The 57671-nt window shown below is 63.9% G+C and carries 49 protein-coding genes (2 of these 49 only partly in view); 29 read left to right on the top strand and 20 right to left on the bottom strand.

The genetic code is table 11. The annotated features are described in order from the left end of the window. The 3 genes in view from FQ746_RS33190 to FQ746_RS33180 are tightly spaced (at most 32 nt apart) and all read left to right on the top strand, a layout consistent with a single transcriptional unit that may run on beyond the window. Nucleotides 1–802, top strand: partial view of an ABC transporter substrate-binding protein gene (locus FQ746_RS33190; protein WP_144114013.1) — the 3' portion only. It extends 236 nt beyond the left edge of the window; 802 of the gene's 1038 nt are visible here — the last part of the coding sequence; its start codon lies beyond the left edge, outside the window; its stop codon occupies nucleotides 800–802. Nucleotides 803–834: 32 nt separating this feature from the next. After that, nucleotides 835–1659, top strand: coding sequence for an ABC transporter ATP-binding protein (locus FQ746_RS33185; RefSeq protein ID WP_144114012.1), 825 nt, complete (start codon nucleotides 835–837; stop codon nucleotides 1657–1659). 28 nt (nucleotides 1660–1687) lie between these two features. Then, entirely contained in the window at nucleotides 1688–2536 is an 849-nt protein-coding gene (locus FQ746_RS33180; RefSeq protein ID WP_144114011.1) for an ABC transporter permease, read from the top strand. Nucleotides 2537–2623: 87 nt separating this feature from the next. On the opposite strand, the gene FQ746_RS33175 is transcribed toward FQ746_RS33180, so the two are convergent. Both FQ746_RS33175 and FQ746_RS33170 read right to left on the bottom strand, forming a co-directional pair. Further along, the gene (locus FQ746_RS33175; protein WP_144114010.1) at nucleotides 2624–5488 is read right to left on the bottom strand and encodes a Tat pathway signal sequence domain protein; all 2865 of its coding nucleotides are present in this window, start codon (nucleotides 5486–5488) and stop codon (nucleotides 2624–2626) included. Between the two features lie 7 nt (nucleotides 5489–5495). After that, nucleotides 5496–8078, bottom strand: coding sequence for a TonB-dependent receptor domain-containing protein (locus FQ746_RS33170; protein ID WP_144114009.1), 2583 nt, complete (start codon nucleotides 8076–8078; stop codon nucleotides 5496–5498). Nucleotides 8079–8433: 355 nt separating this feature from the next. On the opposite strand from FQ746_RS33170, the gene FQ746_RS33165 reads away from it, so the two are divergent. From FQ746_RS33165 to FQ746_RS33120, 10 genes are all read left to right on the top strand, one after another. Then, nucleotides 8434–9036 (top strand): sigma-70 family RNA polymerase sigma factor, encoded by a 603-nt coding sequence (locus FQ746_RS33165; RefSeq protein ID WP_144114008.1) that lies wholly within the window; start codon nucleotides 8434–8436, stop codon nucleotides 9034–9036. Between the two features lie 26 nt (nucleotides 9037–9062). Next, complete coding sequence (locus tag FQ746_RS33160) at nucleotides 9063–9989, top strand: FecR family protein (RefSeq protein WP_186310898.1); 927 nt, start codon at nucleotides 9063–9065, stop codon at nucleotides 9987–9989. A 114-nt stretch (nucleotides 9990–10103) separates the two neighbouring features. Then, nucleotides 10104–10817 carry a DUF6250 domain-containing protein gene (locus FQ746_RS33155; RefSeq protein ID WP_144114006.1) on the top strand — a complete coding sequence of 238 codons (714 nt, stop codon included), beginning with the start codon at nucleotides 10104–10106 and terminating at the stop codon, nucleotides 10815–10817. Nucleotides 10818–10861: 44 nt separating this feature from the next. Then, on the top strand, nucleotides 10862–12820 hold the full coding sequence (locus tag FQ746_RS33150; protein WP_186310897.1) for a polysaccharide lyase family protein: 1959 nt from the start codon (nucleotides 10862–10864) through the stop codon (nucleotides 12818–12820). A 111-nt stretch (nucleotides 12821–12931) separates the two neighbouring features. Next, nucleotides 12932–13807, top strand: coding sequence for an energy transducer TonB (locus FQ746_RS33145; protein ID WP_260854253.1), 876 nt, complete (start codon nucleotides 12932–12934; stop codon nucleotides 13805–13807). Nucleotides 13808–13852: 45 nt separating this feature from the next. Then, complete coding sequence (locus FQ746_RS33140; RefSeq protein WP_144114004.1) at nucleotides 13853–14551, top strand: MotA/TolQ/ExbB proton channel family protein; 699 nt, start codon at nucleotides 13853–13855, stop codon at nucleotides 14549–14551. Next, on the top strand, nucleotides 14551–14961 hold the full coding sequence (locus tag FQ746_RS33135) for an ExbD/TolR family protein (RefSeq protein ID WP_144114003.1): 411 nt from the start codon (nucleotides 14551–14553) through the stop codon (nucleotides 14959–14961). The genes FQ746_RS33140 and FQ746_RS33135 overlap by 1 nt, the downstream gene beginning before the upstream one ends. Nucleotides 14962–15345: 384 nt before the next feature. After that, nucleotides 15346–15891, top strand: a complete 546-nt coding sequence (locus tag FQ746_RS33130; RefSeq protein ID WP_144114002.1) for an OsmC family protein — start codon at nucleotides 15346–15348, stop codon at nucleotides 15889–15891. Between the two features lie 363 nt (nucleotides 15892–16254). After that, nucleotides 16255–16458 carry a cold-shock protein gene (locus FQ746_RS33125; RefSeq protein WP_144114001.1) on the top strand — a complete coding sequence of 68 codons (204 nt, stop codon included), beginning with the start codon at nucleotides 16255–16257 and terminating at the stop codon, nucleotides 16456–16458. A 170-nt stretch (nucleotides 16459–16628) separates the two neighbouring features. Beyond that, a complete protein-coding gene (locus FQ746_RS33120) occupies nucleotides 16629–18200 on the top strand; it encodes an ABC transporter substrate-binding protein (RefSeq protein ID WP_144114051.1) in 1572 nt (523 codons plus the stop codon). A gap of 72 nt (nucleotides 18201–18272) precedes the next feature. On the opposite strand, the gene FQ746_RS33115 is transcribed toward FQ746_RS33120, so the two are convergent. The 5 genes from FQ746_RS33115 to FQ746_RS33095 all read right to left on the bottom strand — a co-directional run bounded on the left by FQ746_RS33115 (nucleotide 18273) and on the right by FQ746_RS33095 (nucleotide 23268). Beyond that, the gene (locus FQ746_RS33115) at nucleotides 18273–19451 is read right to left on the bottom strand and encodes an ABC transporter substrate-binding protein (RefSeq protein WP_144114000.1); all 1179 of its coding nucleotides are present in this window, start codon (nucleotides 19449–19451) and stop codon (nucleotides 18273–18275) included. Nucleotides 19452–19564: 113 nt separating this feature from the next. Continuing rightward, nucleotides 19565–20140, bottom strand: a complete 576-nt coding sequence (locus FQ746_RS33110) for a peroxidase-related enzyme (RefSeq protein ID WP_144113999.1) — start codon at nucleotides 20138–20140, stop codon at nucleotides 19565–19567. Continuing rightward, nucleotides 20137–20706, bottom strand: a complete 570-nt coding sequence (locus FQ746_RS33105; RefSeq protein WP_144113998.1) for a CMD domain-containing protein — start codon at nucleotides 20704–20706, stop codon at nucleotides 20137–20139. Before FQ746_RS33105 ends, FQ746_RS33110 begins: the two co-directional genes overlap by 4 nt. A gap of 34 nt (nucleotides 20707–20740) precedes the next feature. Further along, nucleotides 20741–22255 carry an NAD(P)-binding domain-containing protein gene (locus FQ746_RS33100; RefSeq protein ID WP_144113997.1) on the bottom strand — a complete coding sequence of 505 codons (1515 nt, stop codon included), beginning with the start codon at nucleotides 22253–22255 and terminating at the stop codon, nucleotides 20741–20743. Continuing rightward, entirely contained in the window at nucleotides 22252–23268 is a 1017-nt protein-coding gene (locus FQ746_RS33095) for a LysR family transcriptional regulator (protein WP_144113996.1), read from the bottom strand. Before FQ746_RS33095 ends, FQ746_RS33100 begins: the two co-directional genes overlap by 4 nt. A 337-nt stretch (nucleotides 23269–23605) precedes the next feature. Between FQ746_RS33095 and FQ746_RS33090 the strand changes: the two genes are divergently transcribed. Genes FQ746_RS33090 through FQ746_RS33075 form a run of 4 tightly spaced genes read left to right on the top strand, consistent with a single transcriptional unit; the run spans nucleotide 23606 to nucleotide 28329 of the window. Beyond that, a complete protein-coding gene (locus FQ746_RS33090) occupies nucleotides 23606–24784 on the top strand; it encodes an ABC transporter substrate-binding protein (RefSeq protein WP_144113995.1) in 1179 nt (392 codons plus the stop codon). Between the two features lie 40 nt (nucleotides 24785–24824). Further along, a complete protein-coding gene (locus FQ746_RS33085) occupies nucleotides 24825–26648 on the top strand; it encodes an ABC transporter permease (RefSeq protein WP_144113994.1) in 1824 nt (607 codons plus the stop codon). Between the two features lie 11 nt (nucleotides 26649–26659). Next, complete coding sequence (locus FQ746_RS33080) at nucleotides 26660–27532, top strand: ABC transporter ATP-binding protein (protein ID WP_144113993.1); 873 nt, start codon at nucleotides 26660–26662, stop codon at nucleotides 27530–27532. Beyond that, nucleotides 27529–28329: an ABC transporter ATP-binding protein gene (locus FQ746_RS33075; RefSeq protein ID WP_409932458.1), complete on the top strand. Its 801-nt coding sequence runs from the start codon at nucleotides 27529–27531 to the stop codon at nucleotides 28327–28329. Before FQ746_RS33080 ends, FQ746_RS33075 begins: the two co-directional genes overlap by 4 nt. A gap of 48 nt (nucleotides 28330–28377) precedes the next feature. Here FQ746_RS33075 and FQ746_RS33070 read toward each other — a convergent pair whose 3' ends face one another. The 3 genes from FQ746_RS33070 to FQ746_RS33060 form a co-directional block, all read right to left on the bottom strand. Then, nucleotides 28378–29187: a VOC family protein gene (locus FQ746_RS33070; protein ID WP_144113992.1), complete on the bottom strand. Its 810-nt coding sequence runs from the start codon at nucleotides 29185–29187 to the stop codon at nucleotides 28378–28380. 239 nt (nucleotides 29188–29426) lie between these two features. Then, entirely contained in the window at nucleotides 29427–30626 is a 1200-nt protein-coding gene (locus FQ746_RS33065; RefSeq protein ID WP_222105909.1) for an MFS transporter, read from the bottom strand. 14 nt (nucleotides 30627–30640) lie between these two features. Then, nucleotides 30641–31075: a 4-oxalocrotonate tautomerase gene (locus tag FQ746_RS33060; protein WP_313955590.1), complete on the bottom strand. Its 435-nt coding sequence runs from the start codon at nucleotides 31073–31075 to the stop codon at nucleotides 30641–30643. A gap of 64 nt (nucleotides 31076–31139) precedes the next feature. Between FQ746_RS33060 and FQ746_RS33055 the strand changes: the two genes are divergently transcribed. Further along, nucleotides 31140–32021, top strand: coding sequence for a LysR substrate-binding domain-containing protein (locus FQ746_RS33055; protein ID WP_144113991.1), 882 nt, complete (start codon nucleotides 31140–31142; stop codon nucleotides 32019–32021). Between the two features lie 6 nt (nucleotides 32022–32027). Here the strand turns inward: FQ746_RS33055 and FQ746_RS33050 are convergent, their stop codons facing one another. Together FQ746_RS33050 and FQ746_RS33045 are read right to left on the bottom strand one after the other, a co-directional pair. Next, complete coding sequence (locus tag FQ746_RS33050; protein ID WP_260854252.1) at nucleotides 32028–32246, bottom strand: hypothetical protein; 219 nt, start codon at nucleotides 32244–32246, stop codon at nucleotides 32028–32030. Nucleotides 32247–32257: 11 nt separating this feature from the next. Continuing rightward, complete coding sequence (locus FQ746_RS33045; protein WP_144113989.1) at nucleotides 32258–32563, bottom strand: hypothetical protein; 306 nt, start codon at nucleotides 32561–32563, stop codon at nucleotides 32258–32260. Between the two features lie 379 nt (nucleotides 32564–32942). Between FQ746_RS33045 and FQ746_RS33040 the strand changes: the two genes are divergently transcribed. Next, on the top strand, nucleotides 32943–34583 hold the full coding sequence (locus FQ746_RS33040; RefSeq protein ID WP_144113988.1) for an ABC transporter substrate-binding protein: 1641 nt from the start codon (nucleotides 32943–32945) through the stop codon (nucleotides 34581–34583). Nucleotides 34584–34649: 66 nt separating this feature from the next. Continuing rightward, on the top strand, nucleotides 34650–35987 hold the full coding sequence (locus FQ746_RS33035) for an LLM class flavin-dependent oxidoreductase (protein ID WP_144113987.1): 1338 nt from the start codon (nucleotides 34650–34652) through the stop codon (nucleotides 35985–35987). Nucleotides 35988–36103: 116 nt separating this feature from the next. Here FQ746_RS33035 and FQ746_RS33030 read toward each other — a convergent pair whose 3' ends face one another. Genes FQ746_RS33030 through FQ746_RS33000 form a run of 7 tightly spaced genes read right to left on the bottom strand, consistent with a single transcriptional unit; the run spans nucleotide 36104 to nucleotide 44518 of the window. Next, on the bottom strand, nucleotides 36104–37441 hold the full coding sequence (locus FQ746_RS33030; protein WP_144113986.1) for an LLM class flavin-dependent oxidoreductase: 1338 nt from the start codon (nucleotides 37439–37441) through the stop codon (nucleotides 36104–36106). A 34-nt stretch (nucleotides 37442–37475) separates the two neighbouring features. Continuing rightward, nucleotides 37476–39233 (bottom strand): dipeptide ABC transporter ATP-binding protein, encoded by a 1758-nt coding sequence (locus tag FQ746_RS33025; protein WP_144113985.1) that lies wholly within the window; start codon nucleotides 39231–39233, stop codon nucleotides 37476–37478. Then, entirely contained in the window at nucleotides 39230–40099 is an 870-nt protein-coding gene (locus tag FQ746_RS33020) for an ABC transporter permease (RefSeq protein WP_144113984.1), read from the bottom strand. Before FQ746_RS33020 ends, FQ746_RS33025 begins: the two co-directional genes overlap by 4 nt. A 13-nt stretch (nucleotides 40100–40112) precedes the next feature. Then, nucleotides 40113–41114 (bottom strand): ABC transporter permease, encoded by a 1002-nt coding sequence (locus FQ746_RS33015; RefSeq protein WP_144113983.1) that lies wholly within the window; start codon nucleotides 41112–41114, stop codon nucleotides 40113–40115. A gap of 31 nt (nucleotides 41115–41145) precedes the next feature. Continuing rightward, nucleotides 41146–42792, bottom strand: a complete 1647-nt coding sequence (locus tag FQ746_RS33010; protein ID WP_144113982.1) for an ABC transporter substrate-binding protein — start codon at nucleotides 42790–42792, stop codon at nucleotides 41146–41148. A 56-nt stretch (nucleotides 42793–42848) separates the two neighbouring features. Further along, on the bottom strand, nucleotides 42849–43385 hold the full coding sequence (locus FQ746_RS33005; RefSeq protein WP_144113981.1) for a GNAT family N-acetyltransferase: 537 nt from the start codon (nucleotides 43383–43385) through the stop codon (nucleotides 42849–42851). After that, nucleotides 43385–44518 carry an LLM class flavin-dependent oxidoreductase gene (locus FQ746_RS33000; RefSeq protein WP_144113980.1) on the bottom strand — a complete coding sequence of 378 codons (1134 nt, stop codon included), beginning with the start codon at nucleotides 44516–44518 and terminating at the stop codon, nucleotides 43385–43387. The genes FQ746_RS33005 and FQ746_RS33000 overlap by 1 nt, the downstream gene beginning before the upstream one ends. A gap of 255 nt (nucleotides 44519–44773) precedes the next feature. Here FQ746_RS33000 and FQ746_RS32995 point away from each other — a divergent pair, with 255 nt between their 5' ends. The 7 genes from FQ746_RS32995 (at nucleotide 44774) to FQ746_RS32965 (ending at nucleotide 52710) form a co-directional block, all read left to right on the top strand. After that, on the top strand, nucleotides 44774–46117 hold the full coding sequence (locus tag FQ746_RS32995; protein ID WP_144113979.1) for an NtaA/DmoA family FMN-dependent monooxygenase: 1344 nt from the start codon (nucleotides 44774–44776) through the stop codon (nucleotides 46115–46117). A 17-nt stretch (nucleotides 46118–46134) separates the two neighbouring features. After that, a complete protein-coding gene (tauD, locus tag FQ746_RS32990; protein ID WP_313955589.1) occupies nucleotides 46135–46968 on the top strand; it encodes a taurine dioxygenase in 834 nt (277 codons plus the stop codon). Between the two features lie 97 nt (nucleotides 46969–47065). Next, nucleotides 47066–48541: a sensor histidine kinase gene (locus tag FQ746_RS32985; protein WP_144113978.1), complete on the top strand. Its 1476-nt coding sequence runs from the start codon at nucleotides 47066–47068 to the stop codon at nucleotides 48539–48541. After that, nucleotides 48526–49899: a sigma-54-dependent transcriptional regulator gene (locus FQ746_RS32980; protein ID WP_144113977.1), complete on the top strand. Its 1374-nt coding sequence runs from the start codon at nucleotides 48526–48528 to the stop codon at nucleotides 49897–49899. Before FQ746_RS32985 ends, FQ746_RS32980 begins: the two co-directional genes overlap by 16 nt. A gap of 153 nt (nucleotides 49900–50052) precedes the next feature. Continuing rightward, on the top strand, nucleotides 50053–50787 hold the full coding sequence (locus FQ746_RS32975; protein WP_144113976.1) for a hypothetical protein: 735 nt from the start codon (nucleotides 50053–50055) through the stop codon (nucleotides 50785–50787). A gap of 66 nt (nucleotides 50788–50853) precedes the next feature. Next, on the top strand, nucleotides 50854–51405 hold the full coding sequence (locus FQ746_RS32970; protein ID WP_144113975.1) for a hypothetical protein: 552 nt from the start codon (nucleotides 50854–50856) through the stop codon (nucleotides 51403–51405). Between the two features lie 123 nt (nucleotides 51406–51528). Continuing rightward, nucleotides 51529–52710, top strand: coding sequence for an MFS transporter (locus tag FQ746_RS32965; protein ID WP_144113974.1), 1182 nt, complete (start codon nucleotides 51529–51531; stop codon nucleotides 52708–52710). 256 nt (nucleotides 52711–52966) lie between these two features. On the opposite strand, the gene FQ746_RS32960 is transcribed toward FQ746_RS32965, so the two are convergent. Beyond that, nucleotides 52967–53857, bottom strand: a complete 891-nt coding sequence (locus FQ746_RS32960) for a LysR family transcriptional regulator (protein WP_144113973.1) — start codon at nucleotides 53855–53857, stop codon at nucleotides 52967–52969. Between the two features lie 153 nt (nucleotides 53858–54010). Between FQ746_RS32960 and FQ746_RS32955 the strand changes: the two genes are divergently transcribed. Further along, nucleotides 54011–55612: an MFS transporter gene (locus tag FQ746_RS32955; RefSeq protein WP_144113972.1), complete on the top strand. Its 1602-nt coding sequence runs from the start codon at nucleotides 54011–54013 to the stop codon at nucleotides 55610–55612. Between the two features lie 569 nt (nucleotides 55613–56181). Then, nucleotides 56182–57671, top strand: the 5' portion of a protein-coding gene (locus tag FQ746_RS32950) for an ATP-dependent Clp protease ATP-binding subunit (protein ID WP_144113971.1). The gene runs 1255 nt beyond the window's last position; only the first 1490 of its 2745 coding nucleotides appear in the window; it begins with the start codon at nucleotides 56182–56184; the stop codon falls past the right edge of the window.

Here is a 57671-nt window from a genome sequence, read left to right as displayed (position 1 = left end):
GGACATTCAGGCGGCAGTCACTGGCGACGTCGATTTCGGCGGCGCATTCAACGGCTCGATCGTGAAACTGGTCGCGGCGCATGCGCCCGTGAAGGCGGTGATCTCCTATATCGGCACCGACAGGGAAACCAACGGTGGACTCTTCGTGCTGCAAGGCAGCCCGATTCACGGTGCGCGCGATCTGATCGGCCGGCGAGTCGGCGTGAATACGCCGGGCGCCTACGAGCAATACCTGGTGACCGCGTATCTCGAGAAAGCGGGCTTGTCGAAAGACGACATCGACAAGGTGGTGTTCGTCGCGGCGCCGCCGGTGAACCTCGCGCAGTTGCTCAAGCAGAAGCAGCTCGATGCGGTGTTCCTCGAAGACATCATCAAGGACAAGCTGGTCGCGACCGGCGGGGCGACCCTGCTGACCACCGACTATCAACTGTTCGGCTCGTTCGGCTATGCGAGCTATCTGTTCACCGACCGCTTCATCGCGCAGAACCCGAATACGGTGCGCAAGTTCGTCGACGGCACGGCGAGAGCGATCGAGTGGGCGAAGAACACGCCGCGCGCCGAAGTGGTGGCACGGCTCAGGAAGATCGTCGAGGCGCGGCACCGCAATGAAGACACCTCGATCGTCAACTACTGGAAGTCGGCGGGCGTAGGCGGCAAGGGTGGCCTGATCGATGCCGGGGACTTCATGACGTATATCGACTGGTACGTGAAGAACGGCGTGCTGAAACCCGATCAGGTGAAGCCCGATGCGATCTACTCCAACCAGTTCAATCCGTTCAACCAGTCGGTGGCGGCCCGCTAGGCCGGCAAGCGACGAATTTCGAGGTCGACGATATGGGGGCGGCAATCGGCGTGCGCGACGTCACGAAAGGATTCGATCTGAAGCGGCGCGGGCATTTTAGCGTGCTGGAGAAGGTCTCTTTCGACGTCCGTGCGGGCGAGTTCATCACGCTGGTGGGACCGAGCGGCTGCGGCAAGACGACTCTGCTCGATCTGATCGCCGGACTGGCGACGGTGGACGATGGCCAGATATCGATCAACGGCAAGACGGTCGAAGGACCGGGCCTCGATCGCGGCGTCGTCTTCCAGCAGTACGCGCTGTTTCCCTGGAAAACCGCGCTCGGCAACGTCGAGTTCGGCCTGGCGGCCAAAGGTGTTGCCAGAGCGGAGCGTCGCGACAGGGCGCGCGCGTGTCTCGATCTGGTCGGACTGGGCGAATTCGGCAACCGGTATCCGCATGAACTGTCGGGCGGCATGAAGCAGCGCGTCGCGATTGCGCGCGCGCTGTCGTTCGAGCCCGAAGTGCTGCTGATGGACGAGCCGTTCGCCGCACTCGATGCCCAGACCCGCGAGACCTTGCAGGATGAACTGCTGCGGCTCTGGCAGCGCACGGGTACCACCGTGGTGTTCATCACGCATTCCATCGACGAAGCGATCTATCTCGGCGAACGCGTGCTCGTGATGGCGGCGGCGCCCGGTCGTATCGCGCATTCGCTCGACGTCCATCTGGAGCGCGGCGACCTTTCGGACGACATGCGCTCGAAGCCGGAGTTCGTGCGGCTGCGCCATGAAATCTGGGCGTTGACGCATACGCGCGCCGAGGCGCAGACCTACCGGCGCGAATCCGTACCCCGGCCAGAAGCGGCCCAGGCGGCCTGATAGAAGACAGTAGAAAAGGAAGCAGAAGATGAGCACTGCAGGCACGCGAGCCGCGCCGACCCCACCAGCCCCAGCAACCCGTGCAGCGGCGAGCGCGACAGAGACGTCGCGGTTTGTCGCACTTACGGCCACCTTTCCGCGAATTTTTCGGAGCAGCATCGCCATCGTGATTTTTTGCGGGCTATGGGAGAGCCTGCCGCGGGCGGGATGGGTCGACGCGACCTTTCTGCCGCCGTTTTCGGCGGTGCTCGCCGCACTGTTCGACATGCTGCGCTCGGGCGAACTGGAGCAGCATCTACTGGCCAGCACCACGCGCGCGCTGGGCGGTTTTGTCATCGCCGTGGCGCTCGGCGTGCCGTTGGGTCTCGTGATCGGCTGGTACCGGAAGCTCGAAGAAGTGCTCAACCCGTTGCTGGAATTGTTCCGCAATACCGCGCCGCTCGCGTTGCTGCCGGTCTTCGTGCTGATACTGGGAATGGGCGAGACCTCGAAGATCTCGATGGTTGTCTATTCGTGCATCTGGCCGGTGGTGCTCAACACGGTGAGCGGTGTGCGCAACGTCGATCCGCTGCTGATCCGCTCCGCACGCTCGATGGGGCTCGGCTCATTACAACTGTTTATCCGCGTGGTGTTGCCGGCATCGGTGCCCACGGTATTCACGGGCATCCGGGTCGCGGCGGCTTACTCGATTCTCGTGCTGATCGCGGCAGAAATGGTCGGCGCAAAAGCGGGACTGGGCTACCTTGTCAACTACTCGCAGTTCACCTTCGAGATTCCGAAAATGTATGCGGGCATCATCACGCTCGCGCTGCTCGGGCTCGCGTTCAATCATGCTGTGCTGCTGGCGGAGCGCCGCCTGACCGCATGGCGAGGTTAGGGTGGCGCGCACGCTCGCGCCTGTGCGCATCACCACCTTGGATTCCAGGCGTACAACCGGCGCAACCGAGCCGGTTGTGTTCCTCGCTCAACCATTATCAACCGCGAGCGCGAGCAATCCGATTGCGCCCAGGCCCCATTGAGCCGACGAATTGGTCGACACGCGGGGCGCTTCGTCGACATCGTAGAGCACGTCCGGGACCCGCACGCGCTCGGTGTGGAAGTCGCTGAACGTGCTGCCCGCGCGTCCCGCAAAGAATTGCTGCCACGCCCGCCGGCACAATGCGGCGTCGCCCGTCTCGTGGCCGGCGAAGGCCAGCAGTCGCGCGTGACCCTGATTGAGATTCAGCTTGCCGAGCGGCTTGCCGAGCGCCGCCTGCTGTTCCTCCGCACTTGCGGAATAGAGCGTGCAGTATTGCAGCCACGCCTCGCGAAACGCCGGCACGTCGAGCAGGCGAAACAGTTCGCCGCAGACTTCGGGCAAGCCGAAAACCGCACTCAGATGCGACACGGACATCGCGCCGCTCATGTCGGGCGCAAATCGGCCGGTGCGTAAATCCATCACGCCATAGCCGGTGAAAAAGCCATGCGGCTGGGCCGCAATCGACTCCATGCTTGCCACCAGCCTGTCGCGATACACCTGAGATTGCGTGCGCTCCCATTCGGTGAGCCAGGCGGCGGCGACCGCGCCCCAATCGGTGCCGAACGAGACGGTGGCATGATGCTCGCGATCCACGGCGGGATACGGCTCGTCGATCTTGCGGCCAGGCAGGATGTCGCGCAGGCGTTCGACCGCATCGGCTTGCGCATGCATCAGGTCGCCCACGCGTTCGTCGGCGGTCAAGTAGTAATAGAAGCGGTGATTCGTGACGGTCGAGACGCGCAACTGCTTCGCACTGTCGCCCCAATGCTGGACGTCGTGACGTGAGCCGAGCGGGCTGAACGGGCCAATATGATGAACGTCCACTTCGCTACCGTGGCGAGTCATTGCCTCGGCGGTATGGAAGGCGTCGGCACGGCCCGATTGCAGCCAGTAGTGCCACAACCAGATGTCGGTGCTCAGTTCGCCATTGTCCCAAGCAAATCCGCCGACGTCGTAGCGCCAGACATGACGTGTGCTGTCGTAGGTGTGCATCACGTCGCCGAAATCCCAGAAGCCGTACCATTTGCGCTGTTCGATCTGGCCTCGATAGAAGTCATAGTTCCAGTCGAGTCCCTGCTGGGTGCGACCGAGTTCGGCGTTCGACACGCCGTTCGATGCCGCGTGTGCGGCGGCTTCATGGGCCGGGCGCCAGTACTGGCTGAACGCCTCGGCGCGATACATCCACGCACGCGAGGCGATCAGCCGCGGCGGTGTTTCGATGCGCTGCGCAATCGCCGCGAGCGCGGCATGCGAGGGTGTGGCGGGCAACAACTGCAATTCGATTTCGCTGGTACGTGCCACGCCATACGGTGTCATGAAGCCCGGCTCGTAGTCTTCGTAGGTGATATCGAGCGCATCGCGTTGCAAGGCATATGTCGTCTCGCCCATACCGTCGTGGTAAGGACGCAGATCCATTGCTGGCGCATCGGGTGCCCACAGCCACAGGGTGACGGTGGCGTTGGACGTGTGCGCATTGCGAATGTCGATCTGACCGGGATGACTCTGCCAGAAGTGGCGAATGCCGAAAGCCACACCGCCATCGAGCGCACCGAGATACCCGGTGCCGGAAGCACGCGTGCCGTTGGCGGAGCGTACCCATCCGCAGCCGCCTTGCGTGCGCTTGTCGATGGTGAATCCATCGGCATTCGACTGCAACAGGGTGTAGTCGCCCCATGCGGGAACGAAGCGCAGATCCCTTGCAAAAATCTTTCCTAGCGCGTCGGCAGGCGGTGTGGCTTCGCCTTCGAATTGAGCCGACTCTACCGCGTGTCCTGGCGTGCGGCGCAGTCCCGTCAGACCGCGAACCGCTTCGGCGAATACGCCGCCGTTATCGCCTACGAAGCGCACGAAACGTTCATGGGCCTCACCCTGCAGCGGTTTGCCGAATCGCAGGCCCACGCCGCGAATGAAGGTGCGTCGCGGATCGGCGTCGTAGACCAGACTGTGGACGAGTCGCACGGCGTCCGAGTCGCGATAGAAATACAGCCGCAGTACGAAGGGCAGTAATGTCGCACCGCCCGTATTGCTGCTGCTCTCGATGAAATGGGTGCCTTCCAGCTTCACGAGCGCGCGCGCCGGGCCATTTTGTTCGAGCGTCGCCCGATCGATCCGCCCGCGGTAACGCCGGCGAGCCGGCAGGCTGGTTTCGTTGTCGTTGTCGTTGTCGTCGTCGTCGCGGCCTGCCTGCGCCGGATCGCGCTCGTCCGCCAGGACCACTAGCCGGCCATCCTGCAGGGCGGCCCCGCCGTTGCGGGTCAGGCTGACGAATACGCGCTCTCCGGCAACGGGAATCGTGCCTTGAAGCAAGCCGGTATCGATCTCGATTGCGTCGCCGACCCGTCGCGCGATCGGCACAAGGGCTGGCCCGTTCGCGACATCGGCCGACGTCATATTGGGCTCGACGACGAAAGAGGCACTCGCGTCGCGGTTGTCCAAAGCGTCGAACCCGCGCGGCGCCAGCGCGTGCGCGCTCCATTTCAGCGAGCCGTCGGGCCAGTACGCAAGCGGCCACGATTGCAGATCGACCCGGCGTGCGTCGCTTCGCAACGAGAAGGTGCTGGTGGCAGCAACCGTGCCGCGCGGCCACGGGATGCCCCACGTCGCACCGGTAAAGCCCGTGACCGGTGGCGGCTGGTCGAGCCACTGCACGCGTGCGGCATCGTCGCGGGAAGCGGGGTGGCGCGAGGCGTTGCCCGCCGTCCCGGCGACTGTCCCGACTGCGGCCCGAGCCGCATCCGTTGCACTCGCGGCGGCGCCGTAAGCAAGCGACGCCACCTTGAAGAAAGTCCGTCTGTCGAATCCTCTGCTCATGCGTGCCTCAGAACTGGTACGTCAACGTGCCGCCGATCGTCCGCGGCTCTCCGACCCAACCCAGCACCGAGCCGTAGTCGCTCTCGACGAGGCGAAGGTAGTAGTTTTTGTTGAAGAGGTTGTTCACCCACAACGAGGCCGTCCAGTTGCCGCGACTGAATTTGCCGCCCGTTCCCGCCGATAGCGCGAAGAGACCGTAGCCTGGAATGCGCGTGAACGCGGAATCGTCGACCGTGCCGTACATCCACGTGCGATAGGAGTAGCGCGCGCTGACGAACGAGGTGAGACCGCTCTGCGTGTGCCAGGTGTAGCGTGCCGTTGCATTGAACGTCAGCTTCGGTGCGTTGAAGACCTGGTTGCCGGTCAGGTCGCAGATCGCCGTCGAGCCCGCGGATCCCAGTGTGACTTCGGGCGGGCAGATCGCGTGGTGATAGTTGAGATAGCGTGCGTCGTTATAGACGGCCGACGCCTGCAGCAGCAGGTGATCGTCGGGCGTATATTGCAGCGACGTTTCGAAGCCCCGCGAGCGGAACGTCCCAGCGTTGACCAGATACGTCGACTGCGACGTCGGGTCGTAGCTTTGCGTCTGGAAGGCGTTCACATAAGTGAGAAAGACATCGGCCTTGCCGGTCAGCGTGCCGTCGAGAACACTCCCCTTGATGCCCAGTTCCGCGCTCTTGTCCCGCTCCGGGGCGATCACGAGCGAGTTGTACCCCGCCTTCGCCGCCGCGCCCGCGGAGACGTTCAGACCACCCGACTTCTCGCCATAGGACAGCGCGAGATACGTGTTGAGGTCCTGCGTGATGAGGTATTTGAAGTCCACCGTCGCCGACGGCAGCGTGTTGTACTGAACCAGATAGCCCGAGTTGAACGGCGCCTTGTTATAGCGGATGAACTGTCCACCTTTCTCGTCGTAAGTCAGGCGCACGCCCGTCGTCACGTCGAAGCGCGGCGTGACGTGAAAGGTCCCTTGTGTAAAGCCGGACCAGACCTGGTCGTGCAGCGTGCCGTAGCGAATGATGTCCAGATTGTCGTAAGCGGCGCTGCCGTAATAGACACCCGGCAGCTTGCTGTTGGCGTAGCGCGTGAAGGCCTGCGTGGCTTCGTTCTCGCCCATATACGTGGCGCCGACGGCAAAGTCGAAGTATTTTCCGTGCGGCGAATCGAGCCGGATGTCCTGCGACCACGAGCGGTCGAGGAACTGCGTGCCGCTATTCGCATAGACGGGCACGCTCAGTGTGTCGGCGGCTTCGGGTATGTAGTTGAAGTAGCGATATGAACTGACCGAGCGCAGGTTGTAGCCGTCGTCGAACCGGTAGTTCGCTTCCGCCGAGCCGCCGCCTTGCACCAGGTGGATGTTGTTTTCGTCATCGAGTGCGACGTCGTGATCGTTGCCGCCATACACCACGCGATTGCCGATCGCATTCGAATGGGTGAGGAACGGATTCACGCCGTTGATGGAGTTCGACCCATAGGTGACGGGCGTGGGCGAGTCGTTCTCGTTGCTGTAGTCGGCGCTCAGACGCAGACTGAAGCGGTTATCCGGCTTGTACAGCAGTTGGCCGCGCACGCTGTCGCTCGACGTGCCGTTCAGGTTGTGTCCGTTCGTCACGTTGGTGACGTCGCCGTTGCTGCTGCCCCGCGTGAAGTCGATGCGCCCGGCGAGCGTGTCCGAGATCGGCCCGGAAAACATCGTGTGATTCTGCACATAGCCGCGTTCCCCGATCGAGAGACTTTCGGAGCCGGTCGGCTTGAAGCTGGGCAGCGGTGTGTGCACGTCGACCACGCCACCGGTCGAGTTAGCACCGAACAGCGTGCCTTGCGCGCCGCTCAATACATCGACGTAGTCGACATCGGCGAGCGCGCCCGCGAGCATGCCGGGGCGCGGCAGATAGACGTTGTCGAGATACACCGCGACACTGCTCGGCATGCCGATGTTCTGCTCGCCGCTGGTCTGGCCGCCGCCGTCGCCGACGCCGCGAATGGTGATCTGCGTATCGGAGGGATCGGTGGTCTGCACGTTCAGGCCCGGCACCAACTGCTGCAGATCGGCAAGCGAGGTGACGTGCTGCTGCTGCAATTCGTTGCCGGTCACGCGGTAGCTGGAGGTCGGCGCGCGCTGCGGATCTTCCTTGATGCGCGTACGCGTTCCGCTCACTGTCACGGTGCCCAGTTGGGTGGTCGTCTCGGCAACGGCGGCGGGCGAGGGAACCGGCCGCTTCGGCCGGTCAGCTTTTGGGCCGGCATCCTCCGTCACAACGGTGGCAGCCTGTGCGCGACGGACCGCCAACGCGTGAGTGTCCGTCGTCACCACTTCGAGGCCGGTTCCCTTGAGCGCCTGCGTGATGGCGCCGGCAACAGTGAGATTGCCCGCCACGGGGGCCGCGACGATCGTCTCGACCAGTTTCGGGTCGTAGCTGAGCGGCACACCGCTTTGCGCTGCAATCGACAACAGCGTGCGGTTAAGCGGTTGCGCCGCGAAATGGTACGTCTGAGTCTGGCCGGTTTGCGCAACGGCGGCACCGGTGGCGAGTAAAAGTGCAGCGGCCAGCGTACTGAGCGCCAGGACCTGGTTGCGTGTTCGTTTCACGATATCCCTGTCGTTTCAATGAATTCGATTCTTTATGTGGGCGCGTCCGGCGCAACGCATCGCGTCTTGCGCGAGGACGAACGGTCAACATGTGCAACGAATTCATCAAAGCGTCAGCCCGGATGCGATTTTTTTTGTTGAATCTCGTGTCCTGTTCTGGTTCTTTGTGCAGCAGCGCTATCGTCATATCGATTCGAGAATACGAGCTTTGGCCAAATGTCATGGCGCCCTTAGAATCGCCGCTCCTGCCTCTCCCTGCATGTACGAGGCGCTCGCAAGAGGCGCTCGCAAGAGGCGCTCGCACGAGGCGCTCGCGCAGGTCCCTGCGAGCGCAAGTGTGCCGAGCACGAAATTCATGGCGATCCAATTTCAGAGCCTGTCCGTTGGGCGCGACGATGACGCGCGCGCCGAAGTCCGCAGCGATGTTTTTAGCAGCGATGCCCGCTCTGGCGGCGCACGTGCGAGAGATCACGCGCGCGACCATTTCCTGACCGATGAATTCCGTCGCAGCTACGGCTGGTTGACCCACTGTGTGCATCGGCTGGTGGGGTCGAGAAGCGATGCGGAAGACCTCGCGGCGAGTGCCTTTACCGAACTCGCCGCGCATCCCGACGTCAGCGAAATACGTCAGCCACGCGCGATGCTCACCACGATCGCGCGACGACTGACGTTCGAGCATTGGCGGCGCCGCGATATCGAACGGGCTTATCTCGCGCGACTCGCGCTCGCCCCAGAACCCGTCGCGCCCGCCCCCGAACTGGCGCTCGAAGCGGTGCAGGACATCCTGTTGATCGACAGCGCGCTGCAAAGCCTTTCCGCGCGTGCGCGGGAAGCTTTCATCCTCAGCCAGTTCGAAGACATGAAGTACGCCGACATTGCCGTGCGGCTCGGCGTTTCCGTGAGCATGGTGCGCAAGTACGTGGCGCAGGCGCTCACGTTGTGTAGCGGCGTGATATGAGCGACGCGCCGCGAGAGGCTCAGCAGATGTCCGCCGCAGATCGCGCGGCGATTGCCTGGGAAGTGCATCTGCGTGAAGGTAATCTGCGCGCTGCGGAACTGGCGGACTTCGATCACTGGCGCAGCGACGCGTCCAATGCGCGCGCGTGGGAAGCGTTGCAGGCGCGTCTTGCGAGACTGCGCCCGCGCGAAGCGGTCAGGCGAGCGGCCGTCGCCGAGGCGCTGCGCGTGCCCTCGGAGAAGCGTCGCAGGCTTTTGCGCGCGGGCTTCGGCGGCGCGGCGGTGTTGCTGGGCAGCCTCGCGCTGCACGACAGCGTGCGACGTCTAGGACTCGATGCGGACTGGCACAGCGCGATCGGCGAGCGGCGCACGGTGCAACTCGCGGATGGCTCGCGGATGACTATCGATGCAGGCAGCCGCATCTATCGAGCGAGTCCGCGTAACGATCTCGCGCTGCGGGTGTCGGTCGGACAGGTGCTGTTGCATGCGCCTGCCTCGCGTGCCGGCGTACTGCGCCAGATCGAGACCGAGCACGGGACGGTGATGACCGACGGCGGCGAGTTGAATGTCGGCCGCATTCATCGGCACAGCGTGGTGGCGGTCGGCAAAGGCGAGGCAATGCTTTACCAGCGTGGCGCGCGGCCACTCGCGGTGTCCGCGGGAGAAAGCGTCGCCTTCGCGCACGAGGGCGCGCGGCGCCTTGCGCAGCCATTCGAGCTCGTCAGCGCCTGGACGCGCGGCCTGTTCGTCGCCGACGACATCTCGCTGGAAGCACTGGTCGATGTGTTCAACCGCTACGACGACGGCCTGATTCGCGTGGTGGGCCCGGCGGCTCAGGCGCGCGTCAGCGGCGTCTTTCTGCTGCGCGATATTCCCGGCTCACTGGTGCAGGTCGCCGAAAATACGCCGGTCGAATTGACCCGCGTGGGAGATTACCTGAGGGTGTTGAGCTGACCAGGCTCCGCGTCTGCAAAACAAAAAATTTCCCGATACTGCTGACGCTTTCCGCGTTTCGTTGCACAGGCTGAACAGAAACAACTGCAACGTAACCTGAAGGCGGATTAAGCAATGCGCAGAATAGTCCCTGCAGCGCTAATGGCGTGCCTCGTGCTGGTCGGCACGCCGCTCCATGCCGCATCGCGTACTCTGGTGGACGACGGTTTCACGACACTCGATACGCGTCGCTGGATCGTCGAAGCCGAACCGGCGAGCACATCCGCGCAGGCCAACGAGGCCTCGGCCAGCGTGGTGTACGCGAAGCATCATGCGTTGATCCTCGACGCACCGCGCGGTCTCACGGTCTGGTTGAACCGGCGCCTCAAGGGGCATTACGAAATCGACTTCACCCGTACCGTGATCGTCGACGGAGGGCGCAACGACCGCCTGTCCGACTTCAACCAGTTCTGGCTCGCTAACGCCGGCAAGGACGGACAGCCCGTGGCGCCATTCGGCGCAACGGGGCGCTTTGCCGACTACGACGCGCTGCAACTCTTCTACGCGGGCATCGGCGGCAATGGCAATACGACCACACGCTTCCGGCTTTACGACGGCACGCCTGCCCGTCCGCTGCTCGCGGAATACACCGATCAGGCGAATCTGCTGCGAGCGAATCATCCATACCGCGTGCACATCGTGGTCGATGGGCGCGGCACGCGTTTTTATCTGGACGGCAAGCCTTATTTTGCGGCGTCGCCACCGCTGGCGGCGAGCGGCTATTTCGGTTTTCGCACCACGGCCTCGCGTCAGGTCATCACGCATTTTTCCATTCGCGCGCTGCCCTGAACGCAGCATTCGCGCGCTTAATCCGCCTCTTTTTTTCGATGTCGATGACTCCCTCTTCCAGTTTGCCCTTCAAGGCGACGCTCACGCGCATTGCGCTGAGCGCTGCAGCCGCACTCAGCGTCCCGCTGGCGCACGCCGCCGATGCACCCGTCACGCTCACGCAGGACGCCCAGACCATCACGATCGACAACGGTCTCGTGCAGATTCGCGTCGAGCGCAGCGACGGTTATCTCGCGTCGATCCGCCAGCACGATGCCGAAGGCTGGCACGATCTCAGTGTCAACGAGAAGCGCGCAGCCTACGAGGCGCACGGCGACGATTTCGAAAATGATCCTGAAAAAGCCTTGTACTGGGACGCCAATGCGGATGTCGCGGTGGTGCCGCCTGGCTATAAGGAAGACAAGAAGGGCTATTTCCGGATGCGCGAGGGCGAGGCGCACGTGAGCGTAGTGGCCGCCACGCCCGATCGCGTCGAGGTTTCGGTGACGTCCGCGCCGACACCGGTGTTCCCGTTCGATATCGACGTGCGCTATACGCTGCTGAAAGGCGCGACGGGTTTTTATGCGCAGGCCATCGTGCACCACGGCGCGGACCAGCCTGCCGCGACGTTCTATCAGAACCGCTTCGTCGCCAAGACCGTGATGGACGGCACGTTCGACCATTGGGCCATAGGCGACGGCAAGTTCCTGCCGATCCCGCAAGGCTCGATCACCCAGGAGTTGAGCGATGCGACGTTCAGGCTGGCGGACGGCTCGATCAAGACGAAGTACATGAATTCGGTGTTCTGGTCGCAGGTGCCTGTCTACGGCTATGTCGGCGCGCATCGCGGTCTGTGGATGATCGAAGCCAGTCCCGAATATCACAACGGCGGACCGGTGAAACAGGGGCAGACTCTGCACGACAACGTTCTGCTGCGGGTGCTGCAGTCGGTGCATTTCGGGGCGTCGCCAGTGGTGTTGAAGGATGGCGAGGACTGGCGCAAGGTGTATGGACCGTTCCTCGTCTATACGAATCAGGCCGATGGTCCCGAAGCGCTATGGGCCGACGCCGAGCGCCAGCATGAACGCGAAGTGGCCGCGTGGCCTTACACCTGGGTGGACACGCCGGCGTATCAGAAAGCGCGCGGCGAGGTAAGCGGTCGGGTGACGCTGGCGGGGGCGCCGGCAGGCCATGCCTGGGCGATCCTGTCCGATCCCGGCGTGACATGGAGCGCTCAGAACCGCGGCTACGCGTTCTGGGGCGATCTCGATGCACAGGGGCACTTCGACCTGGCCCATGTGATTCCGGGCGTCTACGACCTCTCGGTGAGCGGCTCGGATCAGCCGCAGGATCTGGTCGTGCATCGCGTGACGGTCACGGCGAACCAGCATCTCGAACTCGGCACGATCGACTGGCCGGTGGAAGAGCAGGGCCAACGCCTGTGGCAGATCGGTCGCTTTGATCGGTCTGCAGGCGAATTCCGCAACGGCGACGACGCGCGCAACTACCAGATGTTCAGGCGCTATCCGCAGCAGTTTCCGCACGACGTGGACTACGTGATCGGTCAGAGCGATCCGGCACGCGACTGGAACTTCGCGCAATGGACCGTCTACAGCGAAAGACCGGACTGGCGCATTCGATTCGACGTGCCGCACGTCGAGGCGGGCAAAGCGACGTTGACGATCGGATTCGCGTCGTCGCAGCCCGCGCATGGCAAGAAGCTGACCGATCTGCGCGTGGCGGTGAATGGCACCGAGGTCGCGCAGATTCATCTGCCGAAGACGGGGACCGCCGGTTATCGGGGCAGCGCGCAGGACTCGCCGTACAACGTGCGCGCGATTACCTTCGATGCGACGTTGCTGAAGCCGGGCGCGAATCTGATCACGCTGCGCCACGCCGATGCCGTGCCTTATGCCCGCTTCAGCACGGCTGGCAGCAACCAGGCCGTGCCGGCGAATACGACCGCGGGTCAGGTCATGTACGACGCGCTGCGCCTGGATGTCGAACCGGCTGCGAAGCCTTGAAACGATGACGACTCTGAACACCCGTTGCAAGCGCTCGCGCCGTGTGAGCGGCTCGACCTCCACGCTTGATCCGATGAAACAACGTGTGCCCGACCTTTGTGAGGCACGACGATGAGCACGCCGGCGACCAATCGCTCGACCTTGCACGCGTTGCGTCATGCCGCATCGCGAGCGCGTGTCGACGACGCGGGCACGGCCATGCCGTCGCGAACCGCAGCGCAGCTTCGCCAGCAGCGGGGTGAGCGCGATGAGCGTCGCGACCTGGAGCGGGCACGCAAGCGCGTGGAATCGCGGCGCGGCGCGGCAACCGTCGCGATGACGGCCTTGGCCGTGCTGGCCCTGCATGCGGGAATCGCGTGGCTCGCGCATGCATGGAATACCCGCTTGCCGACCGAGCCAGCGCGTCCGCTGCCGATGGCGGTGACGTTGACGAGCGCGCCGCGGCCGTTGCCGCAAGCCGCGCCTGCGGTGGCCACGCCGCAGGCGCCGCCGCCCACGCCGCAGAAGCAGCCGGTTCGACCGCAAGCCCGGCCGCAGTTGCAGAAGACCAGCGCGGCCGCGCCGCTTGCGAAGCCGGCCGAACCGGCGGCCCATACACCGCCGGCACCGTCCACGCCATCTGCGCCGGCTAGCGCAGCGGCGCCGCCGCAGGCACCGACGGCACCGGCTGCGCCGACGGCATCGCACGAGCCGCAGCCGAAGGAGACGCCACCGCTTGGAGATGCCGCTTATCTGCATAACCCCGCACCGGACTATCCCGAGGTAGCGCAGAACAACGGCTGGGAAGGGCGCGTGATGCTGCGCGTGCACGTGCTGGCGAGCGGCTCGCCGGATTCCGTCGCGGTGCTCACCAGCAGCGGGCGCCGCGTGCTCGACGAGGCCGCGCGCGACACCGTGAGTCACTGGAGCTTCGTGCCGGCCAAACGTGGCGACCAGCCCGTCGACGGCTGGGTCACCGTACCGATCAACTTTAGCCTCGGGCAATAAATCCGGGCTTTTTCGAATCATCGCAATACATAGGACAACACTGACATGAACGGCTATTCGACTCATTTCATCGTGCAGGGCGCGCTGTGGCTGCTCGGCATTTTTTCGGTCGTGACCTGGACGCTGATCCTGGTGAAAGGCGTGCAGGCAGTGCGCGCCGCTAACGGCGCACGCCGTTACGGCAGCGCTTTCTGGGCGGCACGCAGCTTCGCGACTGCCGCGGCGCTCGAGCGTTCAGAGAGCCCGCTGGGTCGTCTGGCGGCCGCGGGATTCGATGCGCTCGCCGACGCCGACGATAGCGGTGCCGAAGACCTCGAACATAGCTGGAGCCGGCACGATCTGCTCGAACGGCATCTGCGCCAGCAAATCCAGAGCGAACGCCGTCGTGCCGAAGCGGGACTCGCGGTGCTCGCATCGATCGGCAGCACTGCGCCTTTCGTCGGTCTGTTTGGCACCGTGTTCGGCATCATCCATGCGCTCTCGGCTATTTCACACGCGGAGTCGGCCAGCATTGCCGTGGTAGCGGGGCCGATCGGCGAGGCGCTGGTGGCCACGGGCGTCGGTATTGCGGTCGCCGTGCCGGCCGTGCTGGCGTACAACTTCTTCGTGCGCCGCGTGAAGGGTGCCGCAGCGGACCTGGACGCGTTCGCCACGGACTTCGTCACGCTCGCGCAGAAAGCCAGCTTCCGCGCCCCGCGCTTAACGCCCGTTGCTACCGATCCGTTGAAAAAGGCACTCGCATAATGGCATTCACCTCTTCTTCCGATAACGACGACGTGCTGAGCGAAATCAACATCACGCCGCTCGTCGACGTGATGCTGGTGCTGCTGGTCGCGTTCATCGTCACCGCGCCGCTGCTCAACAATGCGATGCACGTGAACCTGCCGAAGACCGAAGCGACCGCGGCGGCCCCATCGACGAAAACGGTGACCGTGAGCATCGACTCGCACAGCCAGCTCTATGTCGATCACACCGCGCAAAGTCTCGCGCAACTCGATGTGTCGATGCACGCGCTGGCGGCCGGCAATCCCGACGCGAGCGTGAGCTTTCAGGCAGATGAAACGGTTCCGTATGGCACCGTCGCGAAAGCGATGGCCGCGATCCAGCATGCGGGCGTGACGAAGCTCGCGGTGTTGACGGCACCGCAGCAGTGAGTGGAGCTGGCCCGCAGCGGCACAGGACGGAGCAGTGCCCTGCGAGTGCCAGCAGAGAGTCGCGCTCATCGAGAAGGAGTGCGAGCGCGTCACGAGGCTCGACATGCGTGGCAGTCAGTGTGCGATAACGGGAAGGCGCAATGATCGATGCGGTCGTCAATTTCAAAGGCGGCCAGACGTGGGTGAAATCGTTGCGGACCTTGCGCATGGGCGGGCGTCTGCCGACCTTCGGAGCCATGAAACGACGCCATGCCTAAGCAAAGCAGAATCGCTTGGTTCGCGACGGATACCTGGTTGGTTATCCTTTCGGGTGATAAGCGGGCAGGATTGACGCCAGTGCTTCGAGTTGGCCTCTGCCATTCCATCGAACCAATTCTTTGAATCATGACGACACTCAACGAGTACCTGATCCAAAAACGCGCGGCATGGCTTGCCAAACGCGAGGCGGCGCACCGGGACCCCGATATCAAATCGAACCAGCTCAAAGCCAATGTGCGTGCATTGGGCCGCAGCGGAGTGCGCGAGATCCGCATTCGCGACTTTCAGGTAATCAGCGACAGTCCCACCGATTTTGCGGGTTACAACCTTGGCCCGGCTTCACCCGAATTACAACTCGGTGTGCTCGGAAGCTGCATCACGCACATCACGCTGATTCAGGCGGCGGAGCGCGAGCTGAAAATCGACTCGATCGATGTCGAAGTGACCGGCGAGCAGCATCCCCTCGCACAGCAGCCGGGATTCGAACACATACCCATCTTTCCGCACAACATCCGCTACACACTCGATATCGTGTCGCCCGAACCGGCGGAAGTCATTCGCGCGTTGCACGAGGCGGTGGAGGCGGTCTGCCCGATCTTCAATCTGCTGAAAAACCCGCAAACCATTGTCGGCGAACTGCGACACACCAGCGCGTCGGTGAACGGCGCCTGACGTTCGGACACCCTTCATTCTCAGGAGAGGATTGCCCAGGCGTTTTACCTCGGGGCTTCCAGCACTACCTGCGACTTTTCTGTTCCTCTGCTGACTGGCTGATTGCATGGCCACTCGCGGCGGTTCAGCTCGCGACGTCACTGTGGGGGCACCATCGGGCTTGCGCTAACCGCCAGCTGTCCGGCGTTGTCTGCTAAACATCGAAGAATTTATTCGTTTGTGGCGCCTCGCGGTTGTTTTATCGTCCGGTCGTGCATGCCCGGATCGCGTATCCCGGCACGCGCCAGGGCCTGGCAGCAACGGAGCGCTTCATGCGCGTAACGCCTTCGCCGAGGTCCACCCAAACAACAGCAAGGAACGGCTATGGCGACAGGAACGGTGAAGTGGTTTAACGATGCCAAGGGATTTGGCTTCATCAAACCGGATGACGGCAGCGACGATGTGTTTGCGCATTTCTCGGAAGTGCGCGCAGAAGGATTCAAGTCGCTGCAGGAAAACCAGAAGGTGACGTTCGAGGTCAAGCAAGGCCCGAAGGGCAAACAGGCAGCCGATATCAGGCCGTTGTAGTGGTGTCGCGTCGAGGTAATACCAAACGGGCGTCGGGCCATGCGTTAACCTTGCCCCATCGGCTCCTGCGAACGGCGGTGCCCGCGCTGCGCAGCGTTGTGTTTGCCACTGCGCGTGCAACCGCGCATGCATCCCGCGCATCCGTGACGCTTGCCTCCTGCGGTGTGCTCGTGACGGCCCTCACCGTGCCGGCGTCGGCCAACGCGGCCGGCAGCAAGACCCTGGTGTTCTGCACGGAAGGCAGTCCCGCAGGCTTCGATCCTGGCCAGCACACGACCAGTACCGACTTCGATGCCAGCAGCAACACCATCTACAACGAACTGGTGGAATTCCGTCGCGGCACGCTGGATCTCGAGCCTGGACTGGCGACCAGTTGGGACGTTTCCGCCGATCAGCGCAGTTATACGTTTCACCTGCGGCGCGGCGTCAAATTCCAGACGACCGCGTGGTTCAAGCCGACCCGCGACTTCAATGCCGAAGACGTGTTGTTCACGTTCAACCGCATGCTCGATGCCGACGATCCGTTCCGAAAGGCGTATCCGTCGAGCTTTCCGTATTTCAGCGATCTCGGCTTCGACAGGAATCTCGCGCATATCGAACGCGTCGACGACTACACCGTGCGATTCGATCTGAAGCAGCCGGACGTCATCTTCGTGCGCAATCTCGCGATGAACTTCGCGTCGATCCTCTCGGCGGAATACGCGGCACGCTTGAGCGCCGCGCACCGTGAGGCCGATATTAACCAGTTGCCCGTCGGAACCGGCCCTTTCGTGTTCCGCTCCTATCAGAAAGACGCGCTGATCCGCTACGACGGCAACCCGGATTACTGGCGCCCGGCCGATGTGCAACTGGCCCATCTGATCTTCGCGATCACGCCGGACCCTGCCGTGCGCATCCAGAAGCTCGCGAACAACGAGTGCCAGGTGTCGGCATTTCCGCGTCCGGCGGATCTGGATGTCGTCAAGCGCAATCCGGATCTGACGCTCGTGACGGGTGTCGGCTTCAACGTCGGCTTCGTGGCGTACAACACAAAGCACACACCGCTCGATAAGACCGACGTGCGTCGCGCGCTGGATATGGCGATCGACAAGCCCGCCATCATCAAGGCGGTGTTTGCCGGCAACGCGACGGTCGCCAGCAATCCGATGCCGCCGGCGCAGTGGTCTTATAACAAGCAGCTGAAGGACGCACCTTTCGATCCAGTCAAGGCCAAGGCGCTGCTCGCCCAGGCCGGGTACCCGAATGGCTTCGAAATCTCGTTGTGGGCGATGCCGGTTCAGCGACCCTACAATCCGAACGCCCAGTTAATGGCGCAGCTCATCCAGCAGGACTGGGCGACTATCGGCGTGCGCGCAAAAATCGTCAGCTACGAGTGGGGCGAATACAACCGGCGCGCGAAGCAGGGCGGCGAACACGACGCCATTCTCTACGGCTGGTCGGGCGACAATGGCGACCCCGACAACTGGCTTGGTACCTTGCTCGGTTGCGACGCGGTGCATGGCAGTAACGTGGCGAAGTGGTGCGATCCCGCTTTCAATGCGCTGATCGTAAAGGCGCGCTCGAGTTCGGACACTGCGGAGCGAACCCGGCTGTACGAGCAGGCCCAGGTCATCTTCAAGCAGCAGGTGCCTTATACGCCGATCGCGCACTCCATCGTGTCCTTGCCGGCGTCCAGGCGGGTGAAGGGTCTGGTCTTCTCGCCGCTCGGCAGTCATCGCTTCGACGGCGTGTCGCTGGAATGATGCAGGTAGCGACTCGTATGCGGGGCATGGCGGGTCGTTTGGCTCCAGCCTGCTCGACCCGGCCGCTCTGCTTTACTTAACAGCCGCCAGCGCAGGCTTGCTGCCGAGCAGCGCCCACTGTCCGTTCTCCACCACCAGATTCTCGCTTTTCACGCCAATCACGCGTCGCGTGTTCGGATCGAAGGTGGCCTTGCCGAAGACGACGCTCGGCACGTCGTGCAGTTTCGGCAACGCATCGCGCACGCCGCGTCGATCCAGACCGCCGGCGCGCAGCGCATAGGCGGCAATGATCGTCGCATCGTAGGCGAATGCGTTGAACGCGTCGGGCTGGTGATGATATTTCGCCTCGAAGCCATGCACGAAATGCTGCACTTCGGGGCTCGGATCACCCGGGAAAAAACTGGTGTTGGTGGTCACACCGTTGACCGCATCGCCACCGAGTTCCATGAACTTCGGCGAGTAGACGGAACTGGCGGCCACGATCGGCAGGCCGATTCCGCTCGAGCGCGCCTGGCGGGCAATCTGCGCGCCGTCGGAGTAATACGAGATCAGCACGAGTGCGTCCGGCTTCGCGTCGCGCGCGCGTAGCAGCGTCGCGCGAAAATCCTTGTCGGTCGGCTGGTAACCTTCGGCCGCGACCACCTGCGCGCCGCGTGCAGCAGCGGCCTTTACGAACACGTCCTTGCTGGCGCGACCCCAGTCGGTGTTCTGGAACAGCACCGCGATGTGCCGGTAACCCTGCTTGACGGCAAGGTCCGCGAGGAGTGGTTGCGCGTCCGCCTGGCTGACCGAGGGACTCCAGATAAAGTCGCCGCCTTTGGTGAAATCCGGATGCGAATTGGTGAAGCCCAACTGAACGAGGCCGGCACGCTGATAGATCGGCGAGGCCGCCATCGAAGCCGGGCTCGAGAAGTCGCCGAGTTCGATCAGGATGCGTTTGTCGTCGACGAACTTCTGCGCAATGCCGACAGCCTGACGCGGGTCGCTCTGACTGTCTTCAAATACATACTGCAACGGATGCCCGTTGATACCGCCGCTCGCGTTGATTTCGTCGAGTGCGAGGTCGAAACCGGCTTTCCATTGCGCGCCATATTGCGCGTTGGGACCGGTGAGCGGACCGCTTACGCCGAAAAAGACCGGCTCGCCGCTTGCCGGCGCCGCAAAGGACGCACCGTGGACCGAGAGCGCGAGCACGGCGCCGACGGCTGCGAAGAGCCGCCGGTAAAGAGCGGAAGGACGCGTGGCAGACATGATCAGTTTTCCCGATGAGAGTTGGGCTATGAGTCTCCGACGCATCACGGCGCTCGACAACGAAGGGATTGGCATATCCATATTCATCGGCTCAGGGGTGCGCAATGTGACCGTCAGTCGGGGAACACCGGTTCACCCAGGCTCAGCATGAGACGGTTGGCCCACGCGAAGATGGCAATCGCATGGCTGAGATCGAGAATCTGCGCGTCGTCGAAACCCGCGTGGCGTAGCGGGTCGAGCGATGCGGCGCCTAGCGCGTCGGGCTGCAACGTCAGGTCGATCGCATAACGCACGATGGCGCGTTCGCGCGCGGTCGTGCCGGCCGTTTCAGGGTCGGCAAAAATCTGCTGGATCACGTCGTCGCGTTTTGCGAGTTGTTCGAAGCGTTGCGCGTGGACCGAGGCGCAATACACGCAGCCGTTCACGCGCGACACGACCGTGCTCGCCAGTTCGCGCTCGGCGCGCGACAGGCCGCCGGGGGCATACATGATGCTGTTGAACGCGCCCGAGCGCTGCCTGAGGATTGCCGCCTCGTGAACGAGTAACCGGTAGTAGTCGGAGGTCTTCGCCTGCGGATGGCTCGATTCGAGTACCGCAGTCTGTTCCGGCGACGCCGCGTCGAGCGGGACGGTGTCGAGCCAGGCGCGCCAGCCGAGTGTCTGCCGGGTGAAGCCGCGATCGGTGCTCATGCCGTTGCCTCCAGTGCGCGCAACGCAGCGACCACCCGCACCTGATAGGTGACGAACGCGACGAGTTGCGACAGCGTGACGATCGCGCGGGTTGTCAGGCCGACCGCATGCAGCGATGCAAGCCCGGTGCGGCTGGACGTGGCGGGATGCAGCACCAGCACTTCGGTATGACGCAGGATTGCCGCGAGGCGCTCATCGCGCGGCGCAAGTTCGCCGCCGCCAATGCCTGCCAGCAGTGCGCCGGTTTCTGCGGCGTCGGCGTGCGCCGACGGCAACGCCAGTAAACGCTCGCGATACGCGGTTGCCGTGCGTTCCGCCTTCGACAGCAGCGCCGCGTACCAGCCTGCGAATAGCCGTTCGCGCAGCGTCAGGTCGGCTACGTCGGTCGCGAACAATGCGTCGTGGCTGCCTTGCGTGTAACGGCTGATGTCACCACGAAACACACGCAGCATGGCGACCGTGCCGTGAGGATCGAGTCCTGCCAGTTGCGCGACGAGGTCGTCGGCTGGAGAGGGCGACGTCGAATTCGACGTGGCATCCGACGGCGAATCTGCAGGAGAAGACATAAGTGATTGGACCGATGAGAAGTGCGTTGTGTCGTTACCCGGCGGCCGTGTCGGATTCGCCGTCTTCGGAGTCGGCCCATTCGTCACCCGCGAGTTCCGCGGTATCGAACGCCTGGAGGGCCGCGTAATGCCGTTCACGGTCGGCATCGAACAGCATCGCGGCGATCGAGCGTGACAACCGTTTGGCGCCGGCGCTGATCGCGGGAATGTCGCCCGCAATCTTGCCGTGCGTGAGGCTCGCCGCGTGATTGAAGCAATGAATGCGTGAGAGCGCCGGACAGCTGCCAGCCACGCGCTCCTGAAACGCGAAATGGCGATCGAGGTCCGGCGAACTGGCGAGGTCGTCGTTCGGCAGATCGGCGGCCGGAGAGTAGCGGTCGCGCCAGCGGCGCACATACGGTGCGATTGGCGCGAACTCGTCACGCGTATCGATCTCCGAATGAAAACCCGTGGCGAAAATCAGGTAGTCGACGGTGTAACGTCCTCGCGGCGTGTCGACCACGATGCCGCCGTCCTCGCCGTCTTCCGTAGCGAGTTGCGTCAGTGGGCTCGACAGATGCAGGAAGGCCTGCCGGTGTCGTGCGACCCGCAGCACGCTATCGCGCGGCGGGGGCGCCTGGGTTTGCGCCGAGTAGTGCAGGAAGCGCCATTTCCAGTCGTCCGGCAGGCTCGCGAATCCATGCACGAGTCCCGGGCTGCCGATGCCCGTGAGTTTGTTGATACGTGGTAGCGCTTCGCGACGGACGAACAGATCGACCCGGGCCGCGCCGGCTTCGAGCGCGCTCGCCGCATTGTCGAAGGCGGAAGCGCTCGCGCCGACCACGCCGACGCGCTTGCCCCGTAACGCGATGAAGTCGATCGGCGCCGACGAGTGCGCATACCGGTGCCGCGGCAAGTCGCGTACGACGTCGGGAATGAACGGGCCGCCCAATCCTTCGCGGCCGGTAGCGAGCACGACGTGCCTGGCGCGGACGGTTTCCTGTTGCGGAGGGCGATGGCCGTCGGCCGGCCCGTGCACCAGGTCGAGTTCGATCAGACCGTCGGCGCGCGGGCGCACCCTGGCGACACGCACCTCGTTACGCACCGGCAGATCGAGCACCCGGCGATACCAGCGCAGGTAGTCCATCCATTGCGCGCGCGGAATCTTGTAGAGGGCGTCCCATTGCTCGCGCCCGAACTGCGCTTCGTACCACGCACGGAAGGTCAGCGCGGGCAGGCCGAGGGCCGGGCCGGTCAACTGTTTGGGCGAGCGCAGCGTCTGCATCCGCGCATAGGTCACCCACGGGCCTTCCTGACCCGCCGGCGCCTGATCGAACAGCAACTGGTTATCGATGCCGGCGAGGCGCAACTCGGCGCTCGCGGTGAGCCCGGCCATGCCCGCGCCGATGATGGCGACGTCGAGCACGCGCTGACCGTCGACGCTGCGCGCAGGCACCCAGGACGGCGCGGGAAGCTCGAGCCACGCGAGGTCTTCGCGCAGTCGCGCTTCGAGCGCCAGCAGACCATCGGTGACGGGCGGCAGATTCACCGCAGCGTTGGTGCCGCTCATGCCGAGACTCCGTTGTCATGCCGGGCGGCCGCGGTGGCACCCGTTGCGCGTGGGTCGTCGTGAAGGGGTGTGCGATCGTGAGCGACCAGCGCGCCATGTTGCGAAGCGGCGTGCCGTAAAGCGTCCGGTAACAGCGCATGCGATATGTCGGCCAGCGCGTCGATGAAAGCGTTCACCTCGACGGTTCGCGGCCGGCCGGTCAGTGTGACGACCCCGTAGAGGAACGGAATCGCAACGTCGAGCGGTCGCACTTCTAGCGCGTCCAGCGCAACGCCGAATGCCGTCACGGGATCGACGATGGCGACGGCCAGCTTTTCCTGCGCCGCGATCATCGCGTTGAGCGACGCATTCGTTTCCAGCGCGACCCTGAGTTCGATACCGGCTTGTTCGAACGCACGGTCGATACGGTTGCGCAGTCGATAACGGTTCGCGAGCGTGGCGACCGGGCGGCCGCCGAGTTGCGCGAGCGACACCTGGCGATCCTGGGCAAGCGGGTCGTCCCGATGCAGTACCGCCACACACGGCGCTTCGATGATGTAGTGCACGTCGAGTGCCGCGTGATCGAGCGGCAGGGTGGCCATGCCGACATCGGCCGAGCGCGACAGCAGCGCCTCGACCACCTGCTCGGCCGAGACGCTGCGCAGTTGCGCGTCGCTGGCGGTGCCGTTGCGCGCGAGCCGGGCAAGCGCTCGCGGGGCGAGCGCAGCCGCGAGCGAGGGGGTCGCGGCAATGCGCAGCGGCATGGTCTCGTCCCGGCCGATCGCATGCGCACTGGCGCGGATGGCGGACAGCCCGATCAACGAGCGCTCCACTTCGTCGTATAGCCGGAACGCGCGGCTCGTCGGCGTAACGCGTGGGCCTTTGCGATCGAAGAGGGCGTAGCCGATTTCCTGTTCGAGATCCTGGATGGTCCTCGTCACGCCCGGCTGCGAGCGGCCAAGCAGCCGGGCGGCGCCGGTCATGCTGCCGCTCGACATGACTGCCGAAAACGTTTCGAGTTGATGCAACTCCATGCGCTGTCCCGTGAATGTGTTGAGTGCATTTTAGGGGTCGTTGAATGCGGAATTCTTATAATAAATTTCGCTATCGAAGTGACGGATACTGCGCTTCGTCTTCTCGTTCGCTGTTCTCCGCGTGCTGGCAGTGAGGCTGGACGATTACGGAAAAGCCCTTCATACAAGGTGTTTTCCTGCCGGAGCCGGATCGACCGGACTGCGTCGCTGCGCATCAGCAGCCGTGTTCACATGCTTAGTCGATATCGCGGAATAAGTATCGACGCTTATCTTCGTTGGTCGACTTTGCGGCAACATGGTTACATCGGCTCACCTTAATACATGGCGTGAGAGCAGTATGTCGATTCTGTCGGGCAACACACGCAGCGCGGGCCGTACGCTGCTAAAACTGATCGGTGCACTCGGTTTCGCGTTCGGCGCGGCGCTGCCCGCCGCGCACGCGGGCGAGCCCTACTGGGTCGGCGTCACCGGCCCGCTTAGCGGTCAGGATGCGCAATACGGCGAGCAATGGAAACGCGGCTTCGATCTCGCACTGGAGCAGATCAACGGTAATGGCGGCATCAACGGTCATCCGCTGGCCTACGACTTCGAGGACAGCCGCAGCGATCCGCGTCAGGCGGTTTCCATTGCGCAGAAATTCGTCGACGACAAACGCATCCTGATCGAACTGGGCGATCTGTCGAGCGGCGCGTCGATGGCCGCGTCGCCGGTTTATCAACGCGCGCAACTCGTGCAATTCGGCTTCACTAACTCGCACCCCGACTTCACCAAGGGTGGCGACTACATGTGGAGCACGGCGATTAGCCAGGCTGAAGAACAGCCGCTGCTCGCGCGCTACGTCACCAAAGGTCTCGGCTTCAGGAAGATTGCCGTGCTCTATCTGAACACCGACTGGGGCCGCACCAGCAAGGATATCTTCGCGAAGGCCGCTACTGGCGATGGCGCGCAGGTCGTCGCGGCCGAAGCGTACCAGCCCAACGAGAAAGACTTTCGCGCAACGCTCACGCGCGTGCGCAGCGAAAACCCCGATTCCATCGTGCTGATCTCGTACTACTCCGACGGCGCGCAGATCGTGCGTCAGGCGCGCGCCGCGGGCGTCACCACGCCGATCGCGGCGGTGGGTTCCGTGTATTCGCCGAAATTCCTCGACCTGGGCGGTCCCGCCGTGAACGGTGTTTACACCGAATCGAATTTCTTCCCGGGCGACCCCCGCCCCGAGGTGCAGAGCTTCGTGCAGCGCTACCGCGCGAAATACGGCGCCGAGCCGGACACGTTCGCGGCGCGCGCTTACGACGCGATGATTCTGGCCGGTGAAGTGATTCGCCGCTATGGACCGAACCGTGTCGCCGTTCATGATGGTTTCGCGAAAATCGACAACGTGCCGAGCGTGATCTTCGGCAAGTTCAGGTTCGATCCGCAAACGCGCCGCGTCGCCGGCGCGAAGAATCTCGAACTCGTGGTCAAGGACGGCCAGTTCGCGCTATGGGACGGCGCGGGCGCCGTGCACGCGCAATGACCCGCCGCACGACAGCGTCGCGCCCCAGGAAAGGCACACCATGAACGCCTGGTTCGACTACACCGTCAACGGTCTGATCGTCGGCAACATTTATGCGTTGCTGGCGGTCGGTCTCGCGCTGATTTTCGGCGTCTCGCATCTGATCAATTTCGCGCACGGTTCGGTGTACATGATCGGCGGTTTCATCGGCTGGCTGTGTCTCACGCGGCTCGGCTTGCCGCTGCCGGTGGCGCTGCTCGCAACCGTCGCGGGCTGCGCGCTGCTCGGCGTGCTGATCGAGCGGATCGGCCTGCGGCCGTTGCAGGGCGCCGCACGTATCGCCCCGCTGCTGGCCACCATCGGCATCAGTTTCGTGCTCGACCAGCTCGCGCAGATCGTGTTCGGACCAGACCCGCGGCCGGTGCCGGGTTCGCTGCCCGAATGGTCCGTGTCGATCGGCGGGGCCACGCTGGGTTCGCTCGATCTGCTGATCGCCGCGATCGGTATCGGCGCGGCGGCGGTGCTGTATGTGTTCCTGCGCTTCACGCGGCTCGGCTGGGCCGTGCGCGCGACCGCGCAGGACCGCGACGCGGCGCAGCAGATGGGCGTCAATGTGAACGCCGTGAATCAGGCCGTCTTCGCAATTGCGTGTGGACTCGGTGGGCTAAGCGGCCTGCTGGTGGGCATGTACTACAACAGCATCGATCCCGCGATGGGATTCCAGGCGACGTTGAAGGGCGTCGTCGCGTTGCTGATCGGCGGGCTGGGCAACGTGCCCGGCGCAATTGCCGGCAGCCTGCTGCTGGGGTTGGTGGAAAGCTACGGTGTGGCATTGTTCGGCACGAGCTATCGCGACCTGTTCGCGTTCGTGCTGCTGCTGGCGTTTCTGGTCTGGCGGCCGAACGGGCTGTTCAGTTCGAACCGCCGCCTGCCGCCCGAGCCGCTCACGGGGACCTTCCTCTCGAACCGCAAGGCAGTGCGAATTCCACGCGGCGTGATCGTCGCGGTGGTGGTGCTCGCTTTCGCGCTGCCGTTTGCCGCGCCGTCTTCGTACCTGCTGCAAACGCTCACCAATGGCTGGATCTACGGCTTGCTGGCGCTCAGCCTGACGCTGGTTGCGGGCACGGTTGGGCAGATTTCCCTCGGTCATGCGGCGCTGCTGCTGATCGGCGCCTATGCGTCCGCCTTGCTGTCGGTCAACCTCGGCTGGTCGCCAGCCTTGACGATTCCGCTTGCCGGACTCATCACGGCGGGCCTCGGCACGCTGCTCGTCTATCCGTCGTTCCGCTTGCGCGGCCACTATGTGTCGATCGCGACGCTCGGTATCGGCGAAATCGTCGGGCTCGTCGTACTGAACTGGGACAGCCTCACACGCGGACCGATCGGCATTACCGGCATCCCGCCGCTCTCGCTGTTCGGCTGGCAACTGACCGGCGTTCGCGCCGTCTACTGGTTCACGCTGGGTGTACTCGTCGTGCTCGCATTGCTGCAGGTCCGGCTGCTGCGCTCTCACCTCGGCCGCACGTGGCGCGCGATCCGCGAAGACGACGTGGCGGCGCGCGCTTACGGCATCCGTCCCAACCGCTACAAGGCGATGGCCTTCGCGGTCGGCGGACTCGCGGCAGGCATCGGCGGCGCGATCGCGGCGCATCTGTACAGCTACATCAACTATCAGACCTTCGATTCGCAGGTGTCGATTCTCGCGTTGACGATGGTGATCCTCGGCGGTCTGGGCAGCGTGGTCGGCGCGGTGGCCGGTGCGGTTGCGCTCATCAGCCTGCCCGAGCTGTTCCGCTTCGCCGCCGACTACCGGATGCTGATCTACGGTGTGATCCTGCTTCTGCTGGTGCGTTTCAGGCCGCAAGGTCTGTTCGGCTCGGTATGACGGAGAAGACCATGACTTCGACCATTCAGGGCGATGCCGCGGACATCCTGTTCGACGTGCGTCACGTGACGCGCCGCTTCGGCGGACTCGTGGCGGTGAACGACGTGAACCTGTCGATCGCGCGCGGTGAGTGCGTGAGCGTGATCGGACCGAACGGCGCGGGTAAATCGACGCTGTTCAACCTGCTGGCCGGCACCGATACACCCGATGAGGGCGAAGTGCGGTTCGCCGGCGAGGACGTGACCGGCATGGCGCCGGAGCTGCTTGCCGCGCGCGGCGTCGCACGTACCTTTCAGCACGGGCGGGTATTCGGGAACCTGAGCGTGCTGGACAACGTGCTGATCGGCGCTCACGCGCGACTGGCGACCACGCGCCGTGGCTGGCCGGTGGCCGGCGCTTTCGCGGAGGTGCTGCGCGCGCTGATCGGGTCCGCGGCGGTGCGTCGCGAGGACGCGCAACTGCGTGACGAAGTGAAGGCGCTGCTCGCGCGATTCGGCACGCGCCTCGCGCCGCGCATCGACGAGCCGGCGCACAGCCTGTCGTACGCGAACCGGCGGCGCGTGGAGATTGCGCGCGCGCTGGCACTGCGTCCGCGCATCCTGCTGCTCGACGAGCCGACTGCCGGCATGAACGAATCCGAAACCGCGGAGATGCTCGAACTGATTCTCGAACTCAAACGCGACGGTCTGACTATTCTGCTGATCGAACACAAACTCGACCTCGTCATGCGGCTGTCCGATCGCGTGCTGGTGCTCGACGACGGTCGCAAGATCGCGTCGGGTCTGCCCGACGAAGTGCGCAACGACCCCGCCGTGATCGAAGCCTATCTCGGCAACCGCAAGGTCGGCGCGCAGACGGGCCGCAACGAAACGGCGGCCGCATGACGAGCTTCGGCCTGCATCGGATTGCGCCGGATTCTTTACCCTATCACTGCGCCGCCATGACCGAGCCATTACTGAAACTCGACGGAATCGACACGTTTTACGGCCAGATCCAGGTGCATTTCGGCGTGAACCTGCGGATCGGACGCGGCGAGATCGTCAGCCTGCTCGGCGGTAATGCGAGCGGCAAGTCGACCGCGATGAAGGTGATCCTCGGGCTACACAAGCCGCGCAGCGGCACGATCAGCTTCGAAGGCAAACCGCTAAACGGCCTGCCTACTTCGCAGATCGTGCGGCGTGGCATTGCCTCGGTGCCGGAAGCGCGCCGTCTGTTCGGCGATATGACGGTGCGCGAAAACCTGCTGATGGGCGCCTTCACGCGCCATGACCGCGCCGGCATCGCGGAAGACTACGAGCGCATGCTCGGCCTCTTTCCGCGCGTCAAGGAACGCCTGTCTCAACGCGCGGGCACGCTCTCCGGCGGCGAGCAGCAGATGCTGGCGATGGCGCGTGCGTTGATGAGCCGCCCCGCGCTGGTGTGCATGGACGAGCCTACGATGGGTCTCTCTCCGCTGTATGTCGACAAGGTGCTCGAACTGATCCAGACCATCAATGGACAAGGGATCACGTTCTTCATGGTCGAGCAGAACGCGAGCCTCGCGCTGCAGATCGCGCATCGCGGCTATGTGTTGCAGACGGGCCGCGTGGTGTTGTCGGGTAGCGCGAGCGAACTGCTCGGCGATCAGCGGATTCGCGACGCGTATCTCGGTGGCTCGCTCGCGGCCGAAACCGCGTCCTGAAAGGCCGGGTCCTGAAAGCAAGGTCCTGAGCGCACGATGACGCGGCGTTCAGGAACCGGCTACCAGTTCGAGAATCGCACCATGCGTGAGATCGCGTCCGAAGTAACGCGCTGCGTCGCGCTCCGGGGTGTCCAGCGCGACGGCGAACACGCCTTCGCCGCGTGAGACGAGATGCCGGTGCAGATCGGCGGCGAAACCTTCGGCTTCGTCCTGCTCGCGCGAGGGGCTCGCGAGCGTGACCGTGGTAGCACCGAGCGGCACGACGGCCAGCCGCACGCCGTAGCCCGACAGTGGCGCCGGCGGCGCGCTGAAATCGCCGAGCAGCGCCCGGTAGCGCGCGAGACTCGCATCCAGATCGTTCACCACGACCGTGACATTCGCGACGCCACGCGCGCCATTCGCGTGATGACGCACGTTGCCTTCGGCGACCCGCAGGTGGCGCGGCGTGATGTCGCCGCACAGAAACGGCAGGTCCACGCCCGGCGGCCTGCCTGTTTGCCATTCGAGCCGTTCGCCGTCGGGTCGCAGACGTCCGCCCGCGGTCGGACCTTGATAGTGCAGACCGCGCTCACGTGCGGCGTCGATCGTGCCGGCCACTGTCTGCGGCAACAGCGCGAAATCGACGAAACCGTCGCCGACGCGATGCTCCGGGTCCCACCAGCGATGCTCGGGCGCAGCCCGCAAAAACGCGATCAGTTCGAAGTAGCTGCCGTCGGCAAAGCCGATCAGGGCGTTGTGGGTCGCACCGTCCGCATGCGTGCCGCCACGCTGCACCGTAAAGCCGAGCGCACTGAAGTCCGCGATGGTCTGTTCGAGATCCTGCACGCGGATCACGATATGGTCGAGTGAAAGAGACATGCCGGATCGTTCCAGAGGAGGGAAGCCGCAAAGTATGCGAACCCGCCGGCAAAAACACCAGCAACGGATTCTTCAATGGATAGCGCGGCGCGTGCAAAGGCACGTCGACGCGCGCACGGCACGACCGGGTTCGGACACCGTGTGCCTGGTTTGCAGCGACGAGACTGTCCTGTCAGAGACACATCGCCACCAGGTTGCTAGAGAAGCGGTCATGTGGAGCGCGATCGCTACCCGGCCGTTCAATGAATGGGCTCACGCCCTTTGATGAACAGCATCGGCAACAGCGAAACCGCGACAAAGAGTACGGCCAGCCAGCTCAGATAATGAGCACCGAAGTGCTTGATGAACCCCGCCCCGATCGCGCCCGACAGCGATACGCCCAGATAAAGCACGGCCTGGTAAAGCGCGATGACGACCGACTGCGTACCGGCCGGCGCATGCGAGAGAATCAGATGTTGTTGCGGGGTAGTTTGCGAAAAGCTGAACAGTCCGGCGATGAACGAGGCGAGTAATGCAAGCGGCAGACTTGCGTTCATCCATGGCATCAGCGCGAGGGCGGCGGCGATGCCGAGAGAGCCGACGACGATCACCCGCCGTGGTCCCCAATGGTCGGTCAGCCGGCCCGCGGTCAGGTTGGACAGCGTACTGGCAACGCCGAAGATCAGTAGCAGCCAGCTAAGCGCCCCGGGATTCGCGGCGGTCACGGGTGCATAGATGGCGCTGATATAGGTGTACGGAAGGAAGATACCGATAAAGACGAGCAGCGCGCGCACCAGAATACTCACCACCCAACGGCTTCGCAGCGGGGCGAGCCGCGTGCCCAGGCTCGCTCCGGTCGTTTCCCGGATAGCCGGAATGCGCAGATAGATAACGGCACCTGCCGCGAGTGCCAGTGCGGCCACGGCGAATAAGGTGACGCGCCAATTCCATATCGTGCCGATCGCCGTGCCCAATGGCGCGCCGAGCACCAGCGACGAGGTCATCCCGAGCATGACGATGGCGATCGCCCGACCGCGTCTGGCAGGACCCGCTAGCGCGGCCGCCGTGGCGCTCGCGGTGCCGGTGTACAAACCGGCGCCGATTGCCGCCACCACGCGCGAGGCCAGCGCTAACCCGAAGGTCGGAGCCAGCGCGGTGAGGATGTTGCCGAGAACCAGCACGAGCAGTCCCGTCGTCAACGCGGTCCGCCGGAACCAGCCAGCGCTGAGCGCGCCGGTGATGGGCGCGCTCAGCGCATAAGCGAGCGAGAAGACCGTCACCATCTGACCGGCGGCCGGCAGATCGATGCGCATGCTCGATGCTATCGAAGGCAGGACACCGGCGATGACGAACGCGTCGGTGCCGACCGCGAAGGTTCCTATTGCGAGCATGGCAGCCTGAGCGCGCCATGCGGTTGAAGTGGTCATATCGGCCGAACCGGACAAGGTATTCGTTTCCATGAGTCGACCCGCCTTCATGCCGCGCGATGGTAGCGATATTCCTGCGTCAAGCCGCCGTACCCGTAACCCGTCGCGGCGCAATCGATAATGTGAACGTTGGAGTGAGGGTGAACATTGCCAACGAGCGTGGAGAGCAGTTCGAATGCCTGCCGGTGGTAGTCGGCTTTCTGACTCTTCGTATTGGTCTCTTCCGTGATGGTCACTTCGAGGCGGAACGAATTCTTGCCAAGCGAGGCGAGCGATTGTCCGGCGATGAACCATTGTTCGTGCGGCACGTACCGGACGATAACCATCGTTTTGCCGAGTTCTTTCTGCAGCACCGTACATGTCAGCGTGCTGACCGCGATAGCCAGACGCTCGGACTGTCCCGCGTCGCCGATACCTGAAACAGTAAGGTTGATGCCCGGCATAGTGATCTTCCCGTCGAAATGAAAGGCATATCGTGGCATTTTCCTTTCCTCCGGAAAAGCGGGAAGTTATGATCACATCCATCGGAAAATGGAATGGATAACAATGCGGCGCTTCGATCTCGAGCTTTTGAATACGTTGTCGGTCGTGGCCGATACCGGCAGCCTCTCCGCGGCTGCGGTGCAGCTTCACCGCTCCCAGTCGGCAGTGAGCGAACAGATCAGGAAACTCGAAGTGTCGTGCGGACTTGCGCTGTTCGTCCGTGGAAAGAAGGGTGCGTCGCTGACGCCCGCCGGATCCAGGCTGCTCGATCATGCGCGCAAGCTTCTGCTGCTCAACGACACGGCATATCGCGACATTCAGGGGCTTTCTCTGTCGGGCGACTTGCGACTCGCCATCACCGACTATTTCCGCCCAACCGATATTGCCCGGGTATTGAAGCAGTTAGGCGAGCATTACCCGGCGTTGCGTCTGCATGTTTCCGTGTACAAAAGCGCGTGGATTCGACGGGATGCGGGATCAGGTCATTTCGACATCGGCGTGTCCATGCGCGTGGCCGACCCGGGCGGGAACGAAAGACCGAAAGAAAATAGCGAATTGACCAGCGTCATGATTCGCAGGGAACCGTTGCAGTGGGTGGCGGCGCCGTCGTTCAAGCGAGCGCCCGGGCAACCGCTGCCGCTGGTCGCGCTGCCCGAGACATGCTCGCTGCAACGCTACATGCTGGCACAGCTCGACGAGGCGGGGATCGACTATTTTCTCGCGCATTCGGCCTCGGGCGTTGCGGGACTGCAATCGGCGCTGTCCGCGGGGCTCGGCTTTTCCTGTCTGAACGAGTCCGCGATACCGGGGGACGTCATCCCTTTCAGCAACGCACGTCTGCTACCCAAACTGCCGAATGTCGAATTCAACCTGATCATCCCCGATGTCGCCAACCAGCCGCTCGCGAAAGAAATCGCGAAGCTGCTCGTCTCGCGCGCTGCTTAGGCCGAGTTACGCGTGCATTTTCAAACTCTGCAACGCCACGTCGAAGTCGACCAGCATCGCAGAGTGGATGGCCGTCACGGACAGACACATGCCATCGCCAGAAACGCTGGCACCGGTTTCGATGCCCGCGCTGAATCCGTCCGGTAGTTCGATGCTGAATGTTCTCAGCCCTCCGTGACCTTCAATGGTTTTGACGGTGCCGATACCCCGAACGATTCGTGCCAACATTCGATCCTTTAGTCATTTTTTGGCTCATCCTTCTTCGCTTTGCCGACCCGACGAAAAGTCGTCGGCTGCGTCCGATCCTGCGTCGGCGGATTCGACACCAGATAGCGCAGCGGGTTATCGATATGGATGGCGAAATGCGATAAGAGAGAGCCGTCGCTTGCGCCCGAAATCTCCCGATGGATGCACGCAAGTGCCGCTGCGGCGATCAATACCGTGCCAACCCGTCTGATCGATCCAGAATGTCGTGCCGACATTGCGCCAGCGGATCCGGCGCGATGCTGCGGTCGGTGAGCGAGCCGTCCGAGCCGTTTCATGAAGCTCGCCTGTTAATTGGGAATACAAGGAGTGTCCCCAAACCCGCCGACGTACCGAACTAATTTATTCGCCTATTCATATGTGCATGTCCGGGCAGATCGGCGGCTGTCTGTTCCTTCGCGCTAAACCTCGCCCGATAAGCGTTGGTCACTCAATAGTTGTTGATCTGAATGTCGCAACGTCGACTCTGGATCGGACAGCAGAGCATGGACGTATGCACCATCGCTTGCCAGGTTCGTCCTGTATAACGATTTGCAAAATACTTGGTTTGTTCGAGGAGGATGCTCGTGCACTATTTTGGCCACACTGCCGAGGCGTTTCACGGGTCGCTGCACCGCTTCTGTCGCGCTGGCCATTCTAGTAAGGGTTCACATTTCCATGACGTTGTCATCTTCGGCGACACAACTCAGCCGGTTAGTGTCGCGCTGTGCTGTACCGGCAGTCATCCTGCTTGCCGCGGTACATCCGGGCTTCGCGCAGAGCGCGCCGGTTTCCGGCGGCACGATTACCTGGGCTATCGAAACACCGCCGACCACGCTCAATCCGCAACTCAACGGACTGGACAAGGTCGTACTCGTTTTGCGCAATGCGTACGAGAGCCTGCTCGCCCAGAAGCCGGACGGCAGCTTTGTTCCGTGGCTCGCGACAGGCTACAGGATTTCCGCCGACGGCAAGACGTACACGTTCACGCTGCGCGACGACGTCAAGTTCAGTGACGGCACACCGTTCGACGCGCAAGCAGTTTCGATCAATCTGCAGAAAGTGCACGATCCGGTCTACTCCGGCCCTTACGGCCTTGCGCTGCTGAGTCCGCACTTCACCGGCGTGAAGGCACTGGACGCCCATACGGTCGAGATCACGATAGACGAGCCGTACACACCCTTCCTGACGCTGATCTCCCGCCTGCCGATTCTGTCGCCCAAGGCGTTCGACAAGCCGGATGCCAGGTCGGGCGGCCCGGACGTCGCCGGTACCGGCCCCTTCATCCTGCGGCGCTATGTAAAGGGCCAGGAAATCGACTTCGACAGGAATCCGGATTATCGCTGGGCACCTTCGACCGCCGGGCACCAGGGTCCCGCTTATCTGGATCACGTGATTTACCGGATCCTGCCCGAATCGTCGGTACGCCTTGGCGCGCTGCTGTCCGGGCAGGTCGATCTGATCGAGGGTCTGTCCGGAAACGACGCCCAACGAGTCCGCAGCGATCCGGACTACACCTACCAGCACGCGCTGAATACGGGCACGCCGTTTTCGCTGTTTCTCAATACGACGTACGGTCCGACCCAGGACCCGAAGGTGCGCCGCGCGTTGCTCGAAGGGATCGACGTGACTGGCCTCGTCCAGTCCATCTACCGTGGAGAGCGCACGCGCGCATGGGGCATCACGTCTCCCATCGATCCGTTATACGACCGCAGTATCGAACGGACCTACGGCAATAATCCGACGCTCGCGAACACGTTACTCGACGAAGCGGGCTGGACCGCACGCGACGCGGCCGGTTACCGCACCAGACAGGGTGCCCGGTTGTCGATCAGTCTGATCGAGGATCAGGCGACGCTGCGCGACGACCGTGGCGTACTTCTGCAGGCGATCCAGGCACAGGCACGGCAAAGGCTGGGTGTGGATCTGCAAGTCCAGGTGGTCGACATAGGGACGTGGTACGAGGCCTACAAGAGCGGCAAGTACGGTGTGTTCGCCAACTCGAACACGCCGCCCGATGCGATCGACATCGAATATCACTGGCTGCTGTTCGGTCAGGGCGGTGTGCTCAATCTCAGCCGCGCCGCCGCTCCCGAACTGGGCCGCTGGTTGCAGGCCGCCTCGCATACCCACGACACTGCCGAGCGCAAGAAGCTCTACGGAGAACTGCAGAACTTCGCGATCAGGCAGCAGGCGTACGCGTTGCCGCTGTACCAACCCGAGGATCAGATTGCGGCGGCCAAAGCGGTACAAGGCATCCGCTTCCGCCCGTTCGCGCAGATGCCGGAAAACGCCTACGACATCTGGCTGAAAAAATAGCCGCTGGTCGATGGCGGCAACACGCTCCTTCCACCTCTCATTTTTCTCGAACCGGGTTCAGAAACCATGACACAAACCAGGTCTTCTTCCGCCACGCGGCAGATTCACTTCGGCGCCGGTATTCACGGCCCCGCCGGTCATTACGCCGGCTGGCGGCATCCCGAGTCGGTGATCGATGCAAGCATCAACCCCGATTACGTGAAGGGCGTAGCGCAACTTGCGGAGGTCGGCAAATTCGACTTCGTGTTCATTGCGGACGGGCTGCACATCAATGCGAAGTCGATCCCGCACTTCCTGAACCGGTTCGAGCCGCTGACGCTGCTGTCGGCGCTCTCGGCGGCGACCACGCGAATCGGCCTCGTCGGCACGCTGTCCACCTCCTATAGCGAGCCATTCACGGTGGCGCGGCAGTTCGCGAGCCTCGATCATCTAAGCCGTGGCCGGGCGGGCTGGAACGTGGTCACGTCGCCGCTCGAAGGCTCGGCGCGCAACTATTCGCGCGACAGTCATCCCGAGCATGCCGAGCGCTATCGCATCGCCGGCGAGTACCTCGATGTGACGAAGGGACTGTGGGATTCGTGGGAGGACGATGCTTTCGTGCGCGACCGCGAGAGCGGCGTGTTCTTCGATCCGGCCAAGCTGCATACGCTCGACCACAAGGGCAAATATTTCTCGGTGGAGGGGCCGCTCAATATCGGCCGTACGCCGCAAGGCCGACCGATCCTGTTCCAGGCGGGCGCTTCGGGCGATGGCAAGAAGCTCGCGGCGCAACATGCCGACGCTGTCTTTACCCATCACGATACCCAGGCCGAGGCGCGCGAGTATTACGCCGATCTCAAGCAGCAACTGGCTGCCGCTGGTCGTGACGAACACGCGTTCAAGGTATTCCAGGGTATCAGCGTGCTATTGGGCAGCACGACCGAAGAGGCCGAGCGCCGCTACCAGGAAACGCTGAAACTATTGACGATCGACAGCGCGCTCGACCACCTCGGCCGTTTCTTCGAACACCACGATTTCAGTCAGTATCCGCTGGACGAGCCATTTCCCGATCTCGGCGATCTGGGCAGCAACAGCTTCCGTAGCGGGACCGACAAGATCAAGGCCAAGGCTCGCGAACACGGACTGACGTTGCGTCAGGTGGCCCTCGAGGCGGCCGCGCCGCGTCCGCATTTTTTCGGCACGCCCGAAGCCGTGGCCGATGAATTGCAGGCCTGGTTCGAATCGCGGGCCGCGGACGGTTTTATCGTCGGCGGCGGCACGCCGACCTCGTTCGCGGAGTTCGTCGAACAGGTCGTGCCGATTTTGCAGAAGCGCGGCCTGTATCGCACGGAATATCAGGGGAGCACGTTGCGCGAGCACCTGGATTTGCCGTACCCGGAAAATCGCTATGCGCAGGCACGCTGAACCCGATCGCTCTTTGGCGGCGCGCGCGCGGCGGGGTGCTTTGGTGTGATCGATACGGTCTCCCGTGTGGAGACCGTTCGTCTTCGGCGGACTGGTAGCGAATCCGTAGAGCCTTCTCAGCGCGCCCGGGCGAACTGGTTGACCGGATAGTCAAGCCCGAGATGCTCACGCAGCGTCACCCCTTCATAGTCGCGCCGATATGCGCCGCGTTCCTGCAGGATCGGCACCACTTTCGTTGCGAAGTCGGTGAAGGCCGTAGGCGTGCCGCCGCGGACGATAAAGCCGTCGGTTGCACGCGCTTCGACCCATGCCTGCAGTCCGTCGGCCACCTGCTCGGGCGTGCCGGAAAAAGTCGGACGCGGCGTCGCTGCTTCCAGCGCGACTTCGCGTAACGTCAAACCCCGCTCGTAAGCGTCGCGCTTGATCGTGTCGGTAGTGCTGCGGAACTGGTTGCTGCCGAGCTCGCCAATGTCGGGAAATGGCGCGTCGAGCGGGTACTGCGAGAAATCGTGGTGATCGAAATAGCGGCCCAGGTAGTCGAGCGCGTTGTCGATTGTCACGAGCCGGGCCGTCTCCTGGTAGCGCGCCTCCGCGTCGTCGGCCGAGTCGGCGACGATGACGCTGATGCCCTGGAAGAGTTTCAGACTATCGGGCGCGCGGCCATGCGCCGCGAGCCGTTCGTGCACGTCCGCATAGAAGGCCTGCGCGAGCGGAATGGTCTCCTGGCGCGTGTAGATCGCATCCGCATGTTGCGCCGCCACGGCTTTGCCGTCCTCGGACGCGCCGGCCTGGAAAAGAATCGGGCGCCCCTGACGCGAACGGCCGATGTTCAGCGGCCCGGCAACGGAGAAAAACTCGCCGCTGTGATTCAACGTGTGCAGCTTGTCGGGATCGAAGAACACGCCGCTTGCCTTGTCGCGCACGAACGCGTCGTCTTCCCATGAATCCCACAAGCCCTTCGTGACGCTGAGATATTCCGCTGCGATCCGGTAGCGCAGCGCATGTTCCGGATGCGTGTCGCGCGAGAAATTTTTCGCCGATCCTTCGAGCGGCGACGTGACGACGTTCCAGCCCGCGCGTCCATCGCTCAGATGATCGAGGCTCGAAAACTGGCGTGCGACCGTGAATGGATCGCTATACGAAGTCGACAGCGTGCCGACGAGACCGATCCGTTGGGTAATCGACGCAAGCGCCGATAGCAGGGTCAGCGGTTCGAATCGGTTCAGGAAGTGCGGGATCGATTTCGCGTTGATATGCAGTCCGTCCGCGACGAACAGCAGATCGAATTTCGCGGCTTCGGCCTCACGCGCGAGTTGCTGGACGAAGCGAACGTTGATACTGGCGTCGGCGACGGCGTCGGGGTGCCGCCAGGCAGACATGTTGCCGGACGGCCCCTGAATGATCGCGCCGAGATGAATCCGGTGCGGCGACGCGTGGCGGTTTGACAGGCTCATGGGGCTCTCACTGACAGAAAAGATACCGGGGAGGTCATGCGAGCGCCGCGGTTTGCGGCGCCGGCTCGGGAAGTCCGGGCAGCGCGTCGAGCAGCGCCGCGGTGTACGGATGGGCTGGCGCGCTGAAAACGCGCTCGACGGGTCCGGTTTCGACGATCCGGCCTTGGCGCATCACGATGATGCGGTCGGCGACGTGGTGAACGACGCCGAGATCGTGAGAGATGAACAGCATCGCGGTGCCGTGTTCGGCCTGCAGTTCCGCCAGCAGATCGAGCACTTGCGCCTGGATCGACACGTCGAGCGCGCTGACCGGCTCGTCGGCGACGAGCAGCGCAGGATTCGGTGCAAATGCGCGGGCGATTGCCACGCGCTGCCGCTGGCCGCCGGACAGTTCGCGTGGGTAGCGGTGGTAGCAACTCGCGCCGAGTCGGACTTCGTCGAGCAGTTGCAGCACGCGGCGATTACGCGCCTCGCCACGAATGCCTGCCGAATCGAGGCTCTCGCCAATCAACTGGCCGACGGTGTAGCGCGGGTCGAACGAACTGTACGGATCCTGCGCGATCAACTGCAGGCCGGCGCGGCGCGAACGGCGCGCGGACTCCGGCAGCGTGCTCCAGGCCTCGCCGTCGAGCAGCACCTGGCCGCTGTCCGCCGCAATGAGGCCGAGCACGATTCGCGCAACGGTGGACTTGCCCGAGCCGGACTCGCCGACGATGCCGAGGGTCTCGCCCTTCGACAGGGTGAACGAAACGTCGTCGAGCGCGGCGGGCGTGTCGGGCGGGGCGCCGTATCGCTTCGAGATCGATTCGACCGACAGCACGCGGGTATCCGCGACGATGCGTTTGCGCGGCAACGGAATTCGCACGGCTGCCGCGGGCGTGGTGATCGTTGCCGACGTTGCCGGTGACTCCTCCGGACGCGTCTCCGTCGCGAGCCGGAAGCCGCGCGACGCAGGCACCGGAATCGCGGCCAGCAGTTGCCGCGTGTAGGGGTGCGATGGCGCGGTCAACACCTCGCGCGTCGGTCCCTGTTCGACTACACGGCCTGCGCGCATCACGAGCACGCGGTCGGCGAGGTCGCCGACCACCGCAAGATCGTGGCTAATGAGCAGCAGGGCGTCGCCGGCATCGCGGCGCGCGCGCAGCAGCGCCAGGATCTGCCGCTGCACTGTCATGTCGAGCGCGGTGGTGGGTTCATCGGCGATCAGCAGCGAGGCGCCGCCGGCGATCGCGGTACCGATCAGCACGCGCTGCCGCAGGCCGCCGGACAGTTGATGCGGATATTGCACCAGGCGCCGTTCCGGATCGTCGATACCGACGGATTTCAGGATGTCGGTGCTGCGTGCGTGCACTTCGCGCGAGGGTACGCCGCGCTGCGCCTCGGCGATGAGATCGCGGACCCGCCAGAGCGGATCGAGTGACACCAGCGCGTCCTGCAGCACGTAGCCGATCTGGCGGCCACGGATCGCGCGCCAGTCGCGCTCGCGATGAGCACGTGCGTCCACACCCGCAATCTCGAAGCGATCGGCACGCCATTCGGCGTTCGCGCCATTCAGTCCGACGAGGCTGCGAGCGGTCACGGATTTACCCGAGCCCGACTCGCCCACGAGCGCGACGCACTCGCCCGCATGCACCGTCAGGTCGATCGGACCGACGACCGGTCGGGTTGCGTGACGGCCGCGAAAACCGATCGTCAGATTGTCGATGCGCACGACCGGTTCGGCGCGCGTGGCGATGCCGACGGCCGTGGCTTTGGAAGAAACCAGCGGAGGGTCGAGGACGATTGAAGTCATACGAACTCCCTGCGTTCGAAACGCGCCTGCCAGTAGCCACCGAGTGCGTTGACCGCGACGACGGCAAGCGTCACCGCGACGCCCGGCCAGACGGCGATCCACCAGGCGTTGTACAGATAGTTGCGGCCCTCGGCCAGCATCAGGCCCCATTCGGCGGCGGGTGGTTGCGGTCCCATGCCGAGAAAACTGAGCCCCGAGGTGCCGATGATCGCGGTGCCGAGCCCGATCGTTGCGAGGACCGGCACCTGGGCGATCGCATGCGGCAGCACGTGTCGCCAGACGAGTACCCATGGCGCGAGCCCAAAGGTTTTCGCCTGCTCGACGTAACCCGATTCGGCGACGATGAACGTCTGCGCCCGCACGACCCTGGCAAAGCGCGGCACCGACGCGACACCGAGCGCGAACACCAGGTTGACCGCGCCCGGGCCGGTGAACGAGATCAGCATCAGCGCGAGCAGCAGGTCCGGGAAGGCCGACACGACGTCCAGAAACCGCGTAATCAGTTCGTCGAGCCATCCGCGCGCGAGCCCGGCAATCAGACCGAGCACGGTGCCCGCGAGGGTCGCGACACCGATCGCCGCGGCGCTGATCGACAGCGAATAGCGCGCACCGTAGATCACGCGCGCGAAGATGTCCCGGCCGAGTTGATCGGTGCCGAGCCAGTGCTCGGCGCTACTGCCGAGTTGGGCGGCAAGCGGGTCCGCAGCAAGCGGATCGTAGCGGGTCAGCCAGTCGGGCGAGAAGACCGCGATGACGTTCAGGATCAGGTACAGCCCGGCCAGCGTGAGACCGGGATGGCGCCAGAACCAGCCCGCGGCGCGCAGGCCCGGGCGCGTGCGGTAGGGCATTTCGACAGGGGTTGCCATGGGTATCTCCAGTTCAGCGGCGCGTGCGGGGCTCGCGCAGGCGCGGATCGATCAGCAGGTAGAGCAGATCCACCGCGGTGCTGACTACCACGTAGATCGTCGCCGAGAGAATCGCGATGGCGAGGATCACGGGCATGTCTTTCGCCAGCACGGCATCGACGGTGATCTTGCCGAGGCCCGGCCGGCCAAACACCTGCTCGGTGATCACCGCGCCGCTCAGCAGGCCGCCGACGAGCCAGCCGGCGAGCGTCACCGCGGGCAGCGCTGCATGGCGCAGCGCATGTCGCACGCGCAGCGCGAAGCCGCCGACGCCCCATGAGCGCACGGTCAGCGCGAACGGTTCTTCGAGCGCCCGCTCCATGCCCTTGCGCAATACGCGGCCGATCACCGCGCCCTGCGCGAGTCCGAGCGAGAGCGCCGGCAGCACGAGCGACGAGAAGCCACGATCGCCCGCGACTGGAAACAGCTTCAGCGTGAAACTGAAGACGAACAGCAGCATGATTCCGAGCCAGAACGACGGCGTCGAGGCGAGCACGAGTTCCGCGCCCGAGGCAATGCGGCCGCCCCAGCGACGCCCGGCGCTGAGCACGGCAAGTCCGACGGCGAACACGAGGGTCACGACGAATGCGGCACCTGTGAGCTTCAGCGTCGGCCACAGCTGACCGATGACGAGCGGTGCGACGTCCGTGTTGAGCACGTACGAGCGGCCAAAATCGCCGTGCAGGATGCGCCACAGGTAATGCACGTACTGCAGGTAGACCGGTTCGTCGAGGCCCCATTCCTGACGGATCGCCGCCTCGATGGCGGGCGTGCTCGGCTGTTCGCCGATCAGTAGCGCGACGATGTCGCCCGGCGCGAGCTGGACCGCGACGAACGACAGCGTGACGGCGGCCCACAGTACCAGCACGCCGGTGAAAATCCGCGTCGCGATCGGCGAGCGCGGCCACCACCGGCGCGCTGCCCGCAGCGCAGGCGCCGCGCCGCCAGGTTCGGGGAGGGAGGTCGGATGGGTCACGGCTTGTCTCTCACGGCATGTCTCTCACGGCTTATTTCTTCAGCCAGATGTCGTAGGGGTTTTCCGGCATCTGCGCAAACGGGCGGAAGCGGATGCCCTGCACGGCCTTCGCCGCCGCGATCTGATCTTCGGGCTCGTACAGCGGCACCGCATAGGCCTGCTCGACGATGACGAAGTGCTGCAACTCGCTGTACAGCTTCTTGCGTTCGGCGATGTTCTGCGTCTGCGCGGCCGACTGCAGCCAGCGTGTCAGTTCGGGCGCTGAGGCGCGGCTATAGTTCAGCGCGCCGCCCTGATCGACAGGCAGGTAGTGGCCTTCGATGTCGATCGCGTCGGGTGGCGTGTTGGAGTTGGCGATGGCGCCGTACTTGCCGCTCTTGCGACTGTCGGTGTAGGTGCCGTCGTCGACGTACTGGATTTTCAGGTCCACGCCCAGCCGTTGACGTGCCTGCGCCTGCAGTGCCTGCAGCAGTACGTCGCGCTGGTCGCGCACGGTCGCTTGCGCCTGGATCACCGTGATGGTCAGCCGTTCGCCCTGTTTCGTGCGGTAGCCGCCCGAATCGCGCGCGCTCCAGCCGGCTTCGTCGAGCAGCGAATTGGCGAGCTTAGGATCGTTGCCGTACTTGCGCTCCAGGCTGTTGTCGTAGAGCGGATCGATCGGCGACGTGATGCCCCAGGCGCGCGTGCGCTCACCACGGTAGATGGACTGGACGATGCCCGTCATGTCGAGCCCTTCGAGCAGCGCACGGCGGACTTTCAGTTCCTGCGTGGGCCCGTAGGTGACGTTCAGGAACAGCGAGTACGGCGTGCCCGTGTTCAATGCATGCTGGTACGTGAGATCCGGGTTGTGGCGAATCAGCGCGGCGTCGTTGCCGGAGACGCCCTCGATCACGTCGACCTGGCCGGACAGCAGCGCGCCCGTGCGCACCGACGACTCAGGCAGGAAACGGTAGACCACGTTGTCCAGATAAGCCGGTCCCTGGTGGCCTGCCGTCGGCGGCGCCCAGCGATAGTCCGGGTTGCGGGCGAACTCGATCTCCTGCCCTTTGACGTACTTGCGCAGAATGAACGGCCCGGTGCCGGCAATGTCCGGTCCGCCCGCTTTCAGGCTCGTCTTGTCGAACGCGTTGGGCGAAAGCAGCGGCAGGCGCCCGGCGAACGTGAGAAACGGCGAGTAGGGCGCGTCGAGTGTGATCTCGACGGTATGGGCATCGGGCGTCTTCACGTCCGCGACGTGCGAGATCAGCCGTGACAGGTTGCTGCCGCCGGAATACGCAAGGTTGCGCGCGTTGAGGAAGTTGCGGGCCACGGCTTTGGCATCGAACGGTGCGCCGTCGGTGAATTTGACACCGTCGCGCAGTGTGAACGTATAGGTCTTGCCATCGGCGGAGACCTTGTAGGCACTCGCCAGCCACGGCACGAAACTGCCGTCGGGCTTCTGCGCGAGCAGGCTTTCGTACGCGTTACGCAACAGCAGCTCGACTTTGTCCTGGCCGTTGAGTTGCGGATTGAGCGTGTGCGGCTGCGTTTCGACGCCCCACGTCAAGGTGCCGCCGGACGTTGGGGTGCCTTGCGCGAACGTCGGAGTCGGGAGCGCAAGCGCGAGCAGAACGGCGGTCGATGCGGCGAGACTCGCGACTCGATGGGTGGAACGTCGTGGCGCAAATGGAAGTGTCATCAATCGAAAAGCCTTCGAAGAAAAAAGCAGCAAAAGAAGATAGCGTGTGTGCCTGGCTAGGCGGCCGGCGTTTGCGGGTAGAGCTCCGGAATCAGAACCTTGCGAAGCCAGACGAGCGGCGTACCGAGCGCGTTGATCGACTGCTGGAAAGGGACGTATCCATGTCGCTCGTAAAACGCCTTCAGCCACGGGTGTTCGACGGCTGTCGCAAGGTAGGTCGCCGGCGCCTTGACCTGCGTCTTCAGGAAGGTGTTTTCAACGTAATCGAGCAACGTGTTGCCAAGTCCCTGACGCTTGAAATCGGGTGCAACCGCGAACCAGTGAATGAACGGATAAGGCGTCAGGTGACGGTCTTCCGGCGTCCACGGGAAGCGGACCGTGAGCGTCGCGGCCAGTGCCTTGTCGCCGCTCGGCGACTCGCGCTCGAGTACGAAGGTGGTGTGGCTCGCGACGGTGCGCTGAACCCGCTCGACCGGCGAGCGCGTGATCGTGAAGTGGACGCCCTCGCGTGCGAGCGGCGCATAGGCTTGCTGAAGCAGATCGTAAAGAGCGGGCACGTCGTGCTGATCGGCGATGCGAATGGTGTCGGTCATCAGTCTGCCGGAGCGAAGGAGTGAGCCGCGTCGATGGGCGTTGGGGCTTGTGTCGCTAGCGTGGTGTTCGACTGGTTGGCGTTCGATGGGTCGGCGCCACCCGCGAGAAGGCGCAGCGATGCGATGCGCGGCGCGGCCGCTGAGATCGGCGTATCCACGATGAACTCTTCCACGCCGTAGCGTTGCTGCAGTTCGCCGAGTTCGCGCAGCACTTCGTCGCGCGTGCCGTGCACGATATGGGCCTCGCGTTCTTCGACCCGATGCGCACCGCCGCCCGACTGACGCACGAATTCCTCGACCTGTTCGAGGCTGCCGACGTTCACGGCGGGACCATCGCCGACCTGCACGCGAAAACGCCGGAAGCCTTCGGCGAGCTTCACCGCTTCGGCTCGCGTTGGCGCGACGACGACGGAAATCGCGAGCAGCGGCACACGCCCACCGGATGCGGACCGGTATCGATCGAGCGACTGCTGGATGTTCTCGGCTGCCGCGTTGATATGCGCCGCATAGACGAAGTCCCAGCCGAGGCGGGCCGCAAGCGCTGCGCTGTCGACGCTCGCGCCGAGCAGGAACGGGCTTGCCGATTCCGGCGGTAACGGCGTCGCGCGCAGCACGGTTTCGTTGCCCTCGTGGCCGGCGGGCGGAGTATCGGTCGCGCGCAGATAACGGTCCAGCGCCGAGGCCAGTTCCGCGAAATCGGCGCGGTGCGACGACTCGCCGGACGTTTGCAGAGCACGCGTCGACAGCGGCAGCCCACCCGGCGCCTTGCCGATACCCATATCGACGCGGCCAGGCGCAAGCGCGGCCAGCAGATTGAAATTTTCTGCGATCTTGTACGGACTGTAGTGCTGCAGCATCACGCCACCCGAGCCCACCCGGATACGCCGGGTATGCGCCAGCACGTGCGCAATCAGGATTTCCGGCGAAGGGCAGGCGAGGCCCGCCGTGTTGTGATGTTCGGCGAGCCAGTAACGGTGATAGCCCCAGGCATCGGCGGCGCGGGCGAGCGCGACGCTGCGCCCGAGCGCGTCGACGGCACTTTCGCCGGCGGCGAGCGGGCTCTTGTCCAGCACGCTCAATCTGAAACCGGGCTTCGATGAAGCGTGACCGGCAACGCTGGCTCGATAGGTCATGAGAAAGGAATCGAATAGGAACGACGAAATCGAAACAGTTGATTCGATTCGGGATGCGAGATTATTTTGCTTCGTGTATGGGCGGGTCAAACAATCACGAGGAATATCGAAAGCCGAAAATATTTGTTCCGGTCCGTAGGGGGCAGTGAGGTAAGGTGAGCGCCGTTCGATCGTATACAAAGGACTCCCCATGCAGGCTCGACTTGGCCTGGCGCGGCTTCCCGCCCGGCTCCGCTCAAACGGTGGTATTGCTGCATGAACGTCCCAACCAGGCGATTAAAGACGCTCGTTGGCGCGGGTAACGTGCTCTATGCGCGCGGTGACGAAGACGTCGCACAGGGCATTCGACGAGCCGCTGCGCTGGCGCGCAAGGCGGAGGCGCAGAAGATCACCGGGCTCTTCACGGCAGACCTGCTTCAGGCCGATCAGGCAGGCCTCGCCGGCAACACCGGCAGCCAAGAGCCGATCGTCGCGCTCGCCGCGTTGAGCCAGGCGACTTCGTCGATCGGGCTCGTTGCAACCGTATCGACGACCTACCATCACCCGTACAACATCGCGCGGCTGATCGGCACACTCGATCACGTGAGCGGAGGCCGTGCCGCGTGGAACGCGGTCACGTCGTCGGTCGGCGAGGAGAATTTCGGCGAGGGCGGATTGCCCGATCCCGAGCGCCGCTATGCGCGCGCGACGGAGTTCGTCGAAGTGGTCAACGCATTGTTCGATGCGAACGATCCGGCGGCCGCACGACGCACTGCGGCAGGCTCGGTGTCGGTCGACCCGCGCAAGCTCGGCGCGATCGACTATCGCGGTAAGCACTTTCAGGTGCAGGGGCCGCTCAACGTGCCACCGCCGCCGCAACGGCGGCCGGTGCTGTTCCAGGCGGGGCAGTCGGCGAGCGGGGTGACGCTGGGCGCACGTTACGCCGAAGTCGTCTACACATCGCAGCCGACACTCGACGAGGCGCGAACCTTCGTGACCGAATTGCGCCGGCAGGCGATCGGGTTCGGCCGTGCGAACCGGTTGCCGTTCGTCATGAACTCGTTTCATTCGCTGATTGGCGAGTCGGATGCGGACGTCGCGCGACGTCTGCGCGAGAAACACGAAAAGATCGATTACGAACAGGGGCGGCTCAAGCTTGCCGACATGCTCGGCGGCGGTATCGACCTGAACGTGCTGAGCGACCTGCCGCTTGACCGGCCGCTGCCTCACGCGCTGTTGCCGGACATCGAAAGCGTGAATCGCCGGCGCGGGCGTGTCGCGATCTTTCGCGGTTATGCGTTGCAAGGGCTCACGTTGCGCGAGCTGATCATCCGCGCGCAGGACACCGGGCACTGGTCCGTTGCCGGTACGCCTGAACAACTCGCGGATGCGATCGAAGAACGGTATCGCGCGGGACTCGTCGACGTCGTGTCGCTGCACGGCCTGGGTCAGCCCGATCAGGAAGACCTGCTGCTGAACGGACTATTGCCGGAATTGCGCAGGCGTAACCTGATCGACACCGACTACCGTGGTGGCGATTTGCGCTCGAATCTCGAACTGCCGGCTCTCGAATCCGCTGAGGTCGTTGATGAAAAGCACGCACGGCATGCGTTTAATTGAGCGTTGAAGGAGTGGGCGTGACCCTGACTGTGACCCGTCTTGCACCCGCGTTAGGCGCTTTGGTGCAAGGCATCGATCTGAGCCAGCCGGTCAGTGCGGATGCGCTGGAGGAACTACGCGCGGCGTTGGTGCGTTATCAGGTGCTGTTCTTCCGTCAGCAGAGCATCACACCGCGTCAGCACCGCGACTTTGCGGCGCGCTTCGGCGAACTGCATACGCATCCTATCTATCCGCAGCATCCTGAGGCGAGCGAGATCCTGGTGCTGGACACCGAATCGGTCGACCTGAAAGACAATGCCATCTGGCACACCGATGTGACGTTTTCGGCCACGCCTCCGCTTGGCGCGGTGCTGGTTGCGCGGCAGTTGCCGCAGAGCGGCGGCGACACGCTATGGGCGAGCAGCTTCGCGGCTTATGACGCGCTCTCGGACCGACTGAAGGTCCTGCTGGAAGGTCTGACGGCGACGCACGACTTCACCAAAAGCTTTCCGCTCAAAAGGTTCGGCCTGACCGCCGCGGACACCCAGCGCTGGAACGAGACACGCCTCAAGAATCCGCCGCTGAGTCATCCGGTGCTTCGCACGCATCCGGAAAGCGGACGCAAGGGGCTGTTCGTCAACGAAGGCTTTACCACGGAGATCAACGAACTGCCCGAGCAGGAGGGCAAGGCGTTACTCGATTTTCTGTTCGCCCATCAGGCACGCCCGGACTTCGGCGTGCGTTGGCGATGGGCGTCAGGGGACATCGCGTTCTGGGACAATCGCTCGACCAGCCACTATGCGGTGGACGATTACCGCCCGGCGCGGCGCATCATGCATCGCGCGACGATATTGGGTGACCGGCCGTATTGATTGTCACCCCATCGTCCAGCGTGCGGTTCCAATCTCCTCAGGTCTGGCAGAAGAATTGCTTCACAGCGAGCTACCTCTCTTCGCTCGCTGATCCTTCATGCCGAAACCGTCGTTCTCCACCCAGCTACTTGCGCTGTGGACCCTGATCGCCGCGCTGTGCGGCCTTCTGAGCGTGGCGGTTTGGCTCATGTTGTCGTCGGCGCTCGGCGAGCGTGTGGTAGCAGCAAAGCAGCAGGCGGCAGCCGCCTGCACTGCGGTGGCCTCGCGCTATGACCTTTCGATGCAGCATTCGGACGAGACCAATGTGGAGCTCATGCACGCAGTGCTCGATCTCGTGCTGATCCAGACCGATGGCATCGAAGGCGGTTTCTGGACCAATGCGCGTGCCTCCGGCGGCTTCGTCGCCTATGCGTTTCCCACCTATGGCGGTAGCGGGGTCAAGCGTGACATCCCGGAGGCGGAGACACCGCTTATTCTGCGTGCGCTGAGAAGCGCATCGAGCAATGGACAATTGCAGGCCGAGAGCGTGCCGAGCGGGGCGGATGCCGTGCTCGCGGTGGCCTGCCCTGTGCCGCGTCACACGGGACTGTTTGCATGGACGCTGACCCGTGCACGGCCTCCGCTCGGTCCATACGGCGAGCGGGCCGCGACCATCCTCGCCGGGGTGCTCGGCATCATCGTCGTGCTCGCCATTTTTCTGGCACTGACGCTCAGGCGATGGAAGCGCAACCTCACGCGGCTCGAACTGTCGCTCGCGCCCGCGGGCGACTTCGAGCGCGGCCAACGGCTCGACCGGCTGGGCGAGCGTGATCTGGATCAGATCGTCGATGCGCTCAACCGCTATACCGACCGCGCCGAACGGCTTACGCGCGACGCGAACGCGCTGAACCGGCGGCTCGCGGAAGCAGAACGTTTCAGCGCGCTCGGAAAAATGGCGGCGCAAATCGCGCACGAAATCCGCAACCCGGCGGGCGCGATGCGTCTGAAGGCCGAGAACGCGCTCGCCGGTGATGGCGCCCGCCGGGAAGCCGCGTTGAAGAGCGTCATCGAGCAGGTGGGCCGCATCGAGTCTCAGGTGACGAGCCTGCTGGCGCTGACGCAATCGGTGACGGTGCGCGCGTGCGAGGTCGACCTGCCAGCGTGGCTCGGCGACATCATCCAGACGCACGAAGCGCGTGCCGGGAGCAGGAGTGTCGTGCTCCGCGCAGAAGTCGCCGCGAGCAGGAGCCAGCCCTTTTTCGATCCCGTCCAACTGGCGCGCGCGCTGGACAATCTCCTCGTGAACGCACTCAGGCACGTGCCGTCGGGCGGAAACGTGACCGTTCGCGCCTACGGTACCTGGACGAACGAAGGCGAAAGGCTCAGGCTCGAAGTCGTCGATAATGGTCCCGGCGTCAGCCAGGCCGAGCACGAGCGGATCTTCGAGCCTTTCGTGACGGGGCGTCCGGACGGCTCGGGCCTGGGTCTTGCCGTCGTGCGTGAAATAGCGTCGGCGCATGGCGGCCGCGCCTATCTTGCGGAAGATTCCAGCCTGACGTGCTTTGTTATCGAGTTGCCATGGCGACCATCCTGATCATCGATGACGACGACGCGTTTCGCGAAGGCCTCGCTGAAACGGTTCAGGATCTCGGCCATTCGCCGACCGAAGCACGCTCGGGCGAAGAAGCGCTCGCGCAGTTGCACGAGTGTCCAGCGCCCGCGTGCATCTTTCTCGACTTCCGCCTGCCCGGCGCGGACGGCCTTGCTGTGCTCGACTCGCTGCGCAGGATGCCCGGCCTGCAAACCGTCCCGGTCGTGATGCTCACCGCACATGCGACCAGCGACAACACCATCGGCGCAATGCGGCTCGGCGCCTTCGAGCATCTGACGAAACCGGTTGGGCGGGACGAGATCGCCGCGCTCCTCGAGCGCATTCTGACGGCGCAATCTGGCGCACCCGCCGCCCGAGTGTTCGCCGACGAAGTCACGTCCCGCGAGCCGCAACTGCTCGGCGTGAGCGAAAGCATGCGCGAAGTGCAAAAGCGCCTGGGCCGCGCGGCGGCCGCAAATGCGACCGTGCTGATTACCGGCGAAACGGGAACCGGCAAGGAAATCGCGGCCCGCGTACTGCATCGCGCGTCGGCGCGGGTAAGCGGACCGTTCGTCGCGGTGAACTGTGCGGCCATTCCGCACGAGCTACTCGAAAGCGAACTCTTCGGGCATGGCAAGGGTGCCTTCACGGGCGCGCAAAGCGACAGGCGGGGGCGCGTCGAGGAGGCGCATGGCGGCACGCTCTTTCTGGACGAAGTCGGCGATATGCCGCTACCCATGCAGGCGAAACTCCTGCGCGTGCTGCAGGAACGGCAAGTCACGCCGCTGGGAACGAACCGGCTCGTGACGGTCGATGTGCGTGTAGTTGCGGCGACCCATCGCGATCTCGCTTCGATGGTCGAGGCGGGTACTTTCCGGCAGGACCTGCTGTTTCGGCTCAACGTGATTCCGTTGCATATGCCGCCGCTGCGCGAGCGGGTGGCCGATATCCTGCCGCTTGCCGAGCACTTTCTCGCGGGCGCATCGTCCGATGTCTTGCGCAAACATCTTTCGGCCGATGCACAGCGCCTGCTCGCCACGTTTGCGTGGCCGGGCAATGTCCGCGAGCTTGCCAATGCGATCGAGCGGGCGAGCGCGCTCGCGCCTGGACAGGTGCTGACGCGTGAAGACTTCGTCTTCCTGACCGCGATGAAAGACACCGCGGACAACGCGGCTGACGCGATTCCCGCCACGCTGCTCGAACTTCCGCTCCCGCAAGCAGTTGCGCATCTGGAGCGCACGCTGATCGTGCGTGCGCTCTCGGCGGCCGCGGGCAATCGTGCCGAGGCGGCGCGCCGTCTCGGCATCAGCCGCCAGTCGCTCTATACGCGCATGGCAACGCTCGGCATCTCCGACGCTTAAGCACGAGTCCGGCATCGTCAAGGAACCGGACATAGGCTGTCGGGTTTCCCGACACTTCTACGTGCCTTCAACGGCCGGTTCCCCGAGCCATCGGGCGTGCTCGCATGGCATAGCCCTTGCAAATAGCTCCTCGCTACGCACAAGGAGTGAATCATGCAATCGAATCAGTACCCCAGCTTGCGAATCGTCGTGCTCGCAGCCGTTCTCACCGCGAGCGCCGGATGCTCGGCACAGACTCAGCTACAACCTCCACCTCAGCCCGTTGCGACGGTGGCACCACCGCCCGTCGCGGCGGAGCCTTCGCCAGGTCCGCTCGCCGACGCTGCTTCTGTCGCCACCACGCAGGTCACCGTGGTGCGCTTCCTGACTAATCCGGACGGCGATGTCGACGGCTTCATGACCAACGATGGCAAGCTCGTGCGCTTTCCACCGCATATGAGCTCGCAACTGACCTCGGCTGTTCGCCAGGGCGATAGCGTGCAGGTGAGCGGCACGCGCGACAAAGGGGGCAACCTGACTGCCCAGCGCATCACCGATACGCGAAGCGGCCAGCAACTGATGGACGCACCCGCGCTGCCGGGCGCGAGGCCGATGCCGCGCGCGGCACGCGGCGAAGGCCTTGCGCGTCTGAGCGCTCAAGGACAGGTGGCGCAAGTCACGACTGCGCCGCGCGGCGAACCGGATGGTGTGATCCTCTCGGACGGCACGGTGATCAAACTCACGCCACCCGTGGCCCAACAGTTTGCGACTCTGGTTCGTACCGGCGCGACGGTGTCGGCGCAAGGCTATGGCACGCGCAATCAGTACGGCACCGCGCTGCAGGCGACCGCATTCGGCTCGCCGGGCAAGCTGACTCCGCTCTACGACCGCAAGGCGCCGATGCCTTGAGACCGGGCTATCCGGCCAGCCTCGACTCACATTCACAGACGATTACCTTCACACAGGACATAGAACATGCATTGGATCGATCCCGCCAGCCTTCCGGAAACACGCGGCAAAGTCACGCGTTTCCTGTTGAATCCGCACGGTGAAGTCGATGGTCTCCTCATCGGCTCGCGTCAGGTTCACTTTCCGCCGCATCTGTCGAAGCAACTCGCGCGTCACGTGGCACTCGGCGATGTCGTTCGCGTACGCGGCGTCAAGCCTCGCGATGCCGACATGATCGCCGCCGTCTCCCTCACCACTCGGGACGGCGTGCTGATTCTCGACGACGGTCCGCATCACCACGGTGAGAAGCATCACAAGCCGCTTGTCGAACGCACACCGATGGACGCGTCCGGCGAAGTGGTGCTGTCGCTTTTCGGTCCGAAGGGCGAATTGCGTGGGGCGCTGCTGGACGACGGTACGTCCCTGCGCATGCCGCCGCACGCTGCCGCGGAGTTGAGCGCTTATCTGAGTCCGGGCGCGTACGTTCACGCGTGGGGTCATGGAGTCAAAAACCGGCTCGGACGCACGATCGAAGTCGACGAAATAGCAGAACTCGTCGACGCACCGGAGTCCGCCTGACGGGTCGGCGTTCCTGTTATCGAGCACGTGTCATGTGGAACTGGGTGCACTTCGGAAACCTCAACGCCTCGGGCGACGACCAGTACGAAACTCCCGATCAGGAACGGACGCCATTGGTGAACCATGAATGCTCAGTACGCACTAGAAGCACTGAATTTTTTCATGGCCGATGTCCAGGCAGGCATCGGGCCGTTCCTCGGCGTTTTTCTGCAGGCACACGGCTGGCTTCCCCAGGCGATCGGCACGGTCATGACGCTGGGCGGTATCGCAGGAATGCTCGCGACCTCGCCGGCGGGTGCATTGGTCGATGCCACGCATCACAAGCGCGGCATCATTGTCATCGCAGGGGTGATGACGACACTCGCGTCACTCGTGCTGTGGGTGTCGCACGACTACTGGATGGTGGCCTCGTCGCAGATTTTCACGGCCGTGACCGGCGCCGCGCTCGGTCCTGCCGTGACCGGCGTGACGCTCGGAATCGTTAAGGAAAAGGGCTTTAACCGGCAGTTCGGCCGCAACCAGGTTGCGAACCACGCGGGTAACGTGATTGGAGCCGCGCTTTCGGGCTGGCTCGGATGGCGCTATGGATTCGGTGCGGTGTTCGTACTCGCCGGTGTGTTCGGCATCCTGACGGTCATCTCGACGCTGGCCATCCGGCGAGATGCGATCGATCACGACAGCGCACGTGGCCTCGGAGAATCGGTACCGAACGAGCAAGAGCATGCGAGCGGATTTCGCGTGCTGTTGACCTGCCGACCGTTGCTGGTGCTCGCGGCATCGCTCGCGATGTTTCATCTGTGCAATGCGGCGATGCTGCCGCTTTACGGACTCGCAGTCGTCGCGGCGCATCAGGGCGAGCCGAATGCCTTCACCGCTGAGACCATCGTCGTTGCGCAACTGGTGATGGTCGTCGCGGCGTGTCTTGCGAATCGGCTGATTCACCGGATCGGCTACTGGCGCGTGATCCTGATTACGTTTCTCGCATTGCCTCTACGCGGATTGGTCGCGGCGATGTTCATCACCTCGTGGGGGGTATGGCCGGTTCAGGCGCTCGACGGCATAGGCGCGGGGTTACAGAGCGTCGCAGTACCTGCGCTGGTGGTGCGGCTGCTGCAGGGCACGGGGCGTGTGAATGTCGGGCAGGGTGTCGTCATGACCTTTCAGGCCGCGGGCGCCGCGCTGAGTCCTGCGCTGGGCGGTGTGCTCGCTCAGCATTTTGGATATGCGAGCGCATTTCTAGTGCTGGGCTTTGTATCGACGGGTTCGCTTGCGCTCTGGATGTGTTTCGGCAGCGTGAACCGTTGACGGCCGGATCATCAGTTGCGTGGGGCGGTGGTATTTCCGTTTACAGTCGAGCTTGCGTGACATCGAGGAACCGCTCGACCAGGCAGAGAACAGCCTGCAAAAACACGCGAGTTCGAGCACCGCATGCGTGGTTTTCGGGCCTCGAAACGCACGGAGAATTTCACGCGCGTCCGCTCGATATACGGGAGAGTGGGGCAACAGCGCATGGGGCAAAATCCGTTTCCGTAACGCAACCCTCTTTTCCTCACACCGATTCTCACGGCTCCGCAAACAGGTGCGCGCACATGAAGTCGACGAAGACGCGCAGTTTTGGAAGCAGTTGCCGGCTCGACGGCCACAGGATCGAAAACTGACCGTGCGCGATCGGGTGGTCGTCGAGCACACTGACGAGTTCGCCGCTCGCGAGCGCGTCGTGTGCGAGGAAGTCCGGCATGAAGCCGATCCCGAAGCCGGCAATCACCGCGCCACGCAGCGCCTCCATGTTGTTGCAGGTCATCGCGGTGCTCAGGTTCGGCGGTTCGCTGCCGTCTGCCGTAAGCGTCCACGGCTGCAGCTTGCCGGTGGTCGGAAACCGGTAGCGCACGCAGGCGTGCCCGGACAGCTCGGCAAGCTTGCGCGGCAGACCCACACGTGCAGCGTAGCCAGGCGACGCGCACAGCACGAAACGGAACGGACCGAGCCGGCGCGACGTCAAACTCGAATCGGTGAGCGCACCGCTGCGGATCACTGCGTCGAAGCCTCCATCGACCACGTCGACGAGCCGGTCATTAAAGTCGAGATCGAGTTCGACGTCCGGATAGCGCGCGCTGAATGCGGGCAGTACCGGCAGCAGGAAGCGGTAGCCGATCACGGGCAGGCTCACGCGTAACCGGCCACGCGGCGTCTGCGCTGCCTTAGACAGCATGGCCTCCGCGTCGCGTAAGTCCTCGAGAATCCGGTGACAGTGTTCGTGAAAATGCCGCCCTTCTTCGGTCAGCGTGACTCGGCGCGTGGTTCGGTGAAAGAGCCGCACGCCGAGCGAACGCTCGAGCTTCGCGATCGTCTTTCCGACCGCCGACGCGGAGATGCCGAGCTTGCGTCCAGCCGCGACGAAGCTGAGCGTCTCCGCCGTGCGGACGAACGCGACAATGCCGTTCAGGTTGTCCATGCCAGTGCGACCTCGATGTTGGCTTATTGCGGAATTTTAATCCGCTATTTACGGACTCCGGGACTGTTTTTGGTGTATTGAATCGGATTTATCCTTCGTCGCTCGGCCAATGCGCAAATGTGCCTATGCATCGGCATTCAACCAGGAGCGGTGATGGACCCTATGAATTCTCCCAACTCGACGAGGCGGCTCGTCGTGCTAGCCGCCGTCTGCGTGGCTGCGCTGGCGTTGCCGCTTGCATTCTCCGGCGGCGCAGTTGCAACACCTGCGATCGGCCGCGACCTGGGCGGCGGCCCTGTCGCGATGAACTGGATTACCAACGCGTTCATGCTTGCGTTCGGCAGCCTGCTGATGGCGGCGGGCACGCTCGCGGACCGGTTCGGCCGCAGGCGGCTGTTCGCGTGGGGTGTCGCAGGCTTCACGCTGGCCTCGCTCGCGCTTGGCTTCGCGCCGTCGATCGTGGTTTTTGATCTGCTGCGTGCCGCGCAAGGTGTGGCGGCCGCAGCGGCACTCGCTGGAGGCACCTCTGCGCTCGCACAGGAGTTCGACGGCCACGCACGAACCCGCGCATTCAGTGCACTCGGCACGACGTTTGGAATCGGTCTCGCGTTCGGGCCGGTGCTTGCCGGATGGCTAATTTCGCAGTTCGGCTGGCGCGCGATTTTTGCGACCGGTGCACTGGCAGGCGCGTTGTCGCTTGCGTTCGGCGTGCCGCGGATGCGCGAATCACGCGATCCACACACGCGCCAGCTGGACTGGGTCGGCACCTTGACGTTCACGGCCGCGCTCACCTGCTTTACGTGCGGCGTCATCGAAGCGCCGTCGCGCGGCTGGACGTCGACGACCGTAGCCGGGTTACTCGCCGCGAGCGTTGCGTTCGCCGTCTCGTTCGTCGTCGTCGAGATGCGCGTCGCGCGTCCGATGCTGGATCTGTCGCTGTTCCGCTATCCGCGCTTCGTCGGTGTCCAGGTGCTGCCCATCGCGACCTGCTACTGCTACATCGTGCTGCTCGTCGTATTGCCACTGCGCTTCATCGGCGTCGACGGCTATGACGAGATCCACGCCGGCTGGCTGATGCTCGCGCTGTCTGCTCCGATGCTGGTCGTGCCATTCGTTGCAGCGACGCTCACGCGCTGGATGTCGGCGGGCGCAATCTCGGGGATCGGGCTGCTGATCGCCGCGGCCGGGCTTTACACGCTCGCCGACGCGTTGCGCACCGGTGCGGGGGCAAGCGCGATCGGTCCGATGCTCGCGATCGGCATCGGTGCGGGGATGCCTTGGGGGCTGATGGACGGTCTGTCGGTGAGCGTGGTGCCGAAATCGCGCGCGGGAATGGCGACGGGCATTTTCAGCACGACGCGTGTCGCGGGGGAAGGCGTAGCGCTCGCGCTGGTGAGCGCGCTGCTTGCGGCGCTCGTGCAGAGCCGTCTGCGCGCGGCGGCTCTGCACGCGGAACCGGCGGCTATCGCCGAGGCGGCCGCACGGCTCGCAACGGGTGACCTCGCCCACGCTGCGACACTGCTGCCGGACGTTGCGCACGCAACGCTCAAGGCCAGCTACCTTGCGGCGTTCGGCAGCCTGCTCGAAGTACTCACGGTCGTTACGCTGTCGTGCGCGCTCGCGGCATTCGCATTCTTAAGCCGGGTTCGGGTACAAGACGCACCGTTTGGCGCGGAGGCGGGCAACCCGCCTACCCCCGCGCCGATAGCTGACGTCGTGCTGCCAGTATCCGAGCTTGTGCGGGACGATCACTGACGCAGTCCATTTGCACAACTGGCCGGGATTGACGTCGTGTTGACCGATCGCGCGTGCGATTAACAAGCCTCGTGCCCTGAACGTGCGAGCCAGCTTGTCGTGACCGACGGCCGAGAGGAGGCCAATTTCCAGGAAACCGGACATGTCGATGCAGGCTCCCGCTTTGAGTAATGGATGTCCATCGTGAATTAACCCTGGCGCATCCAGCCACAGGGTACGTCGAGCTTTCCGCACGATACGTGAGTGCGGTTGCACATGCGGTACGACACCGTACAAATAGCGAGTATGGATTCTGATTTCGCCGATCCGGCAGCCGACGACACGACTCCTTTGCCATGATCGTGCATGCGACTGAGTAGTTTCCGAGTCTATCGCCGATGCTTTACCCACGACTATGGTGACGGTGATCGGTGCTTTGTGTCGACCTTCGAGCCGACCGGCGAACTGACATGCGAGTCGCCATCCCGATCCGGATTTCTAATGTCTATCTATCCTTGGAGCGTTGAGTCGAGACTCATTGACGACCATCGCGTCATTCATCCGGGGCTCTGCCATGCAGGATGGGAAAAATGCCGAACCAACTCTGTGAGATTTGCAACTCTCGTCCCGCCGTCGTTCGCGTTATCGTGGCGCAAAACGGTCAGCGCAGATCGATGTCCATCTGTGACTATCACTACCGCGAGTTGACGCGCCATCAAAGCATGGTCTCCCCATTCGATTCGATCCTCGGGCAGGGTGGAGTGTCGAACTTTCCAGGTGACATGCCCGCCGACCGGAGTGACGGGGCGTCGTGGAACGCAAACCTGGAGAAGGAATCTGTCGAACCAACCGATGCGTTCAGCGAGCAAACCATCGAAGTTCTCCAGCGCGCCGGAGAAAAAGCCCACGAGTTGCATCGAACCGAACTCGACACAGAACATCTGCTGTATGTGCTGGCCGATACCGAAGTCGGTCTGGCTTTATTCAAGGAACTGAAACTTTCGCCGGACGACATCCGGAGCTATCTGGACCAGCATGCGCCGCATGGCATTTCTCCCGTCGAAGCCACGTCGGACAGGATGACCATCTCCCCGCGGCTCAAGAAGGTTTTCGTTCACGCGTTCGAAGCGTCACATGAGTTGGGGCACTCCTATGTTGGACCCGAGCATCTGCTGATCGGTCTTGCATCGGTTCCCGACAGTCTCGCTGGAACGTTGCTGAAGAAGTACGGTGTGTCGCCGGAGATGATTCGTCAGAAAACCGTGAAAGTGATCGGCAAGGGATCTCAGGATGGCCGCGTCGAAGCGTCGACTGGCACACCGACTCTCGACAAATTCGGTCGGGACCTGACGGCGCTCGCGAAGCAAGGCAAGCTCGACCCGGTGGTGGGACGGGCGCAGGAAATCGAAAGCACGATCGAGGTGCTGGCGAGGCGCCGGAAGAATAATCCGGTGCTGATCGGCGAGCCGGGAGTCGGCAAGACCGCGATCGTGGAGGGCCTCGCGCAGCGGATCGTCAGCGGGGAAGTACCAGAAGTGCTGCGCGGTCGACGGCTGGTGGAAGTGAACCTCAATTCCATGGTGGCAGGCGCAAAGTACCGGGGCGAGTTCGAGGAGCGTGCCAAGGCGCTGATCGATGAAGTGACGGCGAAGAAGGACGAGCTCATCCTCTTTATCGATGAGTTGCACACTATAGTCGGCACCGGGCAGGGTGGCGGCGAGGGAGGTCTCGACATTGCCAATGTCCTGAAGCCCGCGCTCGCGCGCGGTGAGCTTAGCCTGATCGGCGCCACGACCTTGAATGAATATCAGAAGTACATCGAGAAGGACGCGGCGCTCGAACGACGGTTTCAACCGGTCCTGATCTGCGAGCCGACCGTCGAACAGACGATCGTGATCCTTCGGGGTCTACGCGATAAGCTTGAAGAGCACCATCAGGTCACATTCGCGGACGAAGCCTTCGTTGCGGCCACCGAGCTGGCCGATCGGTACATCACGAACCGTTTCTTACCCGACAAGGCGATCGATGTCATCGATCAGGCGGCCGCTCGTGTTCGGATCAGTGCGAGTTCAAGGCCGCT

It is taken from the genome of Paraburkholderia sp. BCC1886 (assembly GCF_900996245.1).
Lineage (GTDB): Bacteria > Pseudomonadota > Gammaproteobacteria > Burkholderiales > Burkholderiaceae > Paraburkholderia.
The sequence above is the reverse complement of the archived record's forward strand: the minus strand, read 5'-3'. Positions and strand labels throughout refer to the sequence as shown.

Excerpts from the sequence above, each read along its gene's own strand:
- FQ746_RS33185 (WP_144114012.1), top strand. The coding sequence starts at position 835 with ATGGGGGCGGCAATCGGCGTGCGCGACGTCACGAAAGGATTCGATCTG.
- FQ746_RS33180 (WP_144114011.1), top strand. The coding sequence starts at position 1,688 with ATGAGCACTGCAGGCACGCGAGCCGCGCCGACCCCACCAGCCCCAGCA.
- FQ746_RS33175 (WP_144114010.1), bottom strand. The coding sequence starts at position 5,488 with ATGAGCAGAGGATTCGACAGACGGACTTTCTTCAAGGTGGCGTCGCTT.
- FQ746_RS33165 (WP_144114008.1), top strand. The coding sequence starts at position 8,434 with ATGGCGATCCAATTTCAGAGCCTGTCCGTTGGGCGCGACGATGACGCG.
- FQ746_RS33160 (WP_186310898.1), top strand. The coding sequence starts at position 9,063 with ATGTCCGCCGCAGATCGCGCGGCGATTGCCTGGGAAGTGCATCTGCGT.
- FQ746_RS33155 (WP_144114006.1), top strand. The coding sequence starts at position 10,104 with ATGCGCAGAATAGTCCCTGCAGCGCTAATGGCGTGCCTCGTGCTGGTC.
- FQ746_RS33150 (WP_186310897.1), top strand. The coding sequence starts at position 10,862 with ATGACTCCCTCTTCCAGTTTGCCCTTCAAGGCGACGCTCACGCGCATT.
- FQ746_RS33145 (WP_260854253.1), top strand. The coding sequence starts at position 12,932 with ATGAGCACGCCGGCGACCAATCGCTCGACCTTGCACGCGTTGCGTCAT.
- FQ746_RS33140 (WP_144114004.1), top strand. The coding sequence starts at position 13,853 with ATGAACGGCTATTCGACTCATTTCATCGTGCAGGGCGCGCTGTGGCTG.
- FQ746_RS33135 (WP_144114003.1), top strand. The coding sequence starts at position 14,551 with ATGGCATTCACCTCTTCTTCCGATAACGACGACGTGCTGAGCGAAATC.
- FQ746_RS33130 (WP_144114002.1), top strand. The coding sequence starts at position 15,346 with ATGACGACACTCAACGAGTACCTGATCCAAAAACGCGCGGCATGGCTT.
- FQ746_RS33125 (WP_144114001.1), top strand. The coding sequence starts at position 16,255 with ATGGCGACAGGAACGGTGAAGTGGTTTAACGATGCCAAGGGATTTGGC.
- FQ746_RS33115 (WP_144114000.1), bottom strand. The coding sequence starts at position 19,451 with ATGTCTGCCACGCGTCCTTCCGCTCTTTACCGGCGGCTCTTCGCAGCC.
- FQ746_RS33110 (WP_144113999.1), bottom strand. The coding sequence starts at position 20,140 with ATGAGCACCGATCGCGGCTTCACCCGGCAGACACTCGGCTGGCGCGCC.
- FQ746_RS33105 (WP_144113998.1), bottom strand. The coding sequence starts at position 20,706 with ATGTCTTCTCCTGCAGATTCGCCGTCGGATGCCACGTCGAATTCGACG.
- FQ746_RS33100 (WP_144113997.1), bottom strand. The coding sequence starts at position 22,255 with ATGAGCGGCACCAACGCTGCGGTGAATCTGCCGCCCGTCACCGATGGT.
- FQ746_RS33095 (WP_144113996.1), bottom strand. The coding sequence starts at position 23,268 with ATGGAGTTGCATCAACTCGAAACGTTTTCGGCAGTCATGTCGAGCGGC.
- FQ746_RS33090 (WP_144113995.1), top strand. The coding sequence starts at position 23,606 with ATGTCGATTCTGTCGGGCAACACACGCAGCGCGGGCCGTACGCTGCTA.
- FQ746_RS33085 (WP_144113994.1), top strand. The coding sequence starts at position 24,825 with ATGAACGCCTGGTTCGACTACACCGTCAACGGTCTGATCGTCGGCAAC.
- FQ746_RS33080 (WP_144113993.1), top strand. The coding sequence starts at position 26,660 with ATGACTTCGACCATTCAGGGCGATGCCGCGGACATCCTGTTCGACGTG.
- FQ746_RS33075 (WP_409932458.1), top strand. The coding sequence starts at position 27,529 with ATGACGAGCTTCGGCCTGCATCGGATTGCGCCGGATTCTTTACCCTAT.
- FQ746_RS33070 (WP_144113992.1), bottom strand. The coding sequence starts at position 29,187 with ATGTCTCTTTCACTCGACCATATCGTGATCCGCGTGCAGGATCTCGAA.
- FQ746_RS33065 (WP_222105909.1), bottom strand. The coding sequence starts at position 30,626 with ATGGAAACGAATACCTTGTCCGGTTCGGCCGATATGACCACTTCAACC.
- FQ746_RS33060 (WP_313955590.1), bottom strand. The coding sequence starts at position 31,075 with ATGCCACGATATGCCTTTCATTTCGACGGGAAGATCACTATGCCGGGC.
- FQ746_RS33055 (WP_144113991.1), top strand. The coding sequence starts at position 31,140 with ATGCGGCGCTTCGATCTCGAGCTTTTGAATACGTTGTCGGTCGTGGCC.
- FQ746_RS33045 (WP_144113989.1), bottom strand. The coding sequence starts at position 32,563 with ATGAAACGGCTCGGACGGCTCGCTCACCGACCGCAGCATCGCGCCGGA.
- FQ746_RS33040 (WP_144113988.1), top strand. The coding sequence starts at position 32,943 with ATGACGTTGTCATCTTCGGCGACACAACTCAGCCGGTTAGTGTCGCGC.
- FQ746_RS33035 (WP_144113987.1), top strand. The coding sequence starts at position 34,650 with ATGACACAAACCAGGTCTTCTTCCGCCACGCGGCAGATTCACTTCGGC.
- FQ746_RS33030 (WP_144113986.1), bottom strand. The coding sequence starts at position 37,441 with ATGAGCCTGTCAAACCGCCACGCGTCGCCGCACCGGATTCATCTCGGC.
- FQ746_RS33025 (WP_144113985.1), bottom strand. The coding sequence starts at position 39,233 with ATGACTTCAATCGTCCTCGACCCTCCGCTGGTTTCTTCCAAAGCCACG.
- FQ746_RS33020 (WP_144113984.1), bottom strand. The coding sequence starts at position 40,099 with ATGGCAACCCCTGTCGAAATGCCCTACCGCACGCGCCCGGGCCTGCGC.
- FQ746_RS33010 (WP_144113982.1), bottom strand. The coding sequence starts at position 42,792 with ATGACACTTCCATTTGCGCCACGACGTTCCACCCATCGAGTCGCGAGT.
- FQ746_RS33005 (WP_144113981.1), bottom strand. The coding sequence starts at position 43,385 with ATGACCGACACCATTCGCATCGCCGATCAGCACGACGTGCCCGCTCTT.
- FQ746_RS33000 (WP_144113980.1), bottom strand. The coding sequence starts at position 44,518 with ATGACCTATCGAGCCAGCGTTGCCGGTCACGCTTCATCGAAGCCCGGT.
- FQ746_RS32995 (WP_144113979.1), top strand. The coding sequence starts at position 44,774 with ATGAACGTCCCAACCAGGCGATTAAAGACGCTCGTTGGCGCGGGTAAC.
- FQ746_RS32985 (WP_144113978.1), top strand. The coding sequence starts at position 47,066 with ATGCCGAAACCGTCGTTCTCCACCCAGCTACTTGCGCTGTGGACCCTG.
- FQ746_RS32980 (WP_144113977.1), top strand. The coding sequence starts at position 48,526 with ATGGCGACCATCCTGATCATCGATGACGACGACGCGTTTCGCGAAGGC.
- FQ746_RS32975 (WP_144113976.1), top strand. The coding sequence starts at position 50,053 with ATGCAATCGAATCAGTACCCCAGCTTGCGAATCGTCGTGCTCGCAGCC.
- FQ746_RS32970 (WP_144113975.1), top strand. The coding sequence starts at position 50,854 with ATGCATTGGATCGATCCCGCCAGCCTTCCGGAAACACGCGGCAAAGTC.
- FQ746_RS32965 (WP_144113974.1), top strand. The coding sequence starts at position 51,529 with ATGAATGCTCAGTACGCACTAGAAGCACTGAATTTTTTCATGGCCGAT.
- FQ746_RS32960 (WP_144113973.1), bottom strand. The coding sequence starts at position 53,857 with ATGGACAACCTGAACGGCATTGTCGCGTTCGTCCGCACGGCGGAGACG.
- FQ746_RS32955 (WP_144113972.1), top strand. The coding sequence starts at position 54,011 with ATGGACCCTATGAATTCTCCCAACTCGACGAGGCGGCTCGTCGTGCTA.